Source organism: Bifidobacterium sp. B4081, assembly GCF_026537335.1.
In the GTDB taxonomy this organism is placed as follows: Bacteria; Actinomycetota; Actinomycetes; order Actinomycetales; family Bifidobacteriaceae; genus Bombiscardovia.
This window is the reverse complement of sequence record NZ_JAFNMM010000007.1, coordinates 1-57671: the sequence shown is the minus strand read 5'-3', so window position 1 is coordinate 57671 and position 57671 is coordinate 1. Positions and strand designations below refer to the sequence as shown.

The window sequence follows — 57671 nt, the reverse complement described above, 5'->3', positions numbered from 1 at the left end:
GCAGATCCGCATTCTGCCCATCGATGCACAACAGGGAGAAGCCTTGGCTGACATCGAGGTTCCTGTGGATGCAGAAGGAAGGGCCCAGGCGGATATTGATCTTCCAGGTGCTCAGCCATGGAGTCCTGAGAGCCCGACGCTGTATGAGTGCCAGGTCCTTTTCGTCTCCTCCTCGGGCTGCCGGGATCGGGCGCGGGCTACATTCGGCATACGGACTGTCGCCTGGGGCGATCAGGGTCTGCTCATCAATGGTGTCCGCAGAATCCTTAAAGGGGCCTGCGTCCACCATGATAACGGGATTCTTGGCGCCTGCGCTTGGCCCGAGGCCGAGGAGCGGAAGGTGAGACTGCTCAAGCGCAACGGCTACAACGTCATCCGCAGCGCCCACAACCCCTGTTCAAAGAGCCTTCTGGAGGCCTGCGACCGTCTGGGCATGCTGGTCCTGGACGAGTACATAGACCATTGGTACATACACAAGACCGCGCATGACTATGTGCAGTACTTTCCACGATGGTGGCGTCGGGATCTGGCTGACATGGTGGCCAAGGACTTCAACCATCCATCGGTCATCATGTACTCCATCGGCAACGAGGTCAGCGAAACCGCACAGCCGAAGGGTATTGAACTGACCAGACGCATGGTTGAGGTTCTGCATGGGCTGGATGCCGGTCGACCTGTGACATGCGGCGTTAATATCTTTTTCAACTTCCTGAGCTCCATTGGACTAGGGGTGTATTCGGATAAAAAAGCCGCAAAGGAGGCTGCACAGGGCGCCGAACAAAATGCAGGTTCCGCACAGAACCGGCACCATGGTGCTGTAGGCAGCCAGTTCTTCAACGACATGGCGGGAATCATGGGAGCGAATTTCATGAAGACCGGGGCTACCCTTCCAGCCTGCGACCGTCGGACGCGCGGAGCCTTCGCCTGCATGGATGTGTCTGGGTACAACTATGGCATCAAACGGTACGCAGGTGATCTGCGTCGGTACCCTCATCGACTTATTCTGGGCACTGAGACCTTCTGCAGTGATGCTGACGAATTCATGCATCTGGCCCACCGGAATCCGCGTCTGATCGGCGATTTCGTATGGGCGGGAATGGACTATCTTGGCGAAGTCGGCGTAGGAGCATGGGAGTATCGGCAGGAGGCGCCACGGTTCAGCGGATTCGGTTGGCTCACTGCAGGTTCCGGACGTCTGGACCTGACCGGCAGGCCCTTGGGTGAGGCTCTGTATACCCGTGTGGCATTAGGGGCTGAAACTGGTCCCTATCTAGCGGTCCGCCCTGTCAATCATGCGGGGGAGCGGCATTCCCCAAGCGCTTGGAAGATGACCGATGCCCTGGATTCGTGGAGCTGGGATGGATGCGAGGGCCGGACTGCACAAGTCGAGGTATATGCCCGAGCGTATGAGGTTGTCTTGAGGCTCAATGGACGTTGCGTAGGGCGCTCGCGTTCGCATGGAAGCACCAGATTCCGCTTCTCCTGCACCTATGAGCACGGGGTGTTGGAGGCCCTGGTATACGACCGGTTCGGTCAGTTGATTGGCCGACGGAAGCTGCACTCTGCCGGGAAAGAGACGATGATTACCTTGAATGCCGATCGAGAGTATGTACGTCCAGGCAGGCTTTGTTTCTTACGGGCGAGATACACGGATGATCAGGGCATCGATAAGCCGATGATCCAGGGGGAGTTGGCCGGCCATGTACAGGGCGGTCGGTTGCTGGCCCTTGGATGTGCGGCGCCATATAATCCTGAGGGCTTTCTCAAGGGGCATACACGCAGCTACTACGGCCAGGCATTGGCAGTGGTGCAGGCCAATCGGCCAGCCGGCCTCCATGGTCCGGCAAAGCTTGACTTTGAGATCTCCGACGGCCGTCATCAAGCCGCCATCAGCGTTCCGATACGTGATGAGGAGTCGACAACGGAGGAGAGCCATGCATGACATCCGTTCGGTTGTGGCCATGCACTGGAGACGATTTGCATCCCGTCATCGGCGGATCGCGCAGTTTCTCACTTTTTACGCTTTCTCCCTGCTGGTGACGCTTTTGCAATATTTGATGCTGACTTTTCTGCCGGAGGTCGTCTATCGGCTTACAGATTGGTGTTCGATACCTGCTCAGCTTGGACATATTCATCTTGGCATTGTGGATACCTATGTGTTCGATTACCCGGTGACTGGCGACGCCACTGGCGGTATGGGGTATTTCGCTGCGTTTGCGTTTACCTTTTTCGTTGCCCAATGTGTCAATTTTCCTATGCAGCGCAATGTCACCTTCAAGTCGCATGGCAATGTCTGGTATCAGATTTTCTGGTACATCATCGCCTTTGTCGCCATCACCGTCGTCTGCTCTGTGCTGATGGGGCTGTATGTGCCTGTCTGCAAACGCTTCTTTCCGCCGTCGGTTTATAACGTGCTGATTACCGTGATCAACGGCGGCGTGCAGATGGTCATTTACTTTCCCGTGTACGCCATCATTTTCCCTGGGGGCAAGCCACAGACAGTCTCAGAGAAAGACCGGCCAAAGATATAATTCAACGAATTGACAAAATCGATCCGTCCCTCTACTCTTATTGTTCAGGAGGCAGGAACTGGTTTCCTCCCCTGTGAACGCTGTAAAGGCAAATGCATTAGGCAAAGGAGCATTATGGGTCTGTGGGACGTTGACAAGATCGAATACGTAGGTCGCCAGGGTGTCAAGGAGGGCCTGGGCTTCCGTTACTACGACAAGAACAAGGTGGTGGCCGGCAAGCCCATGAAGGACTGGCTGCGCTTCGCTGTGGCCTGGTGGCACACCTTCAACCAGGGCCTGGTGGATCCCTTCGGCGATCCCACCGCGCAGAGGCCCTACTACCGCTACACCGATCCCATGGATCAGGCGCTGGCCAAGGTGGATTACGCCTTCGAGCTCTTCACCAAGCTAGGGGTCGAGTTCTTCTGCTTCCATGACCGTGACCTGGCTCCCGAGGGCGACACCCTGCGCGAGACCGACGCCAATCTTGACAAGGTGATCGATCGCATCGAGGCCGCCATGAAGGACACGGGCGTCAAGCTGCTCTGGAACACCTCGTCGCTCTTCACCAACCCCCGTTTCGAGGCCGGCGCCGGCACCTCGCCCTTCGCTGACATCTATGCATACTCCGCAGGCCAGCTCAAGCACAGCCTAGAGATCGGCAAGCGGTTGGGTGCCGAGAACTACGTCTTCTGGGGCGGCCGCGAGGGCTATGAATCCCTCTGGAACACCCGCATGAAGGAGGAGCAGGACCATATGGCCGCCCTCTTCCACATGTGCGTGGACTACGCCAAGGAGATCGGCTTCGACGCGCAGTTCCTGATCGAGCCCAAGCCCAAGGAGCCCACACTCCATCAGTACGACTACGACGCGGCCACCACCATCAACTTCCTGCGCACCTATGACCTGCAGGATAACTTCAAGCTCAACATCGAGGGCAACCACGCCAACCTGGCCATGCATACCTATCAGCATGAGGTCCGCGTGGCCCGCGAGGCCGGATTCCTGGGGTCCTTGGATGCCAACCAGGGCGACAAACTGATCGGCTGGGACATGGACGAGTTCCCCTCGGACCTCTACGATGCCACCGCCGTCATGTGGGAGGTGCTGGCCAATGGCAGCATCGGGCCCCGCGGAGGCCTGAACTTCGACGCAAAGCCGCGCCGTTCCTCCTTCCTGCCGGAGGACCTCTTCAGGACCCACATCGTGGGCATGGACACCTACGCCGCCGGTCTGCTGGTCGCGGCCAAGATGCACGAGGACGGCTACATCGAGCAGCTCCAGCAGGAGCGCTACTCCTCCTTCGAATCCGGCATCGGCTCCACTGTTGAGGACGGCACGGCTACGCTGGCCTCCTTGGAGGAGTACAGCCTTGACAAGCCGCAGGCTGAACTGATCGCCGCCGACAAGTCCGACCATCTTGAAGTGGTCAAGGCCACCATCAACAACTACATTGTGGAGGCTCTGGCTCAGGCCTGAGCTTTAGCTAAGCATCGCTCAACCCTGTATGACGGAATTCGCACCGTCGTGCAGGGTTTTCTTATGCGCTTTCGGCTATCCGGGATTGCTGTATGTCATGGTTAGAAGACACTCGGATATGTCTGCGAAAAAAAGCGGGGATTTTCTGATCTGAGTAATGTCTGAGGCTTGAGGAATAGCCATTCCTGGAGAATTAGTACTCTGATCTTCTAAGCGACTTTTCTGTATTTTTGAGGATTTTTATGGCTCTTGTGTGGTAAGCGGCTATACTAAAACTAAATCGCTTTAGTAGATCATCGAAGAACTACTGCGAACAACATGGAGGTTGTTGATGTCGAATGAGGCAAAGGGCAGGCTGGACAGCAATCACGAAAGTGACGAACCAGGACCTATTTTGGCCGGTTATTACCGCGCGTGGCATGATAACTGTGGAAAACCAAAAGGGGACTCAATTTCGCTTGGCGATGTGCCCGCAGACCTGGATCTTGTGTCCATCATCACCAATGGAGAAGTCGATGATGATTTCTGGGTTGCTCTGCCGGTCTACATTGAAAAACTCCACACGCAGGGCACAAAGGTAGTCCGAACCTTGTTTTTGGACTGCCTCTATCGGGATGCCTACGAGGATTGCGGCAAAGTTCACACTTTCACCCGGCTTGGCGAAGAAAGCAGCGGACCAGAAAGCCGTGCCGACGAGATAATCGCCAACTACCTAAAGCCCTTTGACTATGACGGCCTAGTGATTGATGTTGATCATGAACCTGAGTCCGATCAAATGGCTGCCGTAGCTGCGGTGTTTCACGCTTTGGCGAGAAAGTGGGGACCGAGTTCAGCATCCTCACGCCTCATGATTTTCGATCAGGATATTCTTCTGCCTCAGACCAGTCTGATTGCTCAGGTCTATCAAGATTGCTCCTATTATTTCGCTGACACCTATGGCATGGATGTTCGTCGTATTCAAGGACTTTTCGAGCAGGTCCGCGACTTTGTACCTGCTTCAAAATTCGTCACTGGTTTTTCATTCTATGAAGAAGGAGGCCCTCGATGGGGTGATGTCACGTATCCGATTGAAGGAAGCAGGGTCAAAGACCTCCTATCCTGGCATCCGACTGGTTCGAACCGCACAGGAGGACTTTTCGCCTACGCAATAGATCGCGATGGGGTTGCCCAAGGTGACGATCGGTTGAGGCGAACCGATTATAAAATCATACACTATATAAAAGAAAAATTGGAGAACAAAGGAGTCTCTCATGAATAAACTGGGGAAAATATCAGTCATGTTGCTGGCTGCGGTTACCAGCGTCGGGATTTTATCGTCGTGTGGCTCTTCCGAATCGGATAAGAAAACAGTCAAGTTTGCCTACCAGGCCACCGGAGACACCAGTGCTATAAGCAAGTGGATGAAAGACGTCAAAGCTCAGTTTGAGTCTGAGAACAAAGGCGCCACTTTGAAGCTGGAGCCTATCAAATCGAACGGGGATGACTATGGCAGCAAGCTGGCCTTGATGAGCAAATCCGAAAAAACCGCTCCAGACCTCATGATCCTTGACACGGAAATGATCCGTCCCTATGTAGCAGCTGGTTACCTTAAGCCCATTGATGACCAACTGAAAGGGTGGAAGGATTGGTCGCAGTATTTTGATAGTTCGAAGAACGCCGGCAAAGCCGATGATGGAAAAATTTATGCAGTGCCCTTGGGCACTGACACCAGGGGCATCTGGTATAACAAAGACATTCTCAAGAAGGCCGGCCTGAGTGACAACTGGCAGCCTAAATCCTGGGATGATGTGATTGATGCAGCGACGAAGATCAAGAAAACGCAGCCTGACGTAATACCGATGAACCTCTATGCCGGCCGTCCTCTGGGAGAGGTCTCCGTCATGCAAGGCTTCGATATGCTTCTTTACGGCACCAAGGGTGGCACACTGTACAACACCAAGGCTCAAAAGTGGGTCACTGGTTCCAAGCAATTCAAAGACTCCCTCCAGTTCATCAAGGATATTTACAGCAAGGGTCTGGCACCCACGCCCCAGCAGGCTCTGGATCCTCAGCTTGGTGACAAGGTCGGGCAACAGTGGATGCCTCAGTCGAAACTTGGCATGTCAATCGAGGGCAACTGGCTGGCTTCATCGTGGATGCCAGGCGGCGACAGCGAATGGACTGACTGGCAGAAGCATATTGGCTGGTGTGGTTTCCCAACTCAGAACGGGCAGAAGCCTGGCCTGATTTCAATGTCTGGCGGTTGGGGCCTGGCGCTGTCCAGCCATACGCAGAATCCTGATCTTGCTTTTAAAGCGCTCAAAGTTTTCCAAAACGAGAAACACGCTGCAGCGTACGACACAATCTCTGGATCAATCGCAGTGCGCAAGGATGTAGAGCAAGATAAGAAATACTTGGGATCCAATCCCACTATCAAGTTCTTCACGGATTTGGCCAAGTACAGTCAGTACAGGCCTGCAAACTCCCAGTACAAAGAGGTTTCCGACCAGGTCGCCATAGCCACGGAAAGTGTATTGACCGGCCAGAAGTCAGTCAAGGATGCAGCAGCTGAATACGATTCTGCAATAGTCAAAACTGTAGGTGCCGATCATGCAGAAGCCGCGAAGTAACCGAATTCCATTCGCTGGTTTTCTTTCGTGACTGAGAGAAGAAAATGAATAGCAGTACAAGAAAGAAATTGATAAACGCTGAGCACTACACCCCAATTCTGCCAGCAGCGGCGATGATGGTGCTTTTCCTGCTTGGCCCAATCATATGGTCCTTGTATGCCTCGCTGACCGACTATTCTATGGTTGGTTCAACAGCTGTCAACCCACACTTTGTTGGTCTGAAGAACTATGTGGCGCTCTTCACGGATCCTGTTTTTCCCAAGTCCCTTTGGCTGACCATTCTTTTGATTCTGGCCTCGGCGCTAATTGGGCAGAACATACTGGGCATGGTATTGGCTCTGCTCAGTCAAAAAGCGCCCAGAAGACTGACAAAGGTCGTAGACTCAATAGTGGTTCTGGCTTGGGTCATTCCGGACATTGTCGGGTGCTACTGCGCCTACGCGCTCTTTGCTGGTGGAGGCACCCTTGACGCTCTGGGCAAGGCGGTGGGTGCCGATTGGTCGGCTCTCCTCTACTACCATCCAATGACCATCGTCATCATTGTGAACGTCTGGCGCGGCACTGCCTTTTCAATGCTCATCTATCAAGCTGCTCTGAATGACATCTCCAAGGATGTCATCGAAGCTGCTGAGATAGACGGCGCAAACGCCTGGCAGTCTTTCTTCAGAATCAAGCTGCCTATTATGCGGCACTCGATTCTTACCAATTTGATGTTGATCACCCTGCAGACACTCTCTGTCTTCAGCATCATCATTGTGTTGACTGGCGGGGGGCCTGGCACGAATTCGAGCACCCTTCCCGTTCTTGCCTACTTGGAGGCTTTCAACTTCTCGAAGTTGGGATATGGAACCGCCATTTCGGTGATATTGGTCGTCGTGGGCGCCCTCTTCTCGGTGCTCTATATCAAGCTGCTAAGGACAAATGATGAAGACTGAAGCTACTCTTGATCCACGGATGAACGCGCCACGCAGGTATGACTGGATGAAGCTGGTCGCTGCGATACTGACAGCCTTGATAGGGTTTCTTTTCGCTGCGCCCATGCTCTGGCTGCTGGTCGCCTCCTTCAACACGCATGCAACCCTGTCTTCGTTCAACTTGGGTTTTTCCCTCCAGAACTTTGTGAAGGTATTCAACATGCAGACCTTCGGGTTGCCTATCGTCAACTCGCTGATCATCAGTATTGGCACATCGGTCCTAGTGGTGACTTTTTCGGTCCTGGCAGCCTATCCTCTCTCCAGATTCCGTTCAAAGACCACCAACCGGACCGTTAACGCCATCCTCTTCGCCAGTTGTTTGCCAATTACAGCCATGATGGTCCCTGTTTACGGGATATTCGTCCAGCTTCACTTGATCGATTCACTGACCGGGACCATTCTTTTCATGACCGCTTGCGGATTGCCGCAGGGCATCTTCATGATGAAGAATTTCATGGATTCAGTGCCCGTTACCTTGGAGGAAGCCGCTTGGGTGGATGGAGCCACGAGAATGCAGGCCCTGTTCCATGTGGTCGTGCCGCTGATGGTTCCATCGCTCTTGGTCATCTTTATATCGGAATTCGCTGGGAATTGGGGGAACTTCTTCGTTCCCTTCATGCTTCTGATGTCTCCGGATAAGGAACCGGCAGCCGTCAGCATATACACCTTCTTCGGCCAGCATGGCACGGTTGCGTACGGCCAGCTAGCAGCTTTCTCGCTGCTGTATTCAATACCTATTCTGATTATCTACGAAGTTACGAATAGATATATCGGCAACCAAACCTTGCTTGCCGGTGCAGTCAAGGAATAGAAGAAGCTTCGATGCCGCGGAGAGGAAGCAATCGACATTTTATCTGCTTCAGTTAAAGAAGAACAAGTTTGAAAAGAGATCAACCATGAAAAAACGGAGAATGATAACGGCATCAATGGCCATTCTGGCCTTAGCAGGAACGTCCGCAATAGGATCCACTGCTGCCTGGGCCGAATCTGATGTTCAAGGAAAGACCCATGAGATGACTGTTGCTTATTTCAGGGCCTGGAGAGATACGCATTCGGACCCGACTGTCAACTTCAACTCGATGTCGGATTTGCCCAAGCAGGTGGACATAGCTATCGCCTTTCCCAACCCGGAGACTACTCAGGCCTTCTGGGACACTCTTCCTGGGCAGATTGAGTCACTGCACAAGCAGGGTACAAAAGTGATCAGGAGTCTGGATATCAGCCTCTTCTATAAGGATGATTTCAACGACCCTCATGACCATCAGTCTCTTTCGCCCATGGAAAGCAATGCAGAGGGGTACGCCAAACGCGCCAGCGAGCTCAAGAAGTCCTATCTTTACTTCCCTGGACTTGACGGCTTTGTTGTCAACGCAGAGGCGAGCATGACCTCCACCGACGTTCAACGAGCCACGGGGGTTCTCAGGGCCATGTCGAGTTACTACGGGCCCAAGTCACCTGAGCCGAGTTCCATCTTTGCTTATAACACCAACAAGCCTGGGACCAACAGCCTCTATAGGGGAGTGTGCGACGTGATCTCTTACGTATTCGCCGATGCCTACGGGCGTTCGGTCGGAGCCCTCCAGCGGGACTGGGAGACCTACAAGGGCACGATCAAGAGCAGACAGTACATTCCTGGTTTCTCCTTCTATGAAGAGCGAGGCGGATGGTGGTATGACACCGAAGAGCCGATGTCAACCAGCAGAGCCATGCAGTACGCTCTTTGGGAGCCTGATGACGGGGCCGATGGCAGACAAAAAGGCGGTGTTTTTGAGTATGCCGTCGATAGAGATGGAGTGCGTCGTGGCGACGACAAGCTTCAACCTACGACCTTCGAATGGACCAAGGCCCTTTCAGCGGCTATGAACAAGCAGTGACGGTCATCTGAAGATCGAGGGTCCTTCTGCCTTCCGGCACCTGGACCCTCTTTTATAGCTGCCAATTCGCGAACAGTGGACAAGAGCCCATTTTCAGAATCTGCGAAATAAGGCTGAAAGTGTCCTCGGAGGTTGCAAGTCTTCATGGGCCAAGGGGTTTGCTCAAAGCGTGTGCTGGTGGCAAAACGTTGTGATAGCGCCTTTCGTCAGGAATTCATCCTAATGGAATGTGGGCTTATGCCGAATTTTCGAACTTGTGAACAGAAACACGCTATTTTTTGGGGCGAGATCTTTGGGTATTGGATAGGGTACAATTGAACTAAACCGCTTTAGTAGAGTTGCGAAGTGGGCCTAAGAGGAGGTTGTGAGGATGCAGCTGAAGATAGAACGCGTGCTTGACAAGTGCGACCGTGTCGTGCGTCAACGCGTGCTACCGAAGATTGAGCGGCCTGTGGGCCAGGTCCAAGTCCGCTCTTTCGTCATTTCCGGGGAGCCAATACCGTCATCGGAGTTCTTCGGAAAATTACAGAGCAAGAGCGTGGACTTCCAGCCTCTCTCCCTGGGAGATACTTGGGGCACGACCTGGGGGACCACCTGGATGGAGGTGACTGGCCGAGTTGATGCCGACTGGGCCGCCAAGGGCCCGATCGAGCTGGTGGTCGATCTGGGCTGGCATCCTGATGCGCCTGGTGGTCATTTTGAGGCCCAGGCCTATCGTCCGGATGGTTCGATCATCAAGGCTGTGAATCCCAGGAACCGGTGGATTCCGTTGGACGGGACTGATTTGGACGGGGATCCGACCCGTGACGAGGCTTCGGTCATCAAGCCTGACGGAACCTTCACCGTCTATCTGGAGGCTGCCTGCAATCCTCTCCTGCTTGGCACCCCCGCATTCGTGGAGACGCAGCTGGGGGAGGGGGCGACCGGCCGTGCCGATGAGCCTAATGTCCTCAAGCAGATGGATGTCTGCCATTTTGACCATGAGGCGTGGAACTACTGCATGGATCTTGAGGTCGCTGCCCAGCTGATCCGCGAATGCGACCAGAGCCAGCCGCGTTACTGGCGTCTGGGCAAGGCCCTGCAGCGTTCGCTCAATATTTACGATGAGCGTGACCTGGCCACGCTCGCGCCGGCCCGGCAGGCCCTGGCCGGCGTGCTGGCGGTGCCGGCGGCCCCCAGCGCCCTGGATCATGCGGCAGTGGGCCATTCCCATATCGACTCCGCCTGGCTTTGGCCCAAGCGGGAGACCAGACGCAAGGTGGCGCGGACTGTTTCGAACATGCTCGCCCTGATGGAGCGCGATCCTCAATTCATCTATGCCATGAGCTCGCCCCAGCAGTATGCATGGCTGGAGGAGGATCATCCCGATCTCTTCGCCCGCGTCAAGCATCGCATCCAAGAAGGCAGGTTCATCCCCGTCGGAGGGATGTGGGTGGAGTCTGACGGCATGCTGCCCTCAGGGGAGTCGCTGACCCGACAGTTCACCTATGGCAAGCGGTACTACCGGGAGCATCTAGGGGTGGATACAACCGTGGTCTGGGAGCCGGACAGCTTCGGCTACACGGGTCAGTTCCCGCAGATTGCCCGCCGTGCAGGAATGACATCCTTCCTTTCGCAGAAGATCTCCTGGAATGATACGACCAAATTCCCGCATCATACCTTTGATTGGCAGGGCATTGACGGCACGGCTATTTTCACGCATTTCCCTCCCATGGATACCTATGCCTCAAGCATGACGGCCCGCGAGCTCAACCACTCCGAAGAAAACTACCAGGACAAGGACATCTCGACCAGGGCCCTGGTGCTGTTCGGCTATGGCGATGGCGGTGGCGGCACCACCAGGGAGATGCTGGGACGCTATGAGCGCCTGCATGACGTGGAGGGATCGGCCAAGGTGCGGTATCAGGCTCCTGCAGACTTCTTCCGTCAGTCCGAGGAAGAGATCCGCGCGGAGGCTGGTTCCGAAATGCCCGTCTGGAAGGGCGAGCTCTACCTGGAGCTGCACCGCAAGACCCTGACCTCCCAGCAGGATATGAAGCGGGGCTGCCGGCAGGAGGAGGCCATGCTGCGCACGGTCGAATACCTCTGCGCCTACGCCGGCTTGGTCGATGACTCGTACACCTACCCCCGTCAGGAGCTGGACCAAATCTGGCGCACGTTGCTGCTCAACCAGTTCCATGACATTCTTCCAGGGTCCGCCATCTCCTGGGTCCATAGGCTGGCCAGGGAGGACTACCACAGGGACATCGCCCGTCTGGAGCAGATCGGCGATGAGGCTGCTCGCGTCATAGCCTCCGCCCGGCCGCAGGCACCCATGGTGTCTGATGCCAGGCTGGTACCCATGGACGGCAGGAGCCAGACGGCTTGGGAACCCGTCGGACCAGTACAGGCCCAGGAAGGCCCCGAGGGTATCAAGCCTGTTCAAGTCAGCCAAGAAGGCGACGGATTCGTCATGGATAACGGACTTATCCGGGCCGTCGTCGGCTCGGATGGCGAGGTTCATTCCATTCTTGACAGGACTTCTGGTAGGGATCTGGTCCCGCAAGGCTCCTCGGTCGGCGGATACGAGCTCTTCAAGGACGAGCCCTACATGTGGGATGCCTGGGATCTGGAGCGTGATGCCCTGCTGACCGCTTCTCCGGTCGATGACCCAGTCACCATTGAGGTCTTGGATTCCGGTGTTCGGGTATCGCGCCGGCATGGCGAAACCACAATCGTCACCACGATCGGGCTGACTCCCGGCGGCAGGCAGTTGGACTTCACTGCTGATGTGGACTGGCATCAGGATGAGCAGCTGCTCAAGGTGGACATCCCCGTCGCCGTTCAGGCCAGGTATGCGCAATTCGAGTGCCAGTACGGCTTCATCGATAGGCCCATCCAGAAGAACAACGCCGCTGAAGAGGCCCAGTTCGAGAGCTGCACACATCGATTCGTCAGAATCAGCGACGACGACCTTGCTGTTGGCGTGGTCAACGCTTCGACATACGGCGGCGACACCACACCGATCCACTACGACGAGAAGGCTGGCAAAGAGGCAGGAACCTTGGTCAGACTGACCCTCCTTTCCGCCCCGGTCTTTCCCGATCCGCATACCGACAGGGGCAAGCACAGCTTTGCCTGGTCCATCGTCCCCGGGGACACCCAGGCTGACATTCTGCAAGCAGCCTATGCCCTCAACGCTCCGGTCTTCCACCATGGACTGCCTGCCGTTGAGCCGCTGGCTGGTGTCGAGGATATTCAGGGCACCACCGTCATCGACTGGATCAAGACGGCTGATGACGACAGCGGTGATGTGATTGTCAGGGTCTATAACCCGGATTCTTCGCCCTCCAAGGCCAGGCTGCACACAGGGTCCGTCCTTCAGGGGGCGACCGTGAAGGAGGCCAACTCTCTGGAGGACGGTCCTGTGCCCGAGGGTGTGCGGCCAGGCCTGTGCTCCGAGCAGGGGGCGCAAGCCGATGGGGCCCTGTTGGATCTGGTTCCCTTCCAATTCACCACCTTGAGACTCTCCAGGCGCTGAATCGCCTGACCATGGGTGTCTGTCCGGCCGGTTCGTTCGTCAATTTGGATCGGCCGGAAGCTCCACAAAGAAGTGAGTAGTAAAAACAGAAAGGAAGCTCCGATGAGAGCACTGAAGAAGGTAGCAGTACTGATCTGCGCGACTGCCATGGCTGGTTCGCTGGCGGCGTGCGGTGGAAGCAACAGCAGTTCAGGCGGGTCGAAGGACGGCAAGCCGTCGGGCGAGATCTCCTTCCAGACCTGGAATCTGAAGAACGACAAGTACACGCCGTACTTCAAAAACCTGATTTCGGCCTACGAGAAGTCGCATCCCGGCACCACCATCAAGTGGATCGACCAGCCCTCGGACAACTATGAACAGAAGCTGTCCGCCGACGCAGCAGCCAATTCCCTGCCCGACATCATCGATGCCGGTCCCTCCCTGATGTACGGTCTGGCCAAGGCCGGGGCCCTGATGAACATCAGCAAGGAAGCTCCGAAGGCCCAAAACAACTATTACAAGAACGCCTGGGATGCGGTGACCTTCAAGGGCAAGGACATCGAGGAAGGTGCCTACGGCTTCCCCTGGTACGTCAACGATGGACCCACCTATTACAACACCGAGCTCATGCAGAAGTGCGGGCTGGATCCCAATAAGCTGCCGGTGACCTGGGATGACTACTTCTCCCAGGCGGACACCATGGTCAAGAGCGGCTGCGGGGCCTATATGTCCACCATGCTGGGTGGTGCTGTCGATGACTATGCGTCGGCTGGCATCCCCATTATGAACAAGGACCACACCAAGTACATCTTCAATTCCCCCAAGGCCGTCAAGCACCTGCAGCGCTTCGTCGACCTGTTCAACAAGAAGGGAATTCCGCCGGAGGCCCTGAGCGCACAGTGGTCTCAGCAGGGCGAGTTCTTCCAGAAGGGCTCCATCGTGGCCATGGGCGGCAGCGCCTACTCGGCGGCGGACTTCAAGCAGAACTCTCCTGACCTCTACAAGCATCTGGCTGTGGGCACCAAGATCAGCGATGAGGGCAAGTCCGCCAGCCTGGCCTATGAGATGCTGGCCGTCAACGCCCAGACCAAGAACAAGACGCTCGCCCTGGACTTCGTCCAATATGTGACCAATGCCAAGAACCAGCTGGCATTCGCCAAGAAGTCCAACACCTTCCCCTCCAGCAAGGGCGGTCTTGATGATCCCTACTACGCCAACATCGACACCAGTGATGTTCAAGGCAAGGCGCTGAAGGTCACTCTGAACTCCGTAAAGACCGGGTACTCAAGCCGTCCTGCCGAGTTCACCGATGCCAATGGCAAGGACTACCTGCAACAGCAGGCTGCTCTGGCTCTGCAAGGCAAGCAGACCGCTAAGGAGTCCTTGGACAAGGCCGTCAAGTACGCCAACGAGAAGCTGCAGTAACTATGAGCCGCGTTGACTCTTCCGCCGTCCGGCCGAAGGCTTCTGCCCTCGGCCGGCCCGGCGGGTCTCAAGCCGGGGGACAAGGCGGCAAGGGGACCCATTGGACCACAACCCTGGCCCCCTACCTGTTCGTCTTCCCGGCCTTTGCCATCGTCTTTATATTCGTCATCGTTGCTGCGCTGAATACCTGCCGGCTGGCCTTTACCGATTCCACGCTGCTGCGACCGGGCAAGTTCATCGGCATCCAGAACTTCGTAGCGATCGTGCATGACGACTATTTCTGGACCGCGCTGCTCAACTCCACCCTGTACGTGGTCTGCGTGGTCCCCTTTATGGTGATTCTTCCATTGATTTTGGCCAACCTGGTCAAGGGGAACTCCAGGATCATGGGGTTCTTCAGAACCTCCTTTTACACTCCCGTGGTCATGTCGGCCGTGGTGGTGGGAATGATCTGGACCAACCTGCTGGATCCCAAGGGGCTGGTCAACTCGGTTCTGGAGTCCCTACACATCATCCACAGCCCGATCCCATTCCTCAGTGATCGCTGGCTGATACTGTTCACATCCATGTTCGTCACCATCTGGCTGGGACTGGGATACTACATGGTCATCTATCTGACCGCCTTGGCCAACATTGACGCCTCCCTGTACGAGGCAGCCTCGCTGGATGGGGCCGGCCCGGTAAGGCAGTTCCTCTATGTCACCATTCCAGGAGTGAGATCCACCATCGTGCTGATCATGATGCTGTCCACCATCGCGGCCTTCCGCGTGTTCAACGAGATCTACGTGCTCACCAATGGCACGGCTGGTCCCGGCGGTGAAGACATCACCATGTCCATGCTCATCCAGAAGGAGGGCACCGGTATCCAGGCCAGGACTGGCTATGCCAGCGCGCTGTCGCTGATTGTCCTGGTTGTGGTCGGAGCCATGCTGATTCTGCAACAGATCATCCAGAAGCGGGGGGAGGACTCATGAAAAGCGGTCACTCCAATGTCACAGTCGGCAAGGTCGTCCAGTACCTTGTGCTCATACTGGTCTTCATCCTGCTGGTGGGGCCCTTCGTCTGGGAGCTGTCGCTCTCCTTCAAGGGCAAGGGCGACAACGTCTATGCGGTTCCGCCCTATATCATTCCGAAGACACCCACCTGGGATAATTACCTATCCGTCTTCAGGCAGGTTCCGGTCTTCCGGTACATGCTGAATACGGTGATCGTTGCCATCCTTTCGATCGGTGGCAACGTGATCTTCTCGACCATGGCCGGATATGCGCTGGGCCGGCTCAAGTGGCGCGGGCGCAATCTGCTCTTCACGATTTTCATGGGCACCATGGTCATCCCCGTCGAGGGTGTGGTCATCTCCCAGTTCCTGATCGTCAGAAGTGTCGGCCTGCAGAACACCCTGTTGGCTGTTGCCCTGCCAGGCATGGTGGGCGCCGTGAACATTCTGCTCATGACCAATGCCTTCAAGAGCATCCCGGACGAGCTTGAGGAGGCGGCCGAGGTGGACGGTGCCAATCTTTGGCAGCGGTTCTACAGGATTTGCGTGCCTCAGGTCAAAGGCACCATGACCGTCGTCGGCATCTTCGCCTTTGTGGGCGCCTGGAATGATTTCCTCTGGCCCCTGATCGTCATCTCCGACGAGTCAAACTACACGCTCACACTGGGCATGAACCGACTCAAGGGCATGTTCATTTCGGATCCCAGATTGATAGCAGCGGGGGCCCTGGTCTCCCTGATACCGATTCTGGTCTTCTTCGCCTGCTTCCAACGCTACTTCTTCCGTGGTCTGGAACAGGGTGGCATCAAGGAATAGCATCATCATGAAATTTGGAGTCAATTACACCCCCTCCCACAACTGGTTCTATTTCTGGCTGCATCCGGATTGGGATGCTGTCGCCAAAGACCTTGACGACATTGCTTCCATTGGGCTGGATCATATCCGCATCTTCCCGCTGTGGACGCTGCTCCAGCCCAACAGGACCTGGATCAACGGCGCCGCCCTGGACGACCTGAGGCATATGGCCGCCCTGGCGGATGAGCGAGGGTTGGATGTCTATTCGGATGTGATTCAAGGGCACATGTCCAGTTTTGATTTCGTGCCCTCATGGCTGGTCTCATGGCACGAAACCAATATGTTTACGGATCCGGACGCTATTCAGGCGCAGGCCCGACTGGTCGCTTCGGTTTATGAAGCGTTGGCGGATCTGCCCCATTTCCGTGGTCTGACCATTGGCAACGAATGCAACCAGTTCACAGATCGTGTCCATCCGCGTCGAATGCCCGCCACCTCCAAGGAGGCTGAAAACTGGCTGCTGGAGCTGCTGACCCCCTTGAAGGAGAGGGCGGCCCAGGAAGGCCGTGTGCTCCTGCATTCCGAAAACGATGCGACCTGGTATCAGGACGGCCACGCCTTTCTGCCAAGATATGTGTCCAACATCGGAGACATGACCTGCATTCATTCCTGGGTTTTCAACGGCGCCGCCCAGGAGTCCGGCCCCCTGGCCGAGGAAAGCACGCGGCACGCCGAGTACCTGGTGGAACTGTCGAAGGCCTTTGCCAGTCAGCCACATCGGCGGGTTTGGCTGCAGGAGGTCGGTGCCCCGCTCAATGTGATGGACGCAGGACAGGCCGCTGACTTTTGCAGGTCTTCGGTGGAACATGCCCTCGATTGCAGCGACATGTTCGGCATCACCTGGTGGTGTTCGCATGACGTTGACCAGCAATTCGGTGATTTCCCACCCTTTGAGCATCAGTTGGGTCTGTTTGACCAAGAGAGGCACCTGAAGCCCATAGGACAGGCTTTCGCCCAGGCGGTGAAGGACTACTCTGGCAAGGAGGGTTCTCAGCCCAGGTCCACGGCTCTTGTCGTGGGTGTGGATGAGCATGATGATCCCTTGCTCAGATCTGCCTGTGCGCCCGGCGGGTCCATCTTCAACAAGTGGATGGAACTCAGCCATCAAGGTGCAAGGCCGACACTGGTCACCTCCCTGCACGCGGCGGATAGCAGCTGGCTGCAGGACAGGGGTGTCAGCGAGTGCATCGCCGTCAAGCCTGTCGGCGGAAGCTCCTATAGCGCCGTATCTGACCCCTCCCTCCTGCCAGAGAAGTCCTGACCGCTGCACTCTGGCCCACCATATTCGGATTTAGTTTCCTTCGGAGACTATATGTGAACGATAACAGGGTCCTTGATCTCAAACATGGTCGTCTGCAACCGTATGCGTTGTAAGCCACTGTTTTGTGCGGATGAGGGTCTAAGTTAAGGTTAAGGCCGATGTTCATATACGCCTAAAGCGTGTGGCAGGCAGTTTTGTTTGATGAGTCGGTCGAGCCGGATTACGGGCGTCGACGAGGATGGTTGGTATGAGGTGGCGCATGGGCGACGAGTCCGCTGGCGGAGAAACAGAAGCCAGAACGGATCACAAGGAGATGGACGATGCCAGGGTCAGCCTCAAGGACATAGCCAACGAACTGGGGATATCCCAGACCGCAGTCTCCTTCGCTATCAATGACAAGCCCGGAGTCTCCATCCAGACCAAGCGCAGGGTTCGCGAAGCGGCGGCCAGAATGGGTTGGAAACCTGCATATGCCGCTCAGGCCTTGGGCAGTTCCAAGACTATGACAGTGGGTTTCGCCCCGGCCAGGTCCATGGATGCCTTCCAGACCGAAGGATTCATGCTGCATTTCATGGCCGGTATCCATGCCTCTCTGAGCAGGTCGGGCTACGGCCTGCTCTTCCGCCCTTGCGCCACCCTGGATGAGGAGCTGGACACCTATCGTGACTGGGCCAGACGCAAGCGGGTCGATGGGGTGGTGCTGGTGGATCTTCTCTCCGATGATCCCAGGCCTCGGCTCCTGCACAATCTGGGTCTGCCCGCAGTCTTGGCCGGAGGACCTGATTCAGATAACTACCTGCCCTCGCTGTCCATCGACGATTCCCGAACCATGACGACGATCATGGATCATCTGAGTTCGCGCGGGCATGCCCGGATCGCCTACTTGTCGGGGGATAAGAACCTTGACTACAGCCGTGCCCGTGTCTCTTCCTTCAAGGAGTTCGTCCGCAGTAAGAACCTGGGGGAGCCGAAAGTGGAGTTCACGGACTTCACGCCTGACAAGGCCGCCGCCTTTACGCTTCGTCTGTCATCGGGGAAGAATCCATATACGGCTTTTATCTACGAGAACGAGATCATGGCTGCGGCAAGCCTGCGAGCGATGCTGGAAAGCAGGACGACATCCATGGCAGGGCAAGGGTCCGATGAGAAGACCGCTGCTCCTGCGTCGGCCTACATGGGTCTGCCAGCCATGGTCAGCTTCGAGGACAGCTTCATCTGCCAGAGTACCTATCCCTCCATCACGTCGGTCCATCGTGATGCCGGACTCTACGGCACCAAGGTGGCCAACCTGCTTCTGAAGATCTTCCGAGGGGAGCATGTGGGGGGTAACCGCCGCATCCTTACCCCCAAGCTGGTCATCCGCGAGAGCACGGCGCGTCCGGTGCAATGAGGACTGTGACAACCTCCGGGAATTCTGTGCCATGGCCCCGCTATCATGGTCGCATGTGAGCGTAAACAATTACGCCTGTGAAACGTCTGCTGCCATGGCCACCGAGGAGGATGGAATAGTCATGTTCATACCACGTTATTACGAGGATCCAGCCACGCTGCATGTGGGGACCGAGCCCAACCGTGCATACTGCGTGCCAGCCGGCGCCCCCATGGACACGCGTGGTGACCTGCGCAGGCGTTCCGATCGCTACCTGGACCTGGATGGGGACTGGGATTTTCGCTATTATGCCAGCATCGACCAGCTGGACGCCGAGGTCCAATCCGCGGTCGAGGCCGAGGATCCGGTCTTCTTTGAAGCCGACTACAGCCCTTCCAAGGATGCGGGCCGAGGGGTGTACAAGCCCATCCATGTGCCGGGAGTCTGGCAGACCCATGGCTATGACAATCCCCAATATACCAACGTGCGCTATCCTTTCCCCTTTGATCCGCCCAGGGTGCCTGCCGACAATCCCTGCGGCATCTACCTGCGCGCCTTCGACTACGATCCCGATCCCTCAGCGCCTCGGGCCCTGCTCAATTTCGAGGGGGTGGATTCCTGCTTCTATCTCTGGGTCAATGGGGATCTGATCGGCTATAGCCAGGTCTCGCACGCCACCAGCGAATTCGACGTGACCGACCATCTGCAGCGGGGCCGTAACCAGCTGGCCGTTCTGGTGCTCAAGTGGTGTGATGGGAGCTATCTGGAGGACCAGGACAAGTTCCGCATGAGTGGCATCTTCCGCGATGTCTACATCCTGCGTCGGCCCAAGGCACGTCTGCGTGACTGGTTCGTCCACACTGACCTTGATAAGGACATGAGCCATGCCAGTGTGACCCTGGATCTGGTTCCGACCGGGGTATCGGGCCAGGATGATGCCGCTTTGGACATCCAGGCTCTGCTGACCGACCCTGACGGTGTGGAGGTGGCACGGGCCGAGCTGACGGGTTGCAAGGAGCCTGCGCAATTTGCCATGGAGGTTGGCCATCCTCGTCTCTGGAATGCCGAGGATCCTGAACTTTACCGGCTGACCTTGTCGACCAGGGCCACCTCTACCGGCTCCAGCGACTCGGATGAGGTCATCACCGAGTACATCGGCCTGCGTACCGTCAGCGTGGACGGCCAGGTGGTCAAGGTCAACGGCAGGCCTATCAAGATCCACGGGGTCAATCGCCATGACGGGGATCCGCGTACCGGCTTTGCCATCGATCAGAAGCAGATCATGCGTGACCTGACCCTGATGAAGGAGCACAACGTCAACGCCATCCGCACCTCCCATTACCCCAACAGCCCTCAGTATTACGCCCTCTACGACCAGCTGGGCTTCTACCTGATCGCCGAGGCCGACCTGGAGGCCCATGGCATCGAGGCACTCTACCACGGTCCGGACTGGAAGGAACCCGATTACTGGAATGGTCGCATCGCCGACGAGCCGATCTTTACCAAGGCCATTGTGGACCGGGTCCAGCGCAGCCTTGAACGGGACAAGAACCATCCCTCCATCCTGATCTGGTCCATGGGCAACGAGAGCGGATACGGCTGTGGCATCGAGGCGGCTCTGGCCTGGACCAAGTCTCGGGACCCCTCCCGTCTGACCCACTACGAGTCGGCCATCCACGGTTCGCCCCGGAAGGATCTTGACTACAGCAATCTGGACATCACCTCGCGGATGTATCCCAGCATCAAGCAAATCGAGGATTACTTCACGCCGGAGGGTCCTCACGGCATCAGCAGCCACGGGGATGACGGGGACGGGGGCCGTCGGCCTTACTTCCTCTGCGAATACTGTCATGCCATGGGGCTGGGCCCAGGGGATCTGGAGGACTACTTCCGAGTCTTCCAGGCTCATCCGGGACTTCTGGGCGGTTGCATCTGGGAGTGGGCCGACCACGCCATCGACCAGGGCAGGGACCGCAGGGGCCGTCGGATCTATGCCTACGGGGGAGACCACGGCGAGTACCCCCATGATGCCAACTTCTGCATGGACGGCCTGGTCTACCCCGACCGGCGGCCCCACACCGGCCTTAGGGAATTCAAGAACGTCTACCGACCGGCCCGTCTGGTCGGCTACGATCCCCAGACCCGTCTGCTCACCCTGCATAATTATTTGGACTTCACTTACCTGGACGAATACCTGAGCCTGAAGTGGATCCTCCTGTGTGATGGAGAGCCGGTGGCTTCCGGGATGCCCGAACTGGATCGGGGGACCGGCCTGCATATCGCCCCCCATGCCGAGGGCACCGTGGGTCTGCCCGCCATGGATCCCCCTGAGAAGGGCCGTCTTACCCTGCTTGTGGAGTACACCCTGGCCAAGGCCGATCCAGTGCTTCCCCAAGGGCATCCGCTGGGCTTTGATCAGCTTGAAGCTGCGGACATGGGGTTGCCTAAACGCCCTAACGGCGTGGCCAGGGTCATCAGTGCCGACCCCGGCAGCGGATCCCGGGGCGCCCACCGGCCGGTGGTCAGGCGGACTGATGCCCGTTTCAATGTGGAGGGGGCCGACTGGCGCTACGTCTTCAACCGCCGTACCGGCATGGTGGAATCCATGAGCATCGACAACCGTTCCCTGTTGACCGCCCCTATGGAGGTCAACCTCTGGCGGGCGCCCACCGACAACGATGCCACCATCAAGGAGGAATGGCGCAAGGCCGAATACGACCGGGCTAGTACTCGAGCCCTATCCTGCCAGCTGCAGACCGACCAGGGCAGGGGATTGACCACGATCAGAGCCGAGCTGTCCCTGGTGGCGCCCTTCATTCAGCCCATGGGCAGCATTCTCGCCACCTGGACCCTGAGCGACCAGGGTGGGCTGGATCTGAAGATGGAGCTGCATCGGGATCCCGAGTTCCCCTATCTGCCCAGGTTCGGCCTTCGACTCTTCCTGCCCAAGAGCCTGCAGCGGGTCACCTACTGCGGCTATGGGCCCTACGAGAGCTACCGGGACATGCACCGTGCCAGCCACTATGGCGTTTTCCATGACACCGCGTCAGGCATGGTCGAGCACTACCTGCGTCCTCAGGAGAACGGCTCCCATTATGGCTGCGACTACGTCCTAGTGGAGGATGACCGCTCCCTGCTGCAGACGGCGGGGGATGGGCCCATCAGCTTCAATTGTTCCCCTTACACGCAGGAGGAGCTGACTATCAAGGGGCACGACCATGAGTTGGAGGAATGCGGCTCGACCGTGCTCTGCCTGGACTATGCCACAAGCGGCATAGGTTCCAACAGCTGCGGACCCGAGCTGGATCCCGCCTACCGCCTGGATGAAACCGATCTGGTCTTCGGACTGCATCTGCGGGTCCGTTCCAAGTGACCCAGGCTGGCGGGGCCTTTCATCCCCGCCAATGCAGGTACTGCTGGTAAACCTGCTCGCAGGGTGCGCCCGTCAGTGTGGTCTCGATGTCCACAGGCCAGGATGGAGGTTCCTCTTCTCCTGTCAGAGTCCAGGCTGCCTGGCGGGCCGCACCGATGGCCACGTACTCGTCCGGCCGGGGCAGCTGCACATCCATGCCTAGGATTCCCGGGGCATAGGCTCTGACCGCTGGGGACTTGGCACCGCCGCCGACCAAAAGGATCCTGGCGACCGTGGTGCCCAGCCGTTTCAGCAGCTCCAGGCAGTCACGCTGGGAGCAGAGCAGGCCCTCCACGAATGCTCTGGCCAGGTTGGTGCGGGTTGTGTTGGCCAGGGTCAGTGCCTCCAGCCTGGCGTGGGCATCAGGGCGGTTCGGGGTGCGTTCGCCGTCGAAGTAGGGGATCAGGGTGATGCCCTCGGCTCCCGGCGAGGACTTCTCAGCCAATTCGGCAAGACCGTCGTAATCCGTCCCCAGGGCGGCCAGGCCCGCGTCCAGGATGCGTGAAGCGTTGATGGTGCAGGCCAGAGGGAGCCAGTGGCCGGTGGCATCGGCGAATCCGGTGACCGAGGCGCTCATGTCATAGGCGGGGACCGGGCTAACCGCGGCAGCGACCCCCGAGGTTCCCAGGGAGATGGAGACGTCGCCCACCTGCATGGCCAGGCCCAGGGCCGTCATGGCATTGTCGCCGCCGCCCGGTGCGATGATGCAGCCGCCGGACACATCCCTGCCGGCGATGCGGGGGTCAGCCTTGGCTCCGACCTGGTAGGGGCCAAGAACCTTAGGCAGGATTACCTGTTCGGCCATCCCGGCGGGCAGGGCTATGGCCAGCAGGTCACGCCGGTAGCTGTCGGCGGCGGGGTCGTAGTAGCCGGTGCCGGAGGCATCAGAGCGATCAGTGAAGAGATCCTCCAGCCCGGGTTCAGTCTCCGGGTCGGCCGCGGGACCATGGCCGGCGATAACCCAGCTCAGCCAGTCGTGGGGGAGGCATATGGCCGCGATGGCCTTGGCATTATCCGGCTCCACCCGGCTGACCCAGGCCACCTTGGTGATGGTCAGCGACGCTACCGGGGAGGAACCCACAGCCCGTACCCAGGCTTGCTTGCCCCGCATGGCCAGATCCTGGTCTGAATCCGGGTTCTTGCTTGATTCGTCGTTTTCTGCCTTGGTGGTTTTAGTCTTGTTGGTTTCAGACCTGGCTAGCCGGATGATGAGATCGTCGGCATCAGGAGCCGAACGTGTATCGTTCCAGAGCAGGGCATCCCTGATCACCCGCCCTTGGTGGTCCAGCAATACCATGCCATGCTGCTGGCCGCCCACGCTAATGGCCGAAACATCGTCCAATCCACCCGCCTGGGCGGAAGCTTCCTGAAAAGCCTTCCACCAAGCCATGGGATCAACGCTGGTGCCTGCCGGATGAGGAGCCTTGCCGAAGCGGACCAGCCGACCGGTCCGGGCATCGGTGACCCTCACCTTGCAGGATTGCGTCGAAGTGTCCACTCCCGCCACCAGGATCTCATTCATGTCAGCCTCCTTGCTTGATCGCCTTTCAGCGAGAACGTGCTTGTCTCGATCAATATCATTAATTCATCATACTAATGTGCCTTCACGAATTGCTAAATCCAGGATAATCTGCGGCAAAAACCTACGTAATTACTTGAAATAGTCAAATCAATAAACTTTGTGCTAGTATGTGTGCCGGAAGAGATCCAGCTTGCCGAGGGGGACAAGTCGGAGGCAACCCTTCAACGAAGAAAGGAACCATCATGAACAATTGGAAACGAGCGGTTTGTGCATTGGCCGGGATTGTCATGCTCGCGTCAATGGGTGCCTGCGGAGGCTCAAGAGGCGCGACTGCGGGGGGGGGGGGGCGTAAATGCTAAAAACCCCTCAGATGTGACCGTCGGAATCTCGATGCCGGAACAACAGCTGGAACGCTGGCGTCTCGACGGCGATAATCTCAAAAAACAGCTTGAAGGCAAGGGCTACAAGGTCCTCCTGCAATTTGCTGACAATAAGACGGATCTGCAGGCTTCCCAGATTCAGAATATGGCTAATCAGGGAGCTAATTTCGTTGTGATCGCTTCCATTGACGGCACGGCTGTAGGGCCAGCCGCGGAGGCAGCCAAATCAAACGGCGCTACGGTGATCGCCTACGATCGACTGATCATGAACACCGATGCTTGTGACTACTACTCGACGTTCAACATCACCGAGGTGGGCAAACTCCAAGGGCAATACATAGTTAAAAAGCTCGGCCTGGATAGTGGCAAAAAAGGGCCGTTCAACATTGAGCTGATGACCGGCTCGCCAACAGACAACAACGCCAAATACTACTTCCAGGGATCTTGGTCGGTCCTCGAACCATATTTTAAAAACGGGTCATTGGTGTCCCCGTCAGGTCGAGTTCCCAAGAATCTCGAGGATTGGCAGAGCATCGGCATACAGAATTGGGATCGTCAAAACGCGCAGAGCGAGATGGAAAACCGCATCAATTCCTATTACAACAGCGGAAGACATCTTGATGCCGTTCTCGCCCCCAATGATGCAATTGCCATGGGGACTGTGAACGCTGTAGACGCGGCGGGCTGGAATTACTATCCGATCATCACCGGTCAGGATGCCGAAAAGGCCAATGTGGCCAACATCGTTGCGGGCAAGCAGACAATGACGGTCTACAAGGATACTCGTAAACTGGCTGATTCAACTGCTGCCCTGATCGAGAAACTGGTAAAGGGACAGAAGCCCAAGACCAACGACACATTCAACAACAACAATAAGGATGTGCCTTCGATCCTGCTGAAGCCGGTCTCCGTTGACAAGGACAACGTCAAGAAGGAACTGGTTGACAGCGGGTATATCTCCGCGGCAAACGCTGGACTGTGACGAAACGTCATCGGGCATTCGCCGGAGGTTCATTGAGTGCGGATGCCCTTAAATTCAGAAGGCACCAATGACATCATCTCAAAACACGATTTTGGAAATGCGGGACATTGTAAAGTCCTTCGGTCCAGTCACGGCATTGGACCATGTCAATATCAAGGTCCAACAGGGTCAGATCTTCTCTATCTGCGGCGAAAATGGGGCTGGTAAATCCACTCTCATGAACGTTCTGTCGGGAGTCTACCCGTATGGATCATACTCAGGAAGCATCATCTACCAGGGAAAACCCTGCAGGTTCTCTAGCATACGAGATTCGGAGCGCGAGGGAATCGTCATCATCCACCAGGAGCTGGCACTCGAGCCCTACATGACGATTGCTCAGAATATCTTTCTGGGCAATCCCATCACCAAGGGAATCTTCATTCAGGATGATCAGCAACGCCGAAAGGCCAAGGATGTCATGTCCCTGGTCGGTTTGGATGAGGATCCAGACACCCTGGTCTCCAACCTCGGTGTGGGCAAGCAACAACTGGTGGAAATCGCCAAAGCCCTCAGCAAGAACGTTCAATTGCTTATTTTGGACGAACCTACAGCAGCGCTCAACGATGAGGATTCCTTCCACCTGCTGGATTTGATCGACCGGCTTCGCAGGGAACGTGGCATAACGGCCATCATCATCTCCCATAAGCTCAACGAAATAGCGGCGTCAGCGGATGCCGTCCAGGTGATCAGGGACGGAAAGACCATCAGTGATTGTCGGGTCGATAAGGAGCACCCGCTGGATATGGATGTCTTGATCCGCGATATGGTCGGCAGACCGATGACCAATCGTTATCCGGAGCACGAATCGCACATCGGCAAGGAGATGTTCCGTGTTGAGCATTGGAGCGTCCACCATCCACAGGATTCCAACCGTTTGGTGGCCAAGGATGTCAGCTTCAATCTCCGCGCTGGCGAAATAGTGGGTATGGCTGGGCTGATTGGGGCTGGAAGAACCGAAACCGCTATGAGCATCTTCGGTCACCAGTACGGCGTCGGGGCTAGCGGCGACATATATATGGAAGGCAAGAAAATTACCCTGCCCGACGTGCGCTCGGCCATTGACGCGGGTCTGGCTTACGCCACCGAAGATAGGAAAGAGTACGGCCTCAACCTGATCGCTTCCATTCGAGAGAACACCTCAATGGCTAACCTCGGACACCTGTCTCACCAAGGTGTCTTGGATCTCGACCGTGAAAAACAGATTGCTGAGCAGTATCGGCGGGATTTCAGGACGAAGACCCCGAGCATAGAGATGCCGGCGAGCAGCCTGTCCGGAGGCAACCAGCAGAAGGTGGTGCTTTCCAAGTGGGTATCCACTGAGCCCAAAGTGCTCATACTGGACGAGCCGACCCGTGGCATCGATGTGGGTGCCAAATACGAGATATATGAGATTATCGACCGGCTGGCCGATGCCGGTTCGGCCATTCTGGTCATATCATCCGAGTTGCCTGAGCTCTTGGGCATCTGTGACCGAATCTACACGATGAGTCAAGGAATCATTACGGCATGTCTGGACGCCCATGCCACCGATCAGGAGGAGCTGATGCGGTACATGACGTCTGAAATCCCTTGCAGTGAGGAAGCGGTGTTCGCATGAGCGTCAAGGAAGGAAAAACAACAATGAAGCAGTCGGTCGCTGACGCGTCCAATGACAGCGGAAATCCGCAGGTGGCCACTCTTAAGTCCACCTTGCTGGGCAATGCTCGACAATATGGAATCTATCTGGCACTGGTAGTGGTCATTGCCATCTTCGAAGTGCTGACCGGAGGGCGTCTGCTCTTCCCCAACAATTTTGTTGCTCTATTTCAGCAGAATGCCTATGTGCTCGTTCTGGCCATCGGCATGCTTATGGTGATCATCGGTACTCATATCGATCTGTCTGTGGGCTCTGTGGTTGCTTTCATTGGCGGCATGGGCGCTTTCATGATGAAGAACTGGGGTTTGAACTGGTTCCTGGCCATTGTGCTCATGCTGGCGCTCGGACTGATTGTTGGTATCTGGCAGGGCTTCTGGGTAGCCTATGTTGGCGTACCCGCCTTTGTCACGACCCTTGGCGGAATGCTGGTTTTCCGTGGTCTGGCAACTGTGATCGCCGGTGAATCCATTCCCCTTCGCTCGCGTGAGTTCCGTGCCATCTCCAAGGATTTCCTGCCGAACATCTTCGGTTTCTGGTTTGGTCTGGATGGGCTGACCTTGGTCGTTGGGGCAGTGGTCATACTCCTGGTTATCGTCATGCAGGTCCGTCGTCGGTCTCATACTATCCGGGTCGGGCTGCAGGCTGAGCCGAGGAGCTGGATGATCATCAAGTGCGTGCTGGCCACCTTGGTCATTGGGTTCGTAACCTACCTGCTGGCTTCTTCCGGAAACCAGACTCAGGGTGGTATACCCATCGTCTTGGTCATTATCGCTGTGCTAGTGGGCATCTACTGGTTCGTTCTCAACAGGATGGTGCTGGGGCGCGATATCTATGCTGTCGGTGGCAACAGAAAGGCCGCCGTGCTTTCGGGCATCGATACACGCAAGGTCGATTTCAAGATATTCCTCAACATGGGGCTGCTTGCCGCCATCGCTGCAATCATCACTTTGTCCCGACTGGCTTCGGCTACGGCCCAGACCGGTATGGAGTTTGAAATGGACGCCATCGCCGCCTGCTTCATCGGTGGTGCGGCTGTGGCTGGTGGCGTAGGCACCATCCCCGGCGCCATGGTAGGTGCACTGATCATGGGTGTGCTCAACCAAGGGCTGTCGATCATGGGTGCGGATGCCGCCATAGTGAAGATCATCAAGGGTCTGGTTGTGATTATCGCCGTGGCATATGATTTGATCAGCAAACGTCACAAGAAGTAATTGCTGACCTGTCTGCGCCCCGCCCTCTGTTCGTTTCCTGCTTGGAAGAACAGAGGGCGGGGCCTTGTTTAAAGCTCGTCGTTAATTTTCCTTCCTAGCTTCTACCTACGTATCCGAGGGCGGAAGCTCCAGCTGAATTTGCGGATTTTGGCGGGTTCATGTGTGATACTGAAAGGTGGTTTCTGGCATGTAGGGTGGTTTTGCCGCCCGGATTTGGAGGGATGATTTCCGTGACTGCCCTGCGCTCTATCAATCAGGATGATCTGAGGAACCACAATCTCTCGGTCATTATCGACACCATTCTGCGGTCGCCTACCTCGCTCAGCAGGGCGGATCTGGCCAAGGCTACCGGGCTGACCAAGGCTACTATGTCGCTCCTGGCAGGGCTTCTACTCAGGAATCGGGTGGTACGCGAGGAGGAGCCTGAGACTTCGCAGAGCAGCCATGGCCGACCGAGCACCCCACTGTCCATCGCACACGGACACTGGGCCGGTCTGGGCCTGCAGATCAACACCGATGGTTACGGATGTCTGGCCATGGATCTGGATGGGACCCTGATCGATTCGGCCTGGGTCAAGGATGATATGCATGAGGCGGAACCCGATCGGGTCTTCGCTGACCTGGAGGAGCTGACCAAGCCCATCGAACGCAAGCTGTCCCGTCGGCACTACCGCACAGTGGGTTCGGGCCTGGCTCTGCCCGGCCTGGTCGGCGGCGACACCACCTTGCTCATGGCCCGCAACCTGGGATGGGAACGTCTGGATCTCCAGGAATTTCCCCTGGTCCGTCGACTAGCTCCCAGAGTGGGCAACGAGGCGCGTCTGGCAGCCCTTGCTCAGATTCCCGGCTACGCTGCCCAGCGTCCTGCGGGCGGAGATGAGGGGCCACTTTCGCCCACCGACTCCTTTATTTACATTTCCACTGACATCGGTATCGGCGGGGCTGTGGTGCGTCGCGGGGCCGTCGAGACCGGAGACCATGGGTTCGCCGGTGAATTGGGGCATGCCTCGGTGGATCTGAACGGCCCAACCTGCCGTTGCGGCCGCCGTGGGTGCCTGGAGACCTACGCCGGGCGCAGGGCTCTGGTTGAGGCGGCTGACATCGCCACCGGAGCTGAGGCGGTCACGCCCCAGGCCATGGAAGAACTCTACCAGCGCTGGCAGCAGGGCGATGCCAAAGCGGTAGATGCCATCGATCGTGGGCTCGAAGCCATGATCTCGGTCATTGCCTCAGCCATCAATATTGTCGACGTGGATACGGTCATTCTGGGTGGATTCTGGTCGCACTTCGGGGGGAACCTGGCCCAGCGTCTGCAGGATCGGCTCAATCAGCTGACCCTGGGCCGTGATGCCGTGGACATTCGTGTGCTCATCCCCACCCAGGCCGACTATCCGGCCCTCAAGGGGGCTGCCCTGGTAGGCCTGCGTCGCTTCATCGACGATCCGCTGGATTTCTTCGAGGACTGAGCCGCCAAGGGCTGAACCGTCCAAGGGTCCAATGGTCAACTTGAGACTAGTCGGGATTTGCAGGCAACTCCCTGCCGCCAACCTTGAAGAGGGCGTGGGCGTCTCCGCCCTGTAGGCGCTTCAGATAGGTCCGAGCTCGGGCCATGCGTTCCACAGTGGTCTGGGCCAGCGGGGATGGGAGTTGATCGGGGTCGAACCAGCCGACTGACAGGCTCTCCTCGTCACCCACAAAGGGATCGGTGTTGCCGCTGGGGTCAGGCCGGCAGATGAAGAGATGATCCATGTACATGGTCCGGTCGCCGTTGGCATAGGTGATCACCTCTTGGGAGGATGTGACGGCCGCCAGGTCGGTGACGATCACATCCACCCCGGTCTCCTCCTTGACCTCGCGGACCACGGTGTCGGCCGGGTCCTCGCCCGGTTCGTTGATCCCGTAGACCAGGGCCCACTGTCCGGTGTCGGAGCGCCGGCCCAGCAGGAGGCGGCCCTGGTCATCGCTGACGAAGGCCGTCACACCGTTCAGCCAGAGCAGGTCATGCCCTATGGACCGGCGCAGTCTGAGCACGAAGTCAGGAGTGGGCATACATCAGTCCCTGTCCGGGTCGGCCAGTGCGGCCCGCTGCGCCATCCAGGCCTCCACCTCTTCGACGGTCTTGGGGATGCCAGCAGACAGCCACTGGGGTCCCTGCTCGGTCATGAGCACGTCGTCCTCCACGCGCACACCGATACCGCGGAACTCCGGAGGCACCAGCAGGTCGTTCTCCTTGAAGTAGAGCCCGGGCTCGATGGTGAAAATCATCCCGGGGGTGATGGGCGCGCCCTGGTAGGACTCGTACCTGGCCTCCGCGCAGTCGTGCACGTCCAGACCCAGGTGGTGGGCGCATCCGCAGGCGTGCCAGCGGCGGTGCTGCTGGCCCTGGGGGGAGAGGGACTCTTCCACACTGACCTTGAGGATGCCCCACTCGTGCAAAGTTTCAGCCAGCACACGCATGACGGCATGGTGGATGTCGGAGTAGGTGGCGCCGGGCTTGGCGGCTTCGAAGCCGGCCTGCTGGGCCTTGAGCACGGTCTGGTAGATCCGCTTCTGCAGTGGACTGAAGGTGCCACCTACCGGGAAGGTGCGGGTGATGTCGGCCGTGTAGAGGCTGTTGACCTCCACACCGGCGTCGATCAGGAGCAGGTCGCCCTTCTGAACGGTTCCGTCATTGCGCATCCAGTGCAGGATGGGAGCGTGCTTGCCCGAGGCGATGATGGAACCGTAGCCCACGTCGTTGCCCTTCTCGCGGGCGTTGGCGTTGAAAACGCCCTCCAACATCCGCTCGGAACGGGGCTTGCCTACCACCTGGGGCAGGTGGGTCAGAATCCGGTCGAATCCGTCCTTGGTGGCGGCGATGGCCTTGCGCATCTCGCCCACCTCATAGCCGTCCTTGATCATGCGGGCCTCGGAGGTGAACTCTTCGAGCTTGTCGTCGGCTTCCTCATTGCGGTCCGGGCCGCCGATGCCATTGGCCTTGCGGGCTGCCTCCACCTGGTTCAGGACCTCCTGGTCGGCGGTGCGGATCACACGCAGCCTGACCGCTCCCTGGTCCGGCCCCAGATCCTTGGCAATGGCATCAGGGAAAGCGGCGATGTCCCTGGTGGGGATGCCGGTCATGATGGCCAGCTCCCGCAGTCCGGCTCGAGGACCCACCCAGTACTCCCCGTACTGAGAGGAACGGTAGTAGTCGCGGGTGGACTGATCGGCCCGGGGATGGACGAAGAGCTCAGGGGTGTGGGTCAGGCCTTTGGCCGCCTCCGGACTGTCGGGGTCCACTGGGTCCAGGACCAGGATGGCTCCTGGCTCATAGTCCTCGCCCAGGCCCGTGTAGTAGGCGAAGGTGGTGTCTGGGCGGAAGGCGTAGTCGTTATCGTTGTTTCGAGTCTTGTAGGATCCGGCAGGGATGACCAGTCGTTCGCCGGGGAAACGCCGGCCCAGCTCACGCAGGCGGCGTCCGGTGTATTTGCTGGACTCCAGCGGCTCTATCTGAGGCTCCTGGGCCTGCCAGCCGGTGGTCATGAACTTCTGGAAGGCGGGGGAGTTGGGGCGCAGGGTGCGGTTGTTCACCCGGTCTTCCATGTTCTGCTCATCCAGGTCCACGTTCTTGGGATCAGTGTCTCCTTGTAGATGCTCCTGTGCGGATGCGGTCACGTCCAGCCTCCTTGAGGTTCCGATTCTGACTATGTTGGTTCCATGGTAGTGCGTTCGGCCGATGTGACAGTCGGTTGTTCCGGCCCTCAATCGGGGTCGGTGGCGCATAGAATGGGCGGGAAGCATCCACAGCCAGCAGGAGGCGCAGGCAGAATATGTCATTCGAACACCCCAACAGCAAGGGTCAGAATATTCGCGATGTCGAGCGGGCCATCATGGCGCGTCCCGCCGAGCATGACAGCCCCAATCTGGACCTGGACAGGATGGGGATGATGCTGGACCTGCTGGGTCACCCGGAGCACAGCTTCAGGGTCATTCACGTCACCGGGACCAACGGCAAGGGGTCCACGGCGCGGATGGCCGAGGCTCTGGTGCGGGCTTATGGTCTGCGCACCGGGCTCTATACATCGCCGCACTTGGAGCGGATCAATGAACGAATCGCCATCGACGGCCAGGAGCTCTCAGATGAGGACTTCGTAGACCTCTACCAGCAGATCGAGGATTTCATCGCCATGGTGGACGACCGCTTTGCCCAGCAGGGTAGGGCTCCCATGAGCTTCTTCGAGGTCCTGACCGCCATGGCCGTCTGGGCCTTCGCCGACGCCCCTGTGGACGTGGCCATCGTCGAGGTGGGGATGGGCGGCCGCTGGGATGCCACCAACGTCCTCGATGGCGATGCCGCCATTATCGGGCCGGTGGACATGGACCATATGCAGTGGCTTGGGGATACGGTCGAGCAGATAGCAGGCGAGAAGGCCGGGATCATCAAGCCCAAGTCCACGGTCATCGTCGGCGCCCAGCCTCATGAGGAGGCCGTCATGCCCATTATCGAGCAGGCCGTGCGCGAGCAGGGCGCCCCTACTCTGCTGAGGGATGGCAACGAGCTGGAGGTGGTCTCCCGTATGCCCGCAGTGGGCGGCCAGGTGGCCACGCTGCGTACGCCGCAGGGACTCTACAAGGATGTGCCCATTGACAAGTTCGGTGAGCATCAGGCCCACAACGCGCTGGCAGCCCTGGCTGCGGCTGAGACGGTCGTCCCCGTCAACGGGGCCCTGGACCAGGATCTGGTGGCCGAGGCCTTGAGCCAGGTGCGCATCCCCGGACGGATCGAGCAGGTACGCACCTCGCCCACCATCATCATCGATGGTGGGCACAACTTGAGCGCGGCCCAGTCCCTGCGCTCGGCCATCGAGGAGAACTACGACTTCAAGCAGCTGGTGGGTGTGATTTCCATGATGGCTGACAAGCAGGTGGAGGACTATCTGGGTCTGCTGGAGCCCGTGTTGGACAGCGTCGTGGTCACCGAGAACTCCTGGAAGGGCCGAGTCATGCCGGCCGAAGATTTGGAACGAATCGCTGTGCGGGTCTTCGGCCCCGACAGGGTGGTCCGGCGCGACCGGATGCCTGATGCCATCCAGGCGGCTGTCGACATGGTTGATAGCGAGGATCAGACCGGGGTGGGCTATGGCCGCGGTGTATTGATTTGCGGCAGCTTCGTCACCGCCGGCGATGCCCGCACCCTGCTGGCCGAGCGTCCCAATCCCGATCTGGCCAAACCTAAGGCGGAGCGCGCCTGATGTATCTCAAGGAGCTGACCCTCAAGGGCTTCAAGTCCTTCGCTTCGGCCACCACCCTGCGCTTCGAGCCGGGCATCACCGCTGTGGTGGGCCCCAACGGATCAGGCAAATCCAACATCGTCGACGCCCTGGCCTGGGTCATGGGCGAGCAGGGGGCCAAGAGCCTCCGCGGCGGATCCATGGAGGATGTCATCTTCGCCGGCACCTCCTCCAGGCCGCCACTGGGCCGGGCTCAGGTCACCCTAACCATCGATAACACTGATCGGACCTTGGACATCGACTACACCGAGGTGACCATTAGCCGAACCATCTACCGCAATGGCGGGTCCGAATACGCCATCAACGGATCCGACTGCCGCCTGCTGGACATCCAGGAACTGCTCAGCGACACCGGGCTGGGCCAGCAGATGCATGTGATTGTCGGCCAGGGGCGGCTGGATGCCATTCTGCGAGCTGATCCGGCAGGTCACCGTGCCTTCATCGAGGAGGCGGCCGGCATCCTCAAACACCGCAAGCGCAAGGAACGGGCCCTGCACAAGCTGGCCAACACCGAAGCCAACCTGTCCCGTCTGGATGACCTGATCGGCGAGATTCATCGGCAGCTGGGGCCGCTTGGCCGCCAGGCCAAGGTCTCCCGCCGGGCCGACATGATCCAGGTCAGCCTGCGGGACGCCCAGGCCCGCATCCATGCCGACGATGCCTTGACCTCGCAAAAAAAGCTGGAGGATCTGCGCTCGCAGATGGCCCGGACCAGGGAACGGCTGGCTCGTGGGCAGGATGATCTGACCAGGGTCAAGCTCCGCATTGAACAGCTGGAGGGGCTGGACCGACGGTCCAGTCCGGCCTTGGAGGCAGTCAACCAGCAATGGAACGACCTGACCAAGCTGGGTGAGCGAGCCGGTTCCTTGGCATCATTGGCCAGGGAGCGCAGCCGTTCATTGGAGGCCAGTATGGTGGCCGATCAGGGGCAGGACCCCGGGTTGCTCAGGCGGAGGGCCGACGAGCTCAAGGGCCAGGCCGATCAGACGGAGGGCCAGGTTGGAGCCGACCGGATCGCCCTGGATGGCTGTGTCCAAGCCCGTGCGGATCTGGAGCGGCGGCTGGCCGCTCACCGGCAGACCATGACCGAGCTACGGCAGGCGGCCAGAAAGCGGCAGGCTCGGCTGGGCGACCTGGCGCAGCTGGTGGCCAAGGAGGACTCGGCCCTCGAACTATCCAGACAGCGCGAGCATGATCTGACCCGTCAGCAGGATCAGGCCAGAGAGGGCCTGGAGCGGGCCAGGAACAGGGTGCGGGACCTGGATAACCAGGAGGAAAGTCCCGACCAGGACGGCAGACAAGCCCTGGACCAGGCAGGTAAGGTCAGGGACCAGGCCCGCAGCAGGCTCAACGACCTTCAGGAGCACGAGCGACGAATCCAGTCCGATGCCATATCGGCCCAGGCCAAGGCCGATGCCCTGGCGGACACGCTAGACCATCGCGGCGCTGGCGAGGCCCTGTCCCAGGCGGGAGATACGGCCCTGCTGGGTGTGCTGACCGACTTCGTCCGAGTGGAGGAGGGCTGGGAGGAGCCCCTGGCCCAGGCCTTGCACGACTACGCCTCGGCCTTGGTGGCCAAGGATGGTCAGACGGTCGACCAGACCCTGGAACGAGCCCGCCGAGACCGTCTTGGACGCGCAGCGCTGATCTCAGCATCAGGCCCGTTCAAGGGGGCAGACATGAAGCCCGGAGACGGCCCCTGGAGGTCGGCTGCCGACCTGGTGGCCCTGCGGAAGCATCCTGCCGATCCTGAATGGGCCCAAGGGGTGCTGGCTGCCGTCCGCAGCCTGCTGGCCTCTACAGCTGCCGTCAATGACGCTGATCAGGCCCGCCGCGCCTTGGAAGACGGATGGCAGCAGGCGTTGACCCGCCTGGGCGACCTCTATGACCGGGCAGGTGCTGTAGGCGGATCCGCTCCGGCAACTAGTGACTTGGCGCTGACTGCGCGCAGGGATAAGGCCCTGGCACAGGTAGAGGCCCTCCAGGAGGAATCCCAGGCACTGCAGCCGCAGATGGAAGCGGCCCGTGCCGCCCTTGAGCAGGCTGAGCAGAAGCTGCAGGAGGCGCGCAACAAGTGCACCGAGGCCCGGGTCAAGGCTGAGCAGACAACCCGGGAGCTGGCGGCAGCTCACAAGGAGTCGGATCGAGCCCAGGCCGGGGTCAAGGATCTGGATGACCGGCTGGCTCAGGTGCGCGACCAGGTGCGCACGCACGAACTCAAACTGGAGGACCTCAAGGCAGGCCTGGCCCGTGCCCAGGAGGACAGGGAATCTGATTCTGATGACCCGGAGGGCATGGAAGACCGACAGCATGAATTGGAGACGGCTCTGGACCAGGCCCGCACTGCCGAGATGGAGGCCAAGCTGTCCTGGACCGAGAGCGACCGGCGGCATGCCTCCCTATTGCGGCAGATCGATCTGCTGCAAGATCAGGCCGATCAGGCTGAACGCCGCCGTCAGCGAATAGGAGAGGAGAACCGTCGTCGCAAGGCCGGCATGGCCTCCCTGGGGCTGATCGCGCTCAGGGCCGACCTGCTGGCCCAGCTGATCAAGGGGAGGATGGAGCGCGCGGCCCGCCGCCGGGATCAGCTCAAGGCCAAGGCTTCGGCCCACGACAAGGAGCTGACTGATCTGCGGGCCGACAGGGACGCTCTGGAACCCAAGGTGGCCGGTCTTCGGCAGGATGAGCACGGTCTGGATCTGGAGCGGGAGCGCCTGGCCGGCGAGGACGGCCGCCTACGTCAGCGCATTCAGGATGATCTGGGCATGGAGCCGGGGGAGTTGATCCGCGAATACGGCCCTGACCGTCTGGTTCCCGTCCTGGATGACGAGGGCAATCCGGTGCCTCTGGACCAGGATGCGGCGGAGAAAGAAGGTGATTCACCAGCCTTCAAAACAGTGCCCTACCAACGCGGGGAGCAGGAGAAGCGGCTGGCCAAGGCCAAGCGGGACCTGGCTGCCCTGGGGAAAGTCAACCCGCTGGCCACCGAGGAATACGAGGCTTTGGAGTCCCGTAACCGCTACCTGCACGAGCAGCGTCAGGATGTGATAGGCTCCCGGGATGATCTGATGGCCCTGGTCAAGGATCTGGATTCGACCATGGTCACGGTCTTCAAGGAGGCCTTCGACGACACTGCCAAGGCCTTTGAACGCATCTTCGCCACCCTCTTTCCAGGCGGGCGCGGGCGGTTGCGGCTGGAGGATCCGGATGACCTGCTGACCACAGGCGTTCTGGTCGAGGCCAGCCCGGCCGGCAAGAAGGTCCGTCGGCTCTCTCTGCTCTCGGGCGGGGAGCGGTCGCTGACAGCCTTGGCCCTGCTCCTGGCCATCTTCACAGCCCGGCCAAGCCCCTTCTATGTCATGGACGAGGTCGAGGCCGCCCTGGATGACGTGAACCTGACCAGGTTGCTCAAGGCCTTCGAACAGTTGCGTGAGCATGCCCAGCTGATCATCATCACCCACCAGCAGCGGACCATGGGCATCGCCGATGCCCTCTACGGGGTCACCATGCGGGGGGACGGGGTGACGGCCGTCATCTCCCAGCGGCTGAAGGATCCGAATCGTTCCGGTCGTGAAGAGCCCGAGCCCGATAAAGGGTGACCTGCGCCAAAACTGCCTGGGAGTCCACGATGGGCAGCTGCGGCATGGGGTAGGCCTCGTTGAGCACCGAGAGCTCGGTGCAGCCCAGCAGGACCGAGTCACAGTGGTAGTCATTCAGGAAGGCGTCGAGAACGCCCAGGTAGCGGTCCTTGTCCAGTCGCCCTTCCTTGACGTCGTCGTAGATCAGCGCGCTCACACGGTCCTGCAGGGCCTGGTCCGGGTCCACCAGCTGGTAACCGGCGCTGTCGGCCGGGCCCTGGTAGATGGCGGCATGGCGGGACCCCTCGGTGCCCATGTACCCCATGCGCGGATGGGTTTTCGCCGGATAGTGCCGATCAGCCCAGTCGATGGTGGCCTGGGGCATGTCCAAAATAGGGACCGGGGTCAGGGCCTGGAGCCTGGGCAGAATCTGATGGGCGGTGTTGCAGGCCATGACCATGAAGGAGGCGCCCATGGCTGTGGCCTGGCGCACGTCCTCGGCCAGGTAGGGGAAGGGATCATTCTTGCTACGGCCAAGGATGAACTCGGTGCGGTCGGGCACGGTGGCGTGGTTGAAGACCACATAGTCCAAAAAGTCCTGGTCCCTGTGCGCCCCGGTCATCCGGTCCAGCACCCGCACGAAGCTTTCGGTGGCCAGTGTGCCCATGCCGCCCAGGACGACGAAGAAGTTCCTCATGCCAGTGTCCTCTTGTCGCGGAAGTAGCGCCGGTAACGACGCCGATAGATGGAAAACATGTGTCGAATCAGCAGCCAGCGCTTGAAACTGCGGTCCTTGCTGTACTCCAGGGTGGTGCCCCAGTCCCCGCGGCGAATCATGGCCACGGCCTGTCGCTTGTCCTCGGATTCGGCGCAGTATTTGCGGAAGATGTCCTTGGGGATCTCCATCCAGAGGCGATGCCCCCGGCCGAAGACGGTGTGTCCGTTGAAGGGGGTGTCCAGAACCAGGTCGTCCACAAAGTAGCGGGCCAGGTTGAAGCCGTTCAGGGTGACCACATAGCTGCTGCGGCCCTGTCGCAGATTGATCTCGAAGAGCTTGTAGATGCCGTCGCGGGGGTCGTACTTCATGTCGAAGTTGGCCACCCCGCTGTACTTGATGTCCTCAAGGAAGGCCTTGATACGGTCGAAGATGTCCTGGTTGTAGTCGGGGATGATGGCCGCGTAGTTGCCTACGGCCTCGGGGGTGGGGTCCTCCAGCAGGGGATGGCCCAGGAACATCATGCGCACCCGGTGGTGACGGTCCACGTAGGCATTGAGCACCCTCATGTTGTCATCGCCCCCGGGCACGAAGTCTTGGATGACCATCTGCGAGGTGTACCCGGCCTGGTAGGACCTGCGGATCATGGTGTCCAGCTCATCAGGGTTGCTGAAGATGAAGGCCTTCTTCCTGCCGGGGAAGTCGATTCCCAGCCACTCGTCGCTGTCCGCAGGCTTCATGGCCACCGGGTAGTCGAAGGGCAGGTTGCGGTGGCGGCCGGCTTTCACATCATCGGCATCCACAGAAACAGTCTTCGGGTGGGGCAGGTCGTAGCGGTCGCAGAGTTGGTAGAAGGAGGATTTGAGCGAGAGGGACCGGTTCAGTTCCTGGTCGATGGCGTTGAAGACGAACTGTCCGCGCAGGGGATCGCCGAACTTGTCCAGCAGGTTGGCGTAGGAGTCCCCGCAGGGCAGCAAAAGCAAGGTGGCACTTGGGTGGTCCCGGTGATAAGCGTAGGCCCACTCGTTCAGGGTGGACACGAAGACCTCGGGATTGGTGAAGTCGTCTACCAGGTGCAGGTCCAGGATCTTGCTGTACTTGGTGGGGGAGAGCTGGTAGTGGCCGAATGCGGTGGAGACCAGGCCGTATGCCTCGTGGAAGGCTCGCGCCATCCCGTAGGAGTTGATGTCGGTGCCCAGTATGACCGGTTGGAATTCTTTCATGTGTCCGAAACCACCTACCATGTGCTCGTGCGCCCCACCCTGCCGTGGAGCATTCAGCTTTCCATCTTAGAAACCTGTCGGGATCGTCAGACCGTGGCCGCGCCGGTGGCTCCCAGGTCATAGCTTTTTGTGCCCAGAAGGCGCGCCACTACGTGGTCATCGCCCTCATAAGGCACGTGGCCGCCGTCTTTCTTGAACCAACGTTCCTCACCCTTGCCGATGACCAGAGTGACCCGCAGACGGTCACCTGGCAGGCCCGGATCTCCCAAGGCCTGTTTGATGGCCTGGACCCTGTCCGGTTCGATGCTGGCATCCAGGTTTGGATTGGTCACGAAGCCCAGCATCTGTCGGTCCACTTGGTCCGAGCTCTCCCCAACCTCGTCGTCGGCGGTCAGGATCAGCCGGTCGACGCGGTCCTGGGCGGCGCTGACTATGCCCTCCCTGCGGTCGATGGCCTTGCCGCCAGCGGAACCGGAGACCAGGGTGATGAGGGGCTTGCACTCGCCGTAGCGCTCGTCCACAAAATCCAGCAGGGCTGTGACCGAGGCCTTGTTGTGGGCGTAGTCGACGTAGACTACGCGGTTGTCGGCCTTGAAGCGTTCCATCCTGCCAGCGATCCTGACGTTCTCCATGGCCCGGAGGGCGCAGGCATCAGGCTCTAGACCCAGACTGGTTAGCATGGCCAGGGCAGCGGTCGCGTTCAGAGCGTTGAAATCCCCGTCCATGGACAGGCTGACCGGCCTCATGGCTCCGCCGGAAGGTCCTATCAGGTAGTCGCCTACCTTCCCGGGAGCCTTGCGAGCCAGGAAGTCGGCCTGCCGGGTTCCATCGCCGAATGTCGTCACCGGAACGCTGGCGGCGCGGGCATCTTGAAAGATCAGGTCGGCTCCGCGAGCATCGGCTCCCAGAACCAGCTGCCGGCTGTTGTAGGTTATGCGGCGCTTGCAGTAGAAGTAATCCTCGAAGCTGGGGTGCTCGATGGGGCTGATATGGTCGGGGGAGATGTTCAGGAATGCCCCCAAGTCGAATGTCAGCCCGTAGACTCGGTCCACCTTGTAGGCCTGGGAGGAGACCTCCATGACCAGGTAGCGCATGCCGGCGTCTGCCGCCTGGCGCATCATCCGAAAGAGGTCCAGCGACTCGGGAGTGGTCAGCTCGGATTCCTGATAGTGCCGACCGTCCAGGCAGTTGTCCACCGAGGAAAGCAGGGCGGCGCGACCTTCGGAGAGCCTGGACAGCATGGCCTGCAGGAAGTAAGCGGTGGTGGTCTTGCCCTTGGTTCCGGTGATTCCCACCAGTGTCAACTGTTCCTGGGGATACTCATAAAAGGCAGCGGCCAGCAGGCTCATGGATTTGCGCACGTCGTTGACGATGATCCCCGGGGCCTTGGTGCGGGCGGACAGGTCCTGCTGGGCCACATAGGCCTTCGGCCCCTCGGGATCGCAAGCATCCAGATATTCGGGTAGGAAGCGGCCCTTGCAGAAGAGCAGACTGCCTGGTCCAGCCTGGCGGGTGTCGTAGGTGATGTCGGTGAAGGGCTTGGACGACTGGGTGTCTTCTGGAGCATTCAAGGTCCACTGGTCACCCCGAATCACCTCGCGCAGTTGACTATGTTCGCGCAGCAGCTCCAAAGTTGAAGCCATCGTCAGTCCCATGCCGGCTTCCCCCTGTCTGTATGTGTGTCACTGCAGCTGGTTCCGCCCCGATTGGTGATCCCGATCGAGACCGGAAACAAGTCTAAACCGCCGCAAGGCCAAGGCAGGAGGATCCGACGACTCCTTGACTGAATGGACAAAAGCAGGGAGCGCATCGGTCTTGGAGCTGAGCCTCAGAGCCAGGAGTCGGTGACCGGGCGGCGGCCCTGGGAGATCAGGTGCTGGTTGAAGCGGTCCCGCCACTTGGCCTGCGCCTGTCGCTGCCAGTCCATAAGGGAGTCCATGGTGATTCGGGCCACCTGGGGGAAGAGGGTGGTCATGGGCTTGATCAGATCTACGGCCGCAACCGTATCCGCCGTGGCATTGTGGAAGTTCCCATGCGGGATGACGCCGTAGTACTCGCTGGTCAGCCCCAGAGTGCGGCGGCCCGACCGATGGGAGATCTCCCTGTCCAGGACCAGAGGGTCCACCACCAGCAGATCGCCCTTGCTTAGGGGCTTGGCCGAACCCGCGCACCAGCGGGCGATGTCCCCGTCCAGCATCTGCACGTCGAAGGGGGCATTGTAGGCCAGCAGGGGGATGCGCTTATCCTGGGCGCGGGCAATGAATCCGGCCATCTGCTCGGTGGCCAGCTCAGGCTCCATGCCCTCGGCGGCCAGCTGCTGATCAGTGAACCCGTTGACCCGACTCGCCCCCTTGCTGATATGCCGGTGCGGATTGACTATCCAGGTGGCTATTGCATCCCCTGAGTAGCCCTTGGTCGGGTCGCGCAGAACCAGGCTGGCCGAAACAATGCCATCCTTGCCCGGTCTGGTGCCCGTGGTCTCGGTGTCGAACCCCAGAAGCCAGGAGTCCCCCAGGCGAGTCGACCCCTCTTGCTGCGGGGCGGACTGAAGCGCCTGCTCCATGCTTGGATACTCGGTGTTTTCCATAAGCGTGATTTCTCCTCAGTCATTATGGTAACCGAGGACCGACCGGCCCGCGACCGGGTCAAAACTGCAACAGGCGAGGGGGGATGGCACAATAGGGGTGTGGCAGATACCAGCGAGCTCGAAAGCAGAAAACGTCAATTCGAGGCCCTGGCCATGCCTGCGGTGGATGTGCTGTACCGCCAGGCCATGCGCCTGACCAACAACCCCGACGACGCCCAGGATCTGGTCCAGGACACTTTCGAGCGCGGATTCAAGGCTTTCGACCGCTTCCAGCCGGGCAGCAACTTTGAGGCCTGGATGACCACCATTGAACGCAACGCCTACTTCAACCAGTATCACAAGGCCAAGCGGCGCCCCCAGAGGGCCAACGACTCGACGGGCGAGTACAACGACTGGGACATCTATTCGGCTTCGGAGCACGGATCCGAGGGGCTCAAATCCGCCGAGCAGGAGTACATGGAGACCTTCGCCCCCGAGGAGATCATGGCCGCCCTGAACCGGCTCAGCCCGGAACGCCGGCGGGTCTTCATCGATGCCGCCATCGACGGCAAGAGCTACCAGCAGGTGGCCGACGAGGAGGGCATCAAGATCGGCACGGTCATGAGCCGGCTGAACCGGGCGCGCTCGCAGTTGCGCCAGGAGCTGGAGCGATATGCCCAGGAGCGCGGCTACCAGCAGGGGCGCGGTGCTGCAGGCAAGCCCTCAGCGGAACGACATGGTGCTGGTGCTGCCAAGCCTAGTATAAAAAAAGAGATCAGCACCAAGGGGCACTGAGGGCCCCCGAAGATCGGGTACCAGGAAGTGGGCAGGAGCATGGACGGACGCGTGGAGATGAGTCACTACGCCTACGATGACGGCGGCTCCGTCAGGGTGTCCCACACCAGCCTGCGCATCTATCAGGATGCCTCCTGCGTGGATCCCAGCGACTGCTTCGATCCGGAATCCTGCTGCGACGATCGGGAGCGCATGGTCATCGAGGAGTTGCGTCGGTATCTGCGCCCTGAGTACGCGCCGGACTGTCTGCTGGATCGGCTCAGGCACATGTTCGACCAGATGGACGAACTTGAACAGGGGATCCCGGATCGCAATATAGACAAGTAGATCCAGCCGGCTTCTTGGCAGAGCTCGGTTCTGCTGGTCATTCAGGCTATTGCAGAAATCATGGTCATGCGTATGCAGCCATGGTTTTTACGTATATATGCAAAACCCCGGCACCGTTGGTGCCGGGGCAGACGATCAGGTGTTCGGCCTCTTGCCGTGGTTGGCGGCCTTCTTGCGGCGATCCCTGCGCTTGCGTCCGCGCATGCCCATGATTGGACTCCTTTGCTACTGATGAACCTATAAGCCTTGCCGATTATCGCACACCGGGCTGACCTTTGTCGACCGGCCAGACAGCTCAGACCTTTTGTGCCCGGTATCCCACCTGGGTGGTGTAGACGGCGGCAGGCTGAAGAATCACCAGATTCCGGCCTGTCCGAAAAGCGTTGGCGTAGGCGGTCATGGGCTCCACGGCAACGCCGGCCGGACGCATGCCAGCGTCGAAGCCGGTCCCGGTGCATACCTGCCATGAAGTGATGGTCTCATCGCCCCAGAGCTGAATGCGGATGCCGTCCGGCCGGGTGAACCAGGCCGAGCAGGTGCCGTCATCGTCCCGCTCCACATCGGTCCAGGCATCGTCGAAGTCCGCATCCTCGCCCAGCACAGAACCCTGGCGCAGATCGGTTCGTCCCTGGACGGGTTCGGTGCCGGTGGGCAGCAGCCTGTCCGGATCGACCACCACGTGAGTGCGGCAGGGGATGGACAGGGTGCAGGGGGCGTTGTCCTTCTGGACCTGGTCCCCGACGCCCCGCTTGCCATTGGCCAGCCAGGGGTGGATGCCGAAGGCCCAGGGTGCAGCCTCGTCGCCTAGGTTCAGGGCCCGGGTGGTCATGGTCAGCCCCTGGTCGTCCAGGGCGTAGGTGACGCTGACCACCACGTCGAAGGGGTATCCGGCCATGTCGGGCACCCGCCAGGAGAGGCTGACGGAGTCCTCGGACAGAACCTGCAGGTGCCAGTAGGCCCGGTAGCCGTATCCGTGAATAGCGGTGTTCCGGTCATGCTCGTCAATGGGCAAGGTGTAGGTGTGGCCTTGGAATTCGTAGGTGCCGTCCTCAATCCGGTTAGGGAAGGGGACCAGCACGTTCCCGTTGCTGCAGGGTACGGTTCCATCCGAGTCAAAGGAGGCCAGCAGGTCCTTTCCCCGGTATTTCAGAACCCGCAGTATGGCACCCAGCTCCGTCACCACCGCTTCGTAGTCCCCGTGACGGATGCTGTACTGCTGTCCTGTCCGGGGCAGGGCCCCGCCCATCATTTCGTTCGTATGCATGCTCCCACTTCCATAGTGCCGTTGATGCTTGGTACGCCACCATCCTAGCGCCTCAGTGGTCTTGGCTTCTTGGTGAAAGAGTGGCGTATGGACTACCGGGGGCTGTCCAGGCTTTCTACCATGGACCTGCAGCGTCCGGAACCGTCCGGATTGACATCGATAAGGAGCGGCAGTGGCAGGATTTCGGACCACCGTGTGCGGACAGCCGACCCTGCAGGGGCATGGGCGGGTCATCCTTGCTAATCCGCGCGGATTCTGCGCGGGGGTGGACCGAGCCATCCAGACTGTGCAGACCATCCTGGATGCAGACAACCCTCGCCAGGATCAGGGTTTGCCTCCGGTATACGTGCGCCGGCAGATAGTCCATAACCGGCATGTGGTTGAAGACCTGTCACGGCGGGGGGCCGTGTTCGTGGATGAGCTGGACCAGATTCCCGACCAGGCCGTTCGTGCCGGAGTGCCCGTGGTCTTCTCGGCCCATGGAATCGCCCCCTCGGTCGTCAAGGAGGCCCGGCGGCGGGGGATGCGCGTGGTCGATGCCTCATGCCCTCTGGTCAGCAAGGTCCACCGGGAGGTCCAGCGCTTCGTTCGCGACGGCTACTCGATCATCTACATAGGCCACCGTGGGCACGACGAGGCTGTGGGAGTCATGGGGGAGGCCCCGGACCGGGTTCACCTGGTCGAGCATGAGGCTGATATTAAGGCCTTGGATTTTGGGCCCGACACCCCGCTGGTCATGCTGACCCAGACCACCCTGAGCCTTGATGAGACCGCCGACCTGGGTGCAGCCCTGCGTCGACGCTTCCCCTGGATGGAGGAGCCGCCGGGTTCCGACATCTGCTATGCCACTCAGAACAGGCAGCAGGCTGTCAAGCTGGTGGCCGGCCAGGCGGACTGCATGGTTGTGGTGGGCTCGGCCAATTCCTCCAATTCGGTGCGTCTGGTCGAGGTGGCCCGTCAGGCTCTGGAGACGCGGTTTCCTGGTCAAGGCGGGCAGAGGGCCCACCGGGTCGACGATGCCGGCGAACTGGACCCGACTTGGCTGCAGGACATGGATTCGGTCGGGCTCACTTCGGGTGCTTCGGTTCCCGAAGACCTGGTTCAGGGGGTGCTGGAGACTCTGGCTTCCCGAGGGTTTTCCCAGGTGACCCGAGCCCGGGCGGTCGACGAGCATATGCGCTTCGTCCTGCCTGCCGCCTTGCGCTCCGCCCGGGCAACCAGGAAAGTTCCACAGCCGCAGGGCCAGGCCCAGCGCTAAAAACTCTCAGTCGGCGGCTAGAGGTGCGGTTTTGGCTTTGAGGACACGTATCAGATCCCTCGGGTCCAGCCCCAGGCTGATGCCGCGCTTGCCGCCGGAGACCATGATGGTGTCAAACTCTAGAGCGCCCTGGTCCAGCACTGTCAGGTGCTGGGTGCGTTGCCCGAAGGGCGAAATGCCGCCCAGGACGTATCCGCTCTCTCGCTCGGCCTGGGCTTTGTCGGCCATGCGGGCCTTCTTGGCGCCCACGGCTGCTGCCAGGTGTTTGAGGTTCAGATGGCCAGTAACTGGAACAATGCCGATAACCCGTTCCTTGCCCGTGTCGGCCATCAGGGTCTTGTAAACTGTGCGCGGGTCCAGGCCCAGCTTTTTGGCGGCCTCGATGCCGTACCCCTGGTCCATGTGGTCGGCGCTGTGATGGTACTCATGGATGGTGAAGGGGACTCCCAGACGCTCCAGCTGGGCCATGGCCGGGGTCGCGGCATCCGAGTCCGGCCGCTTCTTCTTGCTCATGACTCCATGTTAAGGTACTGACCGTTTAGGTAGGCTGAGGGGGTGTTTTTGGCGCCCTTGCGTGGAAAGGATCGTCCATGACCGCTGTCAATGCCTGGCTGCTTGATGCGGTGACTGGTGGCTGGGGGCTGGCTGTGCTGTTCCTGGCCGCCTTCCTGGATGCGCTGATCATTCCCATACCCACGGAACTCATGGTTCTGGCTACGGCTTCAGCCTTTCGAGCCTCGGGACGACCCCTGCCCGTCCTGGTCTTTCTGGTATGCGCCCTGGCCTTTGCGGGCGGCGATGCTTGCGCTTATGAGCTGGGGCGGCTGGTCCCGCTGAACCGTCTGGCCGTCTTCCGCGGTGCCGCAGGCAAGGCTGTGGCTTCATGGGCACACCGGGCCCTGCTCCAGGGAGGAGGCTTCTTCACTCTGGCCTCGCGGTTCGTGCCCTCGGGCAGGACCGTGGTCAATCTGACTGCCGGGGCGGCGCGATATCCGCTCAGCCGTTACCTGCCTCTGGCTGCTCTAGCCGGTCTACTCTGGTCCGTCTACATGTGGACCTTGGGGTATCTGGCATCCTCCTGGCTGAAGAACAATCCTTTGGCCGTCATGGCCATCGGTTTTCTGGTGGGCATGGTCATCGGCCTGGTCTGCGACTTGGCCATGCGGGCGCTCACTCGGAGGCGCTGACTACGACAAGGGGCCCGCCCCCGCATGGGAACGGACCCGAAATCGCTATGGCCGGAGAAACCGGTCTGATGCTCAGTCGCCCAGTTCGGCGAAGTAGAGCAGGGTGCGGATCATATTGCTGGTGAACCCGTACTCGTTGTCGTAGAAGGCGACGGTGCGGACTAATTGATCATCGCCGTGGGTGTTGACGTCAGTCTGGGTGGCGTCAAAGACACCGCCGTGAGTGTCGCCGATCACATCCGAGGAGACGATGCCCTCGTCGTTGTAGCCGTAATAATCGGTGCCCTCGAAGGCCTTCTTGGCCGCAGCGTTGATCTCGTCGACGGTGACCTTCTTGTCCAGGACGGTGGTCAGCTCGGTGACGGAGCCGGAGGGGACAGCCACACGCTGGGCATGTCCCTGCAGCTTGCCGTCCACAGAGGGGACGACCTTGCCGATGGCCTTGGCGGCGCCGGTGGAATGCTCAATGGTATTGATCGCTGCAGCGCGTGTGTTGCGGGGCTTGTTGCCCTTGGGGCCGTCCAGCAGCATCTGTGAGCCGGTATAGGCATGGATGGTGGTCATGTAGCCGATGCGGATGCCGAAATTGTCATCCAGCATCTTGACCATGGCGGCCATGGAGCCTGTCGTGCAGGAGCCTGCCGAGATGATCTTGTCAGAGGCCTTCAGGGTCTCCTGGTTGACTCCGTATACGACGGTAGGGGTGGTATCGTCCTTGGCGGGGGCGGAGATCAGAACCTTCTTGGCGCCTGCGTTCAGATGGGCCTGGGACTTCTCGGCCGAGGTGTAGAAGCCGGTGCACTCCAGCACGTAGTCCACGCCGTCGTTCTTGACCCAGGGGATGTTGTTGGCATCCTTCTCGGCGTAGACCGGGTACGCCTTGCCGTCCACCACAATGGCGGTGTCGGTGGAGGTGACCGAAACCGGTGTGCCGTCGTCGTGGCGGAAGTTGCCCTGGGTGCTGTCATACTTGAGCAAATAGGCCAGAATGGCCGGGGTGGTCAGATCGTTGATGGCGGCCACCTCGATGTTGGAGGCGTCGCCGCCGCGGGCCTGGAGCTCAAAGATGCGCCGGAAGGCCAGACGACCGATACGTCCGAATCCGTTGATGCCAATCTTTACTGTCATTCAATTCTCCCTTGGAGATTGGCCGTATACAGCACAAAAAATACCGGACCGTATATGGCCGATTACTGATAACATCTCATAGTTTATAGAACCCTGTGTACTTATAGCAAGCGATTACACTGGTTATGCAAAGGAAAAAACGAACAAACAAAATGGTAGGTTTTGTTGTTTGTTTGCACAACAAAACGATCAGGAATTGTGAGGATTTTCGTTCGTATCAGCCAGCCAATCCTCCCACTGCTGCTGACGGAATCCAACCAAAACATGCCGGCCATCCAGCAGGATGGGACGCTTGACCAGCATGCCGTCGGTCGACAGCAGCTGCAGAGCCTGCTCCGTGTCCATCTGCGGCAGGCGTTTGCTCAGTCCCTGGTTGCGATAAGCCTGGCCTGAGGTGTTGAAGAATCGCCGGACGGGCAGGCCGCTCATGTCCAGCCAGGTGGTGAGTTCCTCCTGGGTGGGGCGGTCCTCCTTGATGTCTCTCTCGGTGAAGTCCACATTGTGGTCACGCAGCCAGGTGCGGGCCTTGGCGCAGGTGGAGCAGCGGCTGTAGCAGATGAAGAGCGGGTGCCGGGCTGTCGGGGTCGCTGACTGCGTGGTTGAAGCAGCTGTCATGTATTTTCCTTTCCAAATGGAGTTCCAGGTCAAAAGAGGCTCAGGCCAGTCGCCGGGAGGGCCGGGTCTCCAGGGAGCCCAGGTCAGCCTTGGCTTCCAGGCTGGTGATCCAGACCGGCTCGGGCGCCGAGATGGGGTAGGTGACGAACACGGTTCCCTGCTTCAGGGCTATGTGGGCCGGTCTGCCGGGCAGGAACTCGTTACTGACGCCGGTTACCTGCTGGTTGGTCATGGTCATGCCATCCGTCTGGTATTTGAGGCCCTGCTCGACCACGTCCAGAGCCTGGTCGCCGGCAGCCAGGACGGAGACCATGGACCTGGGCGGGCAGTTCCAGGAGGGGAAGTCCAGGCTTCCAGGGCCAAGGGCAGTGACCAGCATTCCCTGGCCCCAGAGTTCGGCCCGGCCCCCGCTTGCGGCAATCAGATGGATCAGGTTCAGGTTGGCCAGCGTGTGGTCCATGCGTCCGCCCAGGCCGCCATATATAAGGAATCGTCGGCAGCCCCGCCGCCAGCCCACCTTGACCGCAGCCAGCAGGTCCGTGTCGTCCTTTTCGGCAGGCAGGACCCGGCGGGGGATGTCTGTACGCAGCTTTCGGCTACCGGCGGGCAGGGAATCGAAGTCGCCCACGACCAGTTCGGGCTCGTCCCCGTGCTCCAGGGCCGGCTCCAGTCCGCCGTCCGCCGCGATGACCAGGGCCTGTCCGCCGCGCGCCATCTCTTGTCCGAAGTACTGTCCGGCACCCCAGATACGGCAGAGCGGCGCCTGGACAGTCTCGCCCGACTGACCGTCATCCTGCATGAGAGTCTTCTTTCTGCGCTTGTCCCTTGGAGGCGCCTCCATCATCCCAGACCAGCCAGACCGACCAGGAAGGTCAGCCACCCCTGTACCAAGGCCATGTAGGTCAGGGTCCCGCAGGCGATGCTGACCATCATGTTCCGCCAGCGCAGGTGGACCAGGGTCGTGACCAGCAGAGCCAGGGCTTCATAGATCCCGTGGTCGCCTCCGACCAGGTTGGTGTGCCGGAGCGAATAGACCACCAGCAGTCCCATGACGGCGGCGGGCAACAGTCGCCCCAGTCTGGTCACCAGGGCCGGCGGCCGACGCCCCTCCGGCCAGATGATGAAGGGCAGGAATCTGGTGGCCATGGTTCCCAGGACCACAATGCCTATGGTGATCAGTTGCTGCGTGGTGGTCATGAGGCCTCCCTCTGGCTGTGGAAGTCCAAGAGGATGAAGATGGCCAGGATGACCACCATGGACGGGATGATGAACCGGTCGGGCCCGAAGACCAGCAGGCAGGCCAGTGAGGCTAGCAGACCAATTATGGCGGGCAGGCGGGCCTCGGCCTGCCGCCACTGCTCCAGAAAGAGGACCAGGAACATGGCGGTCAGGACGAAATCCAGCCCCTTGGTGTCGAAGTTGGCCAGGTTGCCCAGCACAGCGCCCAGGGTGGCGCCCCCCACCCAGTAGATCTGGTTGAGCAGGGTGACGAAGAAGAGGTACCAGCCCTTGTCGGTCCCATCCGGGTGAGGATCGGCAGATTCCAGGGCGAAGGTCTCATCGCACATGCCGAAAATCAGATAGGGCTTCTTCCGGCCCGTCCCTCGAAAGACCGGCAGCATGGCCAGGCCGTAGAAGAGGTGCCGTGCATTGACCATCAGGGTCAGCATCAGTGCGCCCCAGGGATTGAAGGTGGACATGAGCAGGTCCACGGTCACGAACTCCATGGATCCGGCGTAGATCAAGGCGCTCATGGCCAGCGGATAGATCACAGGGAATCCACGGCTGGTCATCAAAAAACCGTAGGAGATCCCCAGCACCAGGAAACCGGCCATGATGGGCAGAGTCCGTGGGAAGGCCGCGGCTAGGGAGCCCAGGATGGTCCCGGAAGGCTTCGCGACTTCGCCTGCCTCTTCCTGCGTCGTCTGCATGACCCTCCTCCTGACGTCGTTTCGAAGATGGTCAGCAATGATAATCGCCCTTTGCTCCGCAGATGCAGGCTGGTCGACAATGTGAAAAGGCTGTCAAGAGGCGAGAGAGGCGGAATAGGCGCTCTCCCGCTCCTGTTGAATGCGGAGACATGCACCGGCATGTGAGGAGGAATCATGGACAAGAACAAGATTTCGACCAACAACCCGGCCACGATCGTCCTGGCGGGGGGATGCTTCTGGGGCATTGAGCGGTTCTTCCAGGAGGTGGACGGGATTATCGACACCCAGGTGGGATACGCCCAGTCCACAGTGCCCAACCCCAGCTATGAGCAGGTCTGCAGCGGTGTCACCGACGCCGTGGAGAGCGTGCGACTGACCTATGATCCTCAGACGGTCAGTCTGCGAACCCTGACCCTGCTTCTGCTGGATCTGATCGACCCTTTCTCGGTGGATCGGCAGGGCAACGACCGGGGCAGGCAGTATCGCAGCGGCCTTTACTGGGATCCCGAGCATCGCGAGCAGGAGGAGCCCGTCTTCCGGCGCGCCCTGGAGGAGCTGGAGCACAGGACCGGCCGTCATCCCGCTGTGCAGGTGGAGGCCCTGATCAATTTCTACCCGGCTGAGGAGTCCCACCAGCACTACCTGCTCAAGAACCCCGGCGGATACTGCCACATCCCTCTGGAGGCCATCGCTAACGCCGCCTCCCGCCAGCGCTACATCGAGCGCATATGGTCCCTGGACCCTGAAAGCTACGAGGTCACCCAGCACTCGGCCACCGAACGGCCCTTCACCAACGCCTACGACGGGGAATTCCGTCCGGGCATCTATGTAGACGTGGTCAGCGGGCAGCCGCTCTTCTCCTCGGCGGATAAGTACGACTCGGGCTGCGGCTGGCCGGCATTCACCAAGCCCATCGATCCCGACCTGCTGGTCAACCGCAAGGACTACAAGCTGCTGGGCCGGCCCCGGATCGAGGTACGGACGGCACAGACCGGCATCCATCTGGGACATGTTTTCGACGACGGTCCGACTGACCGTGGCGGGCAGCGCTACTGCATGAACTCTGCCGCCCTGCGGTTCGTGCCGCGGGACCGGATGGAACAGGAGGGCTACGGAGACTACCTGCCCCTGGTAGACCGAGCCGGTCGTTGACCGTTCTGCCTCCAGTGACGCGCCGGAGCTTCTCACCCATGGGGTTCCGGCGTAGTCCACATATAAGTGAGGCCCGTCTGTTTCCTGTTGCCCTTTTGGGCTATTGTGGACTGCTGGTGGATCGATAAGGAGTCATGCCAATGTGCGGAATTGCTGGGTTCGTCAACGACACCTCTGCCGAGGAAAAAACGGCCGTGCTCAAGCGGATGACGGACATCATTGCCCACCGAGGCCCCGACAATGAGGGGCATTTCGTTGATGGGCGGGTGGCTCTGGGTTTTCGGCGCCTGAGCATCATCGACCTGCAGGGCGGCGACCAGCCCATCTTCAACGAGGACTCCTCCATGGCCATCACCATGAACGGGGAGATCTACAACTACCGTGAACTGCGCCGCCAGCTGATCGACCTGGGACATACCTTCTCCACCGAGTCCGACACCGAGGTCATCCTGCATGGCTACGAGCAGTGGGGTCACGAGGTGGTCAACCGCCTGCGCGGCATGTTTGCCTTCGTCATCTGGGACCGGGGACGCGGCGAGCTGTTCGGGGCCCGGGACCACTTCGGCATCAAGCCCTTCTATTACGCCCGGATGGGCGGCACCTTCATGTACGCTTCGGAGATCAAGAGCCTCCTGCAGCATCCGGACTTCCACAAGGAGCTCAACACCCAGGCCCTGCGTCCCTACATGACCTTCCAGTATCCGGCGCTTCCCGAGACCTTCTTCAAGGGCGTATTCAAGCTTCCCGAGGGCCATTGGTTCACCTTCCGGGATGGGAAAATGGACATCCACCAGTATTACGACCCGGCCTTTGGGGAGAGCAAGCAGGATCTGAAGGACCTGGTCGACTCCATTGACCAGACCGTCCAGGATTCGGTCAAGGCCCACCAGGTGGCTGATGTGGAGGTGGGCTCCTTCCTCTCCTCCGGGGTGGACTCCAGCTATGTCGCAGCCCTGGCACGCCCCAGGCACACCTATTCGATCGGCTTCGGCAAGGGAACCTACAACGAGTCCGACCAGGCTGGCGAGCTGGCCTCCATACTCAAGCTCAACAACACTACCGAGTCCCTGGACGGCGACCAGGCCTTCAGCTACTTCCCGCAGATTCAGTGGTACATGGACGAACCTGACTCCAACCCCTCCTGCGTGCCGCTCTTCTTCCTTTCCGAGCTGGCCAGCCGAGACCTGCGTGTGGTCCTGAGCGGGGAGGGCGCCGACGAGCTCTTCGCGGGCTATATAGATTATGGCGTGCATACGCGCTCGCGGATCATCAAGGATGTCACCCGTCTCCTGGGCCGACTGCCCCGCAAAGCCCGATATGCCATCGGACGCTGGGCCAAGGGCAAGCACTTCCACGGGGCCTGGCACTTGTATGCCAACCTGGCCCCCGCCGAGGAGAGCTTCATCGGTCAGGCCAAGGTGTTCGACGAGGAGGAGGCCGGCAGGTTGCTCAAGCTGGCATACCGCAAGGCTCCCCGTGTCTCTGAGATCACTGGACGAATCTATGCCCGGCTCAAGGGGCGCAGCCTGTCTGAGCTCAAGAAGAAGCAGTACCTGGACATGCACCAGTGGATGCCCGGGGACATCCTGCTCAAGGCCGATAAGATGACCATGGCCCATTCCCTGGAGCTGCGGGTGCCTCTACTGGATCGCAAGCTGATGGATGTGGCAGAGAAGGTGCCCACCAAATATCTGATCACTGATCAGAACACCAAATTCGCCTTCCGCAAGGCTGCTGACCGTCATATTCCCCGCGAGTGGTCCGCCAGGGAGAAGCTGGGCTTCCCCGTGCCCATCCGGGACTGGCTGCATCAGGAGCGTTATTACCGACTGGTCCGCACTTTATTCGAGCAAGAGTGGGTGTCAGAGTTCTTCGATCAGGAGGCTTTGCTGCGCATGCTGGACGACAACTATGCCAAGCGCAACGACGCCCGCCGTAAGATCTGGACCGTCTATTCTTTCCTGACCTGGTATGACGTCTACTTCATCCACGACGGGACCAAACCAGAGCCTCAGGATCTCGGAAAATAAGGCGGTACCCTTGAAACAGCTTCAAAGAGCTGGGTAGAGGGTATCATTTAATCGTTTTACACCCTGATGTTGCCAGAAGCAGGATGGCGGATGCCGCTGAACTCTATTGGGTGCATGGCATGATAGTTGCTGCCGTGGCAAAAGAGCTTGATGTGTCCGCGTCAACTGTCTCACTTCTGCTGTCTGAGGCGAAAACGTCGCCACATAATTGAGTCCACCATCAATCGTCAGGAGGGCTCAGCGCTCGATCCGAGGCATCACCTTGAGGAGATGTTCATATCCACGCAGTTGTTGTGGGTCCTGTTGAGATATCGGATGCTATCAGGCGAAGGGTTGCCGTAGGGGATGCCGCTAAATAGCAGATTTGGAAGATGGTGCATTCCCATATGGTCATCGGGGTTGCGTGGGGTCGTACGACAGAATCTCTTTCCTTCAGCTGATACTGAAGCATCTATCGGGTGTTGAGATTCTGCAGCCTCATGGTTTCGGGAATATGCTTTCCTTTGGGGGAAATTATTTTACTCAAATTCTCACTCCCTTTGGCACCACATATGACGCTCAAGTTCATTTGTTCCCTGCCCTTGCCATCTTCGATTGCAGTGAAACTCGTGAGTTGATGTGGAAAGAGACCAGCATTCGTCAGATGCTGGAATTGCGCCGTTCCTTGGATCTGATCATAACCTTTGCCGGCACTCCGTATGAGGCCACGCCCAGTCCTTTGTTTAGTTCGGGAGCGCTGTCCCGTCATGATCGCGAAGAGCTCAACCGTGAGCATGTAGTGGGGGGATGCGACCTACACCTTCTACTGCAGCGACGGCAGCACATCTGTTCCGGCAGTAGGCGGGATTGCTCCACACACAAATACAGGCGTGCATTGTGGCATGGTCTGAATCGTGGTGGATTTTATGGGCTGATTGACCTGCTCGATGCGAACCATATCCAAACGCCTGGCTGTTCATACAGCATGTTTTTTCATTTATTCATATACCAATGAATACCTAATAAATGAAAAAATACCCACAAATACTTGGTATTTCATACTGGATATCGCTATTAATGCATAAATTGTTCGCTTCTGATGGGTGTTTTGCTATTGCTGAAAGTGCCATAGGGGATGGCGATGTCCTGAAGCGGATCTGAAAAACAGAAGAGCCCAGTGTCATGCTCTTGGGCTCGCTACCTTTCCGGGTGAAGAGCTCGTGGACAGAGAGGACTGCGCACGATGACGTGTCAGAATGACGATGTCGGTGAATTTGCAGCCGAATCGATCAGAGGATTCGTCCAGGCCAATTCCGGGTATGTCAAAGCATGCCCGGGTGGCGTGATCTGTTCTGCACGTTCCAGGAATAATCAGTTTGCGCTGGTAATCGTAGGAGGCATGGGACATTATCCGGCATTCGCGGGACTCGTAGGGCCGGGTATGGCTCAGCCGGCCTTGCTAGGCAATATATTCGCATCTCCGTCCACCAGGCAGGTTGTTGACGTTTGCCGTAGAGCCGATCAAGGGTGAGGCATAATCCGCATCTTCGGTGACTACGAGGGAGATCGACTGAATTTCAACCAGGCTGCACGTATGCTTCATGCTGAAGGCCATGATGTACGGGTTCTGCCGGTTAACGATGACCTGTATTCCTCCCCTCCAGATCGAATCCAGGATCACCGAGGCATAGCGGGTGATATGGCGGCTTTCAAAATCGCTGGAGCCGTTTGTGCGGCGGGAATGGACCTGGATCCTGTGGAAGCCTTGGCCATACGTGCCAATGCTTGCACACGAAGCTTGGGTGTTGCACTTTGCGTGTGCAAACTGTCCGGGTCTGACAAATTAGTGTTCAGAGTCCCTGAAGGCCGTATGTCGCTAGGGCTCGGAATACAGGGAGAGCCTGGAAACGGTCAAACAGATCGGCCAACTATCGGCGGTTTGGCGGATATGCTGGTCCGATGTCTCATGGATGAAAGACCCGAGGACCGCAGATGCATGGGACGCATGTAGCTCCCATTCTTAACGGCTTGGGCGCTCTTAAGTCTGATGAGCTCTTTGCCGTATACGATGCTGTCCAGCGGCCTTTGCCACAGCTGAGTGTGCGACTGATCCAGCCTCTGATGGGGGTGTTTTTTGCACCAGTTTTGTTACGAGCGGATTGACGCTGTCCTTGTGCTGGCTGGATAAGGACTTGGAGCCTCTTTGGTGTGCTTCCGCTGAGACGCCGGCTTTGCCTCTGGGCGATCGTACAGATGCAAATCAGACGGATATAGATGCTGAAGTGTCTGTACAGGAGGATGGTCCGACTGAAAGAGAACAGCAGGACGCTCCGGAGTCAAAACAGGCTGCTCAAAGCATGGCCAGAATCATGCTGACTGTGATGCAATGCGTTGTCGACACTGTGGATTATTTGGGACGAATAGATACGATGACGGGTGACGGGGATCATGGACTCGGCATGCAGCGCGGCGCTGGAGCAGAGTCAAAAGCTGCAAATGAAGCAATTGCAACTGGGCCCGGTTACCGAACTGTATTGAAGGAAGCGGCTGAAGCTTGGGCTCATAAGGCAGACGGCATATAAGGAGCGTTCTGAGGCGAATTGCCGACATCCCTGGCAGGTTATCCTCCGGATTCATCGAGACCCAGCAATGCGGAGGTTGAAGAGGGCTGGCGCGACGCTGATAAGCAGCTTATCGAGTTTGGCGGGGCAAAACCGGGAGACAAGACCATGATCAATGCCATGCATCCTTTTGTGAAATCTTTTACGTGCTGCAAAGAATCGCTAACAAATACTTGGAGTCATGCTGCAGGAGGCGCTCGCCAGTGGGCTCTGAGGAGACAGCCGATATGCTTCCAAGAAGAGTCGTGCGAAAGCCCATGGCGGCAAGGATCTGGGTACTCCAGACCCAGAAGCGGTCTCATTCGCTATGATTGTCCAGCCGTAAGTCCCGTACTGAACGATTCGGCCAGCGAAGAACAGTGCAATGCCGGCAAGGTAGTGCTTTCATGAGCGTAGCCATGAGATCAATAAGCCAGTGATCGCCGCTTGCTTGAATAGGGAGCCTCTGCAAGGAGCGGACGGTAGATCCATGACCAAGGTCGACCCAAGCGATTGGGTCAAGGTTTTCACAGCGATAGCAGATGCCTGTTCCCATCACGCCGAACTGTCGGTTGTTTTCTACATTGCCTGCGCCATGGGATCAAACAGGGTCAATCCCTGGTCGTCAAAAGCTTACCGACGGTCAGGTGAAAAGGATCGACAACGGATGTCATCTGCTTCCCTGACTGTTCGACGTGCCCCGGCATCCTCACGGTTCCGGGGCCGTCTTTTGGTCATACATTCAAGGAAAGAGTGTCATGTTTCCAGTTCTCGGCGGCATTGTCGCCATTGTTGTCTTAATAGTTTTGATTGTACACTGCAAATTGCATTCCTTTGTGGCGCTCATCAACTCATCTTTGGGCCTTGGTTTGATCAATGGCCTGGGCACGGAGAAGCTCGTCAAATCCTTCGTTGCCTCACGTCGGAGGTGACCCTGTCGGTCACTGTCTGTCCGTGCTTTAGTTCCTTGGAGGACTCCTGCGTGGTCACCGTAGGCTGGAAGTCCCTGCGCACCTGAAATTCTATATTGGACGTTTGTGTATCCGGATCTTTGCCGGCATATTTTTTTGCTCTGGAGAGTCATTTATCGCACCCAGGGGGACTTTCCAACGAATTTGTACATTAGTAATACCGTTTCCTATGGCAGTCCAAGCAATGTGCTCCTCCTACCCATTGGTAACGCCGGAAATAGTATTCGTACCAGTCTCACCGAATCGAATCTTATTGTTCAAATCGGTAAACGTATATTGTACCTCGGCGATCCACTGCCCATAGCCGTTCTTCAATCCAGGATTAACGGTCCCACGCCTTTTTCCTTGCGTGTACTTGTATGACATCTGGGCGCTCGCGGGCATGTTCGTCGCCGCTTCGTCCCACAGCTGCGCGGCCCGTGCGCCCACGGCGTTCTTATCGGCCCCGTCCAAGGACCCGTTGGCTTTCCAATAATTCCAAAAATCTGTGGAATTATTGATGTTCAAATTGAGATGATCATGAATGGCCCAGGAAACTGCTGCCTGGGTGAAATCACTCATGTCGCTCTTATTTCGGTCAACAAGGTTAGCTGCAATCCGCTGATCTGGCGAAGTCGCATCCTGCCATTGTCCAAAACCGGCGAGGGGTTCCCCGAACTGAATGCAATAAACGGGGTTGCCCCCATCCATGGCGACTATGCCTACGGCAGCGCCTCGCGAGTTTATAAAGTGATGTCCCATGGAGATAGGGGACACGTAATACCCGTGCACCAGCCCCGGTCCAGAATCCGCATGGGCGGTGATCGTTCCGGTGGCTAGGGCCGCTACAGCAGCCATGAGTGCTAGAACCGCCCGCAGCGTCTTATGCAACACCTTCTCCATCCTTGTCCTTTCAATTGTTTATTTACAGCTAACAGGGAGTGAACTCATTCCCGTCGCTCGTACCACAAAAGCTAAGATGATCGGGAATGTTCGACGAAGAACCAGGCGCCGGTGCGGGTCTGCTGGCTCCACCACCCGTGTGGCCGCCATCTGTGCCGCCCGTGTGGCT

46 protein-coding genes and 2 pseudogenes (1 of these 48 running past the window's edge) are annotated in these 57671 nt (G+C 59.1%); 32 read left to right on the top strand and 16 right to left on the bottom strand.

The window, feature by feature from the left end; all coding sequences use genetic code 11:
• From J3T92_RS09285 to J3T92_RS09215, 15 genes are all read left to right on the top strand, one after another.
• Positions 1-1942, top strand: partial view of a glycoside hydrolase family 2 TIM barrel-domain containing protein gene (locus tag J3T92_RS09285; RefSeq protein WP_267401246.1) — the 3' portion only. 542 nt of this gene lie to the left of the window's left edge; the window shows 1942 of its 2484 coding nt (coding positions 543-2484); its start codon lies beyond the left edge, outside the window; its stop codon occupies positions 1940-1942.
• Entirely contained in the window at positions 1935-2531 is a 597-nt protein-coding gene (locus J3T92_RS09280) for a hypothetical protein (protein WP_267401245.1), read from the top strand. The genes J3T92_RS09285 and J3T92_RS09280 overlap by 8 nt, the downstream gene beginning before the upstream one ends.
• Before the next feature lie 114 nt (positions 2532-2645).
• Positions 2646-3989, top strand: a complete 1344-nt coding sequence (gene xylA, locus J3T92_RS09275; RefSeq protein WP_267401244.1) for a xylose isomerase — start codon at positions 2646-2648, stop codon at positions 3987-3989.
• 331 nt (positions 3990-4320) lie between these two features.
• A complete protein-coding gene (locus tag J3T92_RS09270; protein ID WP_267401243.1) occupies positions 4321-5247 on the top strand; it encodes a hypothetical protein in 927 nt (308 codons plus the stop codon).
• Entirely contained in the window at positions 5240-6598 is a 1359-nt protein-coding gene (locus tag J3T92_RS09265; protein ID WP_267401242.1) for an extracellular solute-binding protein, read from the top strand. The genes J3T92_RS09270 and J3T92_RS09265 overlap by 8 nt, the downstream gene beginning before the upstream one ends.
• Positions 6599-6642: 44 nt before the next feature.
• Entirely contained in the window at positions 6643-7533 is an 891-nt protein-coding gene (locus tag J3T92_RS09260; RefSeq protein ID WP_267401241.1) for a carbohydrate ABC transporter permease, read from the top strand.
• Positions 7520-8383, top strand: coding sequence for a carbohydrate ABC transporter permease (locus tag J3T92_RS09255; RefSeq protein ID WP_267401240.1), 864 nt, complete (start codon positions 7520-7522; stop codon positions 8381-8383). Before J3T92_RS09260 ends, J3T92_RS09255 begins: the two co-directional genes overlap by 14 nt.
• Before the next feature lie 85 nt (positions 8384-8468).
• Positions 8469-9446: a hypothetical protein gene (locus J3T92_RS09250; RefSeq protein ID WP_267401239.1), complete on the top strand. Its 978-nt coding sequence runs from the start codon at positions 8469-8471 to the stop codon at positions 9444-9446.
• 370 nt (positions 9447-9816) lie between these two features.
• The gene (locus tag J3T92_RS09245; protein ID WP_267401238.1) at positions 9817-12966 is read left to right on the top strand and encodes an alpha-mannosidase; all 3150 of its coding nucleotides are present in this window, start codon (positions 9817-9819) and stop codon (positions 12964-12966) included.
• Positions 12967-13068: 102 nt separating this feature from the next.
• Positions 13069-14370: an ABC transporter substrate-binding protein gene (locus J3T92_RS09240; RefSeq protein WP_024627197.1), complete on the top strand. Its 1302-nt coding sequence runs from the start codon at positions 13069-13071 to the stop codon at positions 14368-14370.
• Positions 14371-14372: 2 nt separating this feature from the next.
• Complete coding sequence (locus tag J3T92_RS09235; RefSeq protein ID WP_024627196.1) at positions 14373-15344, top strand: carbohydrate ABC transporter permease; 972 nt, start codon at positions 14373-14375, stop codon at positions 15342-15344.
• Entirely contained in the window at positions 15341-16180 is an 840-nt protein-coding gene (locus J3T92_RS09230; protein WP_267401236.1) for a carbohydrate ABC transporter permease, read from the top strand. Before J3T92_RS09235 ends, J3T92_RS09230 begins: the two co-directional genes overlap by 4 nt.
• 7 nt (positions 16181-16187) lie before the next feature.
• Positions 16188-17480, top strand: coding sequence for a glycoside hydrolase 5 family protein (locus J3T92_RS09225; RefSeq protein ID WP_267401234.1), 1293 nt, complete (start codon positions 16188-16190; stop codon positions 17478-17480).
• A 313-nt stretch (positions 17481-17793) separates the two neighbouring features.
• The gene (locus J3T92_RS09220) at positions 17794-18870 is read left to right on the top strand and encodes a LacI family DNA-binding transcriptional regulator (protein WP_267401272.1); all 1077 of its coding nucleotides are present in this window, start codon (positions 17794-17796) and stop codon (positions 18868-18870) included.
• Positions 18871-18925: 55 nt separating this feature from the next.
• Positions 18926-22222, top strand: coding sequence for a glycoside hydrolase family 2 TIM barrel-domain containing protein (locus J3T92_RS09215; RefSeq protein WP_416378864.1), 3297 nt, complete (start codon positions 18926-18928; stop codon positions 22220-22222).
• 19 nt (positions 22223-22241) lie between these two features.
• Here J3T92_RS09215 and J3T92_RS09210 read toward each other — a convergent pair whose 3' ends face one another.
• Positions 22242-23783 carry a xylulokinase gene (locus tag J3T92_RS09210; protein ID WP_267401232.1) on the bottom strand — a complete coding sequence of 514 codons (1542 nt, stop codon included), beginning with the start codon at positions 23781-23783 and terminating at the stop codon, positions 22242-22244.
• 242 nt (positions 23784-24025) lie between these two features.
• Between J3T92_RS09210 and J3T92_RS09205 the strand changes: the two are divergent.
• The 4 genes and pseudogenes from J3T92_RS09205 to J3T92_RS09190 all read left to right on the top strand — a co-directional run bounded on the left by J3T92_RS09205 (position 24026) and on the right by J3T92_RS09190 (position 29497).
• A pseudogene (locus J3T92_RS09205) lies at positions 24026-25145 on the top strand (substrate-binding domain-containing protein).
• Between the two features lie 67 nt (positions 25146-25212).
• The gene (locus J3T92_RS09200; protein WP_267401230.1) at positions 25213-26781 is read left to right on the top strand and encodes a sugar ABC transporter ATP-binding protein; all 1569 of its coding nucleotides are present in this window, start codon (positions 25213-25215) and stop codon (positions 26779-26781) included.
• 23 nt (positions 26782-26804) lie between these two features.
• On the top strand, positions 26805-28031 hold the full coding sequence (mmsB, locus tag J3T92_RS09195) for a multiple monosaccharide ABC transporter permease (protein WP_267401229.1): 1227 nt from the start codon (positions 26805-26807) through the stop codon (positions 28029-28031).
• A 230-nt stretch (positions 28032-28261) separates the two neighbouring features.
• Complete coding sequence (locus J3T92_RS09190; protein ID WP_267401269.1) at positions 28262-29497, top strand: ROK family protein; 1236 nt, start codon at positions 28262-28264, stop codon at positions 29495-29497.
• A gap of 46 nt (positions 29498-29543) precedes the next feature.
• Here the strand turns inward: J3T92_RS09190 and J3T92_RS09185 are convergent, their stop codons facing one another.
• Both J3T92_RS09185 and J3T92_RS09180 read right to left on the bottom strand, forming a co-directional pair.
• Complete coding sequence (locus J3T92_RS09185) at positions 29544-30080, bottom strand: NUDIX hydrolase (protein ID WP_267401228.1); 537 nt, start codon at positions 30078-30080, stop codon at positions 29544-29546.
• A gap of 3 nt (positions 30081-30083) precedes the next feature.
• Complete coding sequence (locus J3T92_RS09180) at positions 30084-31685, bottom strand: aminopeptidase P family protein (RefSeq protein ID WP_416378863.1); 1602 nt, start codon at positions 31683-31685, stop codon at positions 30084-30086.
• A 155-nt stretch (positions 31686-31840) separates the two neighbouring features.
• Between J3T92_RS09180 and J3T92_RS09175 the strand changes: the two genes are divergently transcribed.
• Together J3T92_RS09175 and smc are read left to right on the top strand one after the other, a co-directional pair.
• A complete protein-coding gene (locus J3T92_RS09175) occupies positions 31841-33262 on the top strand; it encodes a bifunctional folylpolyglutamate synthase/dihydrofolate synthase (RefSeq protein WP_267401227.1) in 1422 nt (473 codons plus the stop codon).
• A complete protein-coding gene (gene smc, locus J3T92_RS09170; RefSeq protein ID WP_267401225.1) occupies positions 33262-36900 on the top strand; it encodes a chromosome segregation protein SMC in 3639 nt (1212 codons plus the stop codon). Before J3T92_RS09175 ends, smc begins: the two co-directional genes overlap by 1 nt.
• On the opposite strand, the gene J3T92_RS09165 is transcribed toward smc, so the two are convergent.
• The 4 genes from J3T92_RS09165 to J3T92_RS09150 all read right to left on the bottom strand — a co-directional run bounded on the left by J3T92_RS09165 (position 36833) and on the right by J3T92_RS09150 (position 41404).
• Positions 36833-37576 carry an aspartate/glutamate racemase family protein gene (locus J3T92_RS09165; protein ID WP_267401224.1) on the bottom strand — a complete coding sequence of 248 codons (744 nt, stop codon included), beginning with the start codon at positions 37574-37576 and terminating at the stop codon, positions 36833-36835. The genes smc and J3T92_RS09165 overlap by 68 nt on opposite strands.
• Complete coding sequence (locus tag J3T92_RS09160) at positions 37573-38817, bottom strand: carboxylate--amine ligase (RefSeq protein WP_267401223.1); 1245 nt, start codon at positions 38815-38817, stop codon at positions 37573-37575. Before J3T92_RS09160 ends, J3T92_RS09165 begins: the two co-directional genes overlap by 4 nt.
• A gap of 86 nt (positions 38818-38903) precedes the next feature.
• Entirely contained in the window at positions 38904-40472 is a 1569-nt protein-coding gene (locus J3T92_RS09155) for a Mur ligase family protein (RefSeq protein WP_267401222.1), read from the bottom strand.
• 173 nt (positions 40473-40645) lie between these two features.
• Positions 40646-41404 carry an exonuclease domain-containing protein gene (locus tag J3T92_RS09150; protein WP_267401221.1) on the bottom strand — a complete coding sequence of 253 codons (759 nt, stop codon included), beginning with the start codon at positions 41402-41404 and terminating at the stop codon, positions 40646-40648.
• A 153-nt stretch (positions 41405-41557) separates the two neighbouring features.
• Here J3T92_RS09150 and J3T92_RS09145 point away from each other — a divergent pair, with 153 nt between their 5' ends.
• Both J3T92_RS09145 and J3T92_RS09140 read left to right on the top strand, forming a co-directional pair.
• Positions 41558-42178, top strand: a complete 621-nt coding sequence (locus J3T92_RS09145) for a sigma-70 family RNA polymerase sigma factor (RefSeq protein WP_267401267.1) — start codon at positions 41558-41560, stop codon at positions 42176-42178.
• Positions 42179-42217: 39 nt separating this feature from the next.
• Positions 42218-42505: a hypothetical protein gene (locus tag J3T92_RS09140; RefSeq protein ID WP_267401219.1), complete on the top strand. Its 288-nt coding sequence runs from the start codon at positions 42218-42220 to the stop codon at positions 42503-42505.
• A gap of 135 nt (positions 42506-42640) precedes the next feature.
• Here the strand turns inward: J3T92_RS09140 and J3T92_RS09575 are convergent, their stop codons facing one another.
• Both J3T92_RS09575 and J3T92_RS09135 read right to left on the bottom strand, forming a co-directional pair.
• Positions 42641-42715, bottom strand: coding sequence for a 50S ribosomal protein bL37 (locus tag J3T92_RS09575; RefSeq protein ID WP_099327425.1), 75 nt, complete (start codon positions 42713-42715; stop codon positions 42641-42643).
• 85 nt (positions 42716-42800) lie between these two features.
• Positions 42801-43769 (bottom strand): aldose 1-epimerase family protein, encoded by a 969-nt coding sequence (locus tag J3T92_RS09135; protein ID WP_267401217.1) that lies wholly within the window; start codon positions 43767-43769, stop codon positions 42801-42803.
• Positions 43770-43941: 172 nt separating this feature from the next.
• On the opposite strand from J3T92_RS09135, the gene J3T92_RS09130 reads away from it, so the two are divergent.
• A complete protein-coding gene (locus J3T92_RS09130) occupies positions 43942-45027 on the top strand; it encodes a 4-hydroxy-3-methylbut-2-enyl diphosphate reductase (RefSeq protein WP_267401216.1) in 1086 nt (361 codons plus the stop codon).
• 6 nt (positions 45028-45033) lie between these two features.
• On the opposite strand, the gene ybaK is transcribed toward J3T92_RS09130, so the two are convergent.
• Positions 45034-45540, bottom strand: coding sequence for a Cys-tRNA(Pro) deacylase (ybaK, locus tag J3T92_RS09125; protein WP_267401215.1), 507 nt, complete (start codon positions 45538-45540; stop codon positions 45034-45036).
• Between the two features lie 77 nt (positions 45541-45617).
• On the opposite strand from ybaK, the gene J3T92_RS09120 reads away from it, so the two are divergent.
• On the top strand, positions 45618-46214 hold the full coding sequence (locus J3T92_RS09120; RefSeq protein ID WP_267401214.1) for a DedA family protein: 597 nt from the start codon (positions 45618-45620) through the stop codon (positions 46212-46214).
• A 72-nt stretch (positions 46215-46286) separates the two neighbouring features.
• Here J3T92_RS09120 and gap read toward each other — a convergent pair whose 3' ends face one another.
• From gap to J3T92_RS09095, 5 genes are all read right to left on the bottom strand, one after another.
• Positions 46287-47342, bottom strand: a complete 1056-nt coding sequence (gene gap / locus J3T92_RS09115; protein WP_220237104.1) for a type I glyceraldehyde-3-phosphate dehydrogenase — start codon at positions 47340-47342, stop codon at positions 46287-46289.
• Between the two features lie 189 nt (positions 47343-47531).
• Positions 47532-47957 (bottom strand): arsenate reductase family protein, encoded by a 426-nt coding sequence (locus J3T92_RS09110; RefSeq protein WP_267401212.1) that lies wholly within the window; start codon positions 47955-47957, stop codon positions 47532-47534.
• 40 nt (positions 47958-47997) lie between these two features.
• Positions 47998-48756 carry a thiamine diphosphokinase gene (locus tag J3T92_RS09105; RefSeq protein ID WP_267401211.1) on the bottom strand — a complete coding sequence of 253 codons (759 nt, stop codon included), beginning with the start codon at positions 48754-48756 and terminating at the stop codon, positions 47998-48000.
• 41 nt (positions 48757-48797) lie between these two features.
• Positions 48798-49154 (bottom strand): branched-chain amino acid transporter permease, encoded by a 357-nt coding sequence (locus J3T92_RS09100; RefSeq protein WP_229133061.1) that lies wholly within the window; start codon positions 49152-49154, stop codon positions 48798-48800.
• The gene (locus tag J3T92_RS09095) at positions 49151-49888 is read right to left on the bottom strand and encodes an AzlC family ABC transporter permease (protein ID WP_267401209.1); all 738 of its coding nucleotides are present in this window, start codon (positions 49886-49888) and stop codon (positions 49151-49153) included. The genes J3T92_RS09100 and J3T92_RS09095 overlap by 4 nt, the downstream gene beginning before the upstream one ends.
• A gap of 174 nt (positions 49889-50062) precedes the next feature.
• Between J3T92_RS09095 and msrB the strand changes: the two genes are divergently transcribed.
• The 7 genes and pseudogenes from msrB (at position 50063) to J3T92_RS09560 (ending at position 56581) form a co-directional block, all read left to right on the top strand.
• Complete coding sequence (gene msrB, locus J3T92_RS09090; RefSeq protein WP_267401207.1) at positions 50063-51040, top strand: peptide-methionine (R)-S-oxide reductase MsrB; 978 nt, start codon at positions 50063-50065, stop codon at positions 51038-51040.
• Between the two features lie 140 nt (positions 51041-51180).
• Positions 51181-53070, top strand: coding sequence for an asparagine synthase (glutamine-hydrolyzing) (gene asnB / locus J3T92_RS09085; protein ID WP_267401205.1), 1890 nt, complete (start codon positions 51181-51183; stop codon positions 53068-53070).
• Positions 53071-53563: 493 nt separating this feature from the next.
• Positions 53564-54064: a sugar-binding domain-containing protein gene (locus J3T92_RS09080; protein ID WP_267401204.1), complete on the top strand. Its 501-nt coding sequence runs from the start codon at positions 53564-53566 to the stop codon at positions 54062-54064.
• A 228-nt stretch (positions 54065-54292) separates the two neighbouring features.
• A pseudogene (locus J3T92_RS09570) lies at positions 54293-55060 on the top strand (dihydroxyacetone kinase subunit DhaK).
• A gap of 358 nt (positions 55061-55418) precedes the next feature.
• Entirely contained in the window at positions 55419-55631 is a 213-nt protein-coding gene (locus J3T92_RS09075) for a hypothetical protein (protein WP_267401203.1), read from the top strand.
• An 18-nt stretch (positions 55632-55649) separates the two neighbouring features.
• Complete coding sequence (locus tag J3T92_RS09565; RefSeq protein WP_416378862.1) at positions 55650-56060, top strand: DAK2 domain-containing protein; 411 nt, start codon at positions 55650-55652, stop codon at positions 56058-56060.
• A 347-nt stretch (positions 56061-56407) separates the two neighbouring features.
• Positions 56408-56581: a hypothetical protein gene (locus J3T92_RS09560; RefSeq protein WP_416378857.1), complete on the top strand. Its 174-nt coding sequence runs from the start codon at positions 56408-56410 to the stop codon at positions 56579-56581.
• A 234-nt stretch (positions 56582-56815) separates the two neighbouring features.
• Here J3T92_RS09560 and J3T92_RS09070 read toward each other — a convergent pair whose 3' ends face one another.
• A complete protein-coding gene (locus J3T92_RS09070; protein WP_267401202.1) occupies positions 56816-57502 on the bottom strand; it encodes a hypothetical protein in 687 nt (228 codons plus the stop codon).
• Positions 57503-57671 lie beyond the last annotated feature (169 nt).

Bases quoted from the DNA above. Each gene is read 5' to 3' on its own strand.
- ybaK (WP_267401215.1), bottom strand. From the start codon at position 45,540: ATGAGCAAGAAGAAGCGGCCGGACTCGGATGCCGCGACCCCGGCCATG.
- J3T92_RS09265 (WP_267401242.1), top strand. From the start codon at position 5,240: ATGAATAAACTGGGGAAAATATCAGTCATGTTGCTGGCTGCGGTTACC.
- J3T92_RS09280 (WP_267401245.1), top strand. From the start codon at position 1,935: ATGCATGACATCCGTTCGGTTGTGGCCATGCACTGGAGACGATTTGCA.
- J3T92_RS09200 (WP_267401230.1), top strand. From the start codon at position 25,213: ATGACATCATCTCAAAACACGATTTTGGAAATGCGGGACATTGTAAAG.
- J3T92_RS09150 (WP_267401221.1), bottom strand. From the start codon at position 41,404: ATGGAAAACACCGAGTATCCAAGCATGGAGCAGGCGCTTCAGTCCGCC.
- J3T92_RS09095 (WP_267401209.1), bottom strand. From the start codon at position 49,888: ATGCAGACGACGCAGGAAGAGGCAGGCGAAGTCGCGAAGCCTTCCGGG.
- msrB (WP_267401207.1), top strand. From the start codon at position 50,063: ATGGACAAGAACAAGATTTCGACCAACAACCCGGCCACGATCGTCCTG.
- asnB (WP_267401205.1), top strand. From the start codon at position 51,181: ATGTGCGGAATTGCTGGGTTCGTCAACGACACCTCTGCCGAGGAAAAA.
- J3T92_RS09240 (WP_024627197.1), top strand. From the start codon at position 13,069: ATGAGAGCACTGAAGAAGGTAGCAGTACTGATCTGCGCGACTGCCATG.
- J3T92_RS09160 (WP_267401223.1), bottom strand. From the start codon at position 38,817: ATGAAAGAATTCCAACCGGTCATACTGGGCACCGACATCAACTCCTAC.
- J3T92_RS09105 (WP_267401211.1), bottom strand. From the start codon at position 48,756: ATGCAGGATGACGGTCAGTCGGGCGAGACTGTCCAGGCGCCGCTCTGC.
- J3T92_RS09245 (WP_267401238.1), top strand. From the start codon at position 9,817: ATGCAGCTGAAGATAGAACGCGTGCTTGACAAGTGCGACCGTGTCGTG.
- J3T92_RS09560 (WP_416378857.1), top strand. From the start codon at position 56,408: ATGTTTCCAGTTCTCGGCGGCATTGTCGCCATTGTTGTCTTAATAGTT.
- J3T92_RS09235 (WP_024627196.1), top strand. From the start codon at position 14,373: ATGAGCCGCGTTGACTCTTCCGCCGTCCGGCCGAAGGCTTCTGCCCTC.
- J3T92_RS09145 (WP_267401267.1), top strand. From the start codon at position 41,558: ATGCCTGCGGTGGATGTGCTGTACCGCCAGGCCATGCGCCTGACCAAC.
- J3T92_RS09185 (WP_267401228.1), bottom strand. From the start codon at position 30,080: ATGCCCACTCCTGACTTCGTGCTCAGACTGCGCCGGTCCATAGGGCAT.
- J3T92_RS09225 (WP_267401234.1), top strand. From the start codon at position 16,188: ATGAAATTTGGAGTCAATTACACCCCCTCCCACAACTGGTTCTATTTC.
- J3T92_RS09165 (WP_267401224.1), bottom strand. From the start codon at position 37,576: ATGAGGAACTTCTTCGTCGTCCTGGGCGGCATGGGCACACTGGCCACC.
- J3T92_RS09260 (WP_267401241.1), top strand. From the start codon at position 6,643: ATGAATAGCAGTACAAGAAAGAAATTGATAAACGCTGAGCACTACACC.
- J3T92_RS09250 (WP_267401239.1), top strand. From the start codon at position 8,469: ATGAAAAAACGGAGAATGATAACGGCATCAATGGCCATTCTGGCCTTA.
- J3T92_RS09100 (WP_229133061.1), bottom strand. From the start codon at position 49,154: ATGACCACCACGCAGCAACTGATCACCATAGGCATTGTGGTCCTGGGA.
- J3T92_RS09075 (WP_267401203.1), top strand. From the start codon at position 55,419: ATGCTGACTGTGATGCAATGCGTTGTCGACACTGTGGATTATTTGGGA.
- J3T92_RS09220 (WP_267401272.1), top strand. From the start codon at position 17,794: ATGGACGATGCCAGGGTCAGCCTCAAGGACATAGCCAACGAACTGGGG.
- J3T92_RS09175 (WP_267401227.1), top strand. From the start codon at position 31,841: ATGTCATTCGAACACCCCAACAGCAAGGGTCAGAATATTCGCGATGTC.
- mmsB (WP_267401229.1), top strand. From the start codon at position 26,805: ATGAAGCAGTCGGTCGCTGACGCGTCCAATGACAGCGGAAATCCGCAG.
- J3T92_RS09070 (WP_267401202.1), bottom strand. From the start codon at position 57,502: ATGGAGAAGGTGTTGCATAAGACGCTGCGGGCGGTTCTAGCACTCATG.
- xylA (WP_267401244.1), top strand. From the start codon at position 2,646: ATGGGTCTGTGGGACGTTGACAAGATCGAATACGTAGGTCGCCAGGGT.
- J3T92_RS09230 (WP_267401236.1), top strand. From the start codon at position 15,341: ATGAAAAGCGGTCACTCCAATGTCACAGTCGGCAAGGTCGTCCAGTAC.
- J3T92_RS09270 (WP_267401243.1), top strand. From the start codon at position 4,321: ATGTCGAATGAGGCAAAGGGCAGGCTGGACAGCAATCACGAAAGTGAC.
- J3T92_RS09210 (WP_267401232.1), bottom strand. From the start codon at position 23,783: ATGAATGAGATCCTGGTGGCGGGAGTGGACACTTCGACGCAATCCTGC.
- J3T92_RS09080 (WP_267401204.1), top strand. From the start codon at position 53,564: ATGCTTTCCTTTGGGGGAAATTATTTTACTCAAATTCTCACTCCCTTT.
- J3T92_RS09110 (WP_267401212.1), bottom strand. From the start codon at position 47,957: ATGACAGCTGCTTCAACCACGCAGTCAGCGACCCCGACAGCCCGGCAC.
- J3T92_RS09135 (WP_267401217.1), bottom strand. From the start codon at position 43,769: ATGCATACGAACGAAATGATGGGCGGGGCCCTGCCCCGGACAGGACAG.
- J3T92_RS09120 (WP_267401214.1), top strand. From the start codon at position 45,618: ATGACCGCTGTCAATGCCTGGCTGCTTGATGCGGTGACTGGTGGCTGG.
- J3T92_RS09255 (WP_267401240.1), top strand. From the start codon at position 7,520: ATGATGAAGACTGAAGCTACTCTTGATCCACGGATGAACGCGCCACGC.
- J3T92_RS09140 (WP_267401219.1), top strand. From the start codon at position 42,218: ATGGACGGACGCGTGGAGATGAGTCACTACGCCTACGATGACGGCGGC.
- J3T92_RS09155 (WP_267401222.1), bottom strand. From the start codon at position 40,472: ATGGGACTGACGATGGCTTCAACTTTGGAGCTGCTGCGCGAACATAGT.
- smc (WP_267401225.1), top strand. From the start codon at position 33,262: ATGTATCTCAAGGAGCTGACCCTCAAGGGCTTCAAGTCCTTCGCTTCG.
- gap (WP_220237104.1), bottom strand. From the start codon at position 47,342: ATGACAGTAAAGATTGGCATCAACGGATTCGGACGTATCGGTCGTCTG.